The organism is Kitasatospora sp. NPDC028055 (assembly GCF_040637885.1).
GTDB lineage: Bacteria > Actinomycetota > Actinomycetes > Streptomycetales > Streptomycetaceae > Kitasatospora.
Genome location: NZ_JBEZXE010000045.1, coordinates 1 through 56955 on the forward strand (window position 1 = coordinate 1; position 56955 = coordinate 56955).

The window sequence follows — 56955 nt, forward strand, 5'->3', positions numbered from 1 at the left end:
AAGGTCACCGTCAACCTCGGCGGCGGCGACGAACTCACCTACGACACCGGCGCCAAGACCAGCACCGGCACCCGCTACTACGCCCTGCCCGGCGGCGTGACCCTCGTCCGCCAGGGCCCGACCAGGCTCACCTACCAGCTCGCCGACCAGCACGGCACCGGCACCCTGTCCATCGACTCGGCGACCACCGATGTCAACCGCCGCTGGACCGATCCCTTCGGCGTCCTGCGCGGCTCCGGCAGCGGCACCTCGTGGGCGGGCGACAAGGGCTTCGTCAACGGATTGAAGGACGACGCGACCGGCTTCACCAACCTGGGCGCCCGCCAGTACCAGCCCGGCACCGGCCGCTTCCTCAGCCCGGACCCGCTGATGCTGGCCGACAACCCGCAGCAGTGGAACGCGTACGCCTACAGCAACAACGACCCGGTGAACAACACCGACCCCACCGGCATGGCGCTGGAGGAGTGCGCGAGCGGATTCGCCAAGTGCTCCAACATGGGCACCGTGGTGGACACGACGCAGGACGGGCCGAACTACCAGCGGATCGTGGACGAGATCAAGAGGGCGGAACCGATCCGGAGGGCGGGTTACGTCAAGTTCGTCGAGAGGAGCCTGTCGAAGCCCCTGCCGAACCCCAACCGGGAGAAGAAGGTGCCGACTGCCCCCGCAGGGCCGGGGGGCGTCATCGTCGGCCACTCCACGAGGGAGGTCAGCCACGACGCGCAGCCCACCGTCGACTACAGCGTCGGAACCGACTTCGGCTCGGCCGAATCGCTGGACCCGGTGGTCCTGGGGATCTCCACGACGGAGGCGACCCAGTTGAGCAAGCAGGTCACGAAGAAGAACACCTTCTCCCACAGCAACAAGGTCGACGGAAGCGTCAAGTTCAAGATCGGCGGAGTCGAGATCGGGGCGGACACCGAAGCCAACTGGGAATGGGGCTCGGAGGACACCACGCAGACGACCGAGGGGAAGACCGACTCGGTGACGGTGGACCAGAAGGTGACGCTGCGGCCCACCGTGCTCCACCAGTTGTACGGCAAGTCGCCCATCGTGACCCGACGGCTCTACGAGACCACGTACTACTACGACGACGGGAGGACGGCGACCAAGACGTGGGGGACCGTCTACGTCAGCAGCTGGACCCCGGTCCTCTACCAGCCCGGGGCACAGGTGCAGGACGTCAAGGAGCCGTAGCAGTGCCGGGCCGATCGTGGGCCGGCACCGCATCACAGAAGGCCGAAGGAGGAGGATGAGCCGTGTGAGGGGTGTCACCGGGAGGCTTCGCACCGTTGTCGCGGGCCTGGCGTTCAGCGCCTGCGCGTGCACCACGGTGTCCGGGCAGGCCGGCGCCGGCGCCGGGGCGACTCCCACGCCGACGCCGACATCGACGCCGACACCGACGGTGTCGGACCAGGCGGCCCGGTCGGACCAGGTCAAGCAGTTGATCCTGGGGACAGCCAAGGAGAGAGGGACGGCACCTGTCGGTGACGCGTTCACGGAGCTCCGGTTCAGCAACGGCTACGGGCCGGAGCTGATCTGGCAGGCGGAGAAGACCGGTGACATCTGCACGGCTTCGGACCGGGTGCTCGCCCGGGGCTGTGTCCCGCTCGCGGAGATCGCCAAGCGGCCGACTCCGGGAGTCGGCACCTTCGTCGGCGCGAGCCTGTTCGAAGGCAGCTGGTCGGTGCTGCTGATGGCCGACGGTGAGACGGTCGATCACATCTCCTGCCAGGGTCGGGACTTCCCGGTCCGCGCCGGGTACTCGATCCCGGTGGACGGCGTGCTCCACACCGTCTACACCGTGGCCGTCCCCAGGAACCTCCAGGGCCGGTACCACGTGGCCGTCCAGCGGGACGGCGGGTCGGCCGAGGAACGCCTCGACATCACCATGGAGAAGGACTACGGCAACGTTCCCGTGGAGTGCTGAGCGGCTGAGCGTGACCCGGCGGTGCCCCGCCTCCCGGTCAGGGAGGCGGGGCACCGCCCTTTCGTCTGCCGGGTGGGGGTGGGGCCAGGCCCACCCCGGTGTGGGGTGCAGGTGGATTCTGCGGCCGGCCCGGTGTCCCTAGATTCGATCACGAGCCGCCTCCGGGGCGGGTGGTGGTGAGACGGGGGAGGACACCGTGCGGGGATCGGTGCAGCCGGCGCTGCGGCTGTCGGGGCTGCGGAAGCGGTTCGGGGCGCACGTCGCCGTGGACGGGGTGGACCTGGTGGTGCCGAGCGGCTCGTTCTACGGGCTGGTCGGGCCGAACGGGGCGGGGAAGACCACCGCGCTGTCGATGGCGGTCGGGTTGTTGCGGCCGGACGCCGGGAGTTCGGCGATCCTCGGGGTCGACGTGTGGAGCGACCCGGTGCGGGCCAAGGCGCTGGTGGGGGTGCTGCCGGACGGGATGATGCTGCCGGAGCGGCTAAGCGGCCCCGAACTGCTGTACTACCTGGGGCGGTTGCGCGGGCTGCCGGGTGCGACGGTGGACGCGCGGGCGGCGGAGCTGCTGGCCGTGCTGGAGCTGGACGGGGCCGGGGACACCCCGGTGATCGACTACTCGACCGGGATGCGCAAGAAGATCGGCCTGGCGACGGCGCTGCTGCACGCGCCGCGGCTGCTGGTGCTGGACGAGCCCTTCGAGGCGGTCGACCCGGTGTCGGCCGCGACGATCCGGGCGATCCTGCGGCGCTTCGTCGCCTCGGGCGGGTCGGTGGTGTTCTCCAGCCATGTGATGGCGCTGGTGGAGCAGCTCTGCGACCACGTCGGGGTGATCGCCGGGGGCCGGGTGCTGGCGGCCGGGCCGGTGGACGAGGTGCGGGCCGGGCGGGGGCTGGAGGACGTCTTCGTCGAGCTGGTCGGTGGCCGGACCGGTGGGGAGGAGGGGCTGTCGTGGCTGGCGTCATGAGGTCCGGGGGTGTCGTGGATCCCGGGGGTGTGCCGAACCCCGCAGGTGTGCCGAACCCCGCCGCCGTGCTGACCGGGATGAAGCTGGCCGTGCTGCGGCGGTCGATGTCCGGCCCGCGGGCCGCGAGCCTGATCGCGGGCGGGGTGTGCGGCGCCCTGGCGGCGGTGGGCACCGCGCTGCTGGGCCTGGTGGACTTCCCGGTGCCGGAGGCCGGGGTGGGCACGATCGCCCTGGTGCTGCTGGTCTGGACGGTCGGCTGGGCGGTCGGGCCGACCCTCACCGGCGGGGACCCGACCCTGCGGCTGTCGTACTTCGCGCTGGTGCCCCAGCCCCCGTGCCGGCTCGCGCTGGGCCTGCTGGCCGCCTCGTTCGTCGGTGTCACCCCGGTGGTCGCCCTGGTCGCCTTCGCCGTGCTGGTGGTGTTCGGCGCCGGGCTGGGGCTGCTGCCCGCGCTGGTGGCCGTGCCCGCCATGCTGCTCCAGCTGCTGTTCGTGGTGGTGCTCGCCAAGCTCGGCGTGCAGGGCCTGGGCAGGGTGGCCCGGTCGCGGCTGGGCTGGGAGCTGTCGGCGCTGCTGGTCGGCCTGGTGTGCGGGTTCCTGAACACCGGCTGGTTCGGGATCGCCTTCTTCCTCGAGCTGCTGGGCGGCCACTGGGCGCCGACCGTCGGCACGCTGGTGCGCGTCCTGCCCTCCGGCTGGTCGGTGGTCGCCGTGGACGCCGTCCGGCGCTCCGACTGGGCCCTGGTCGGCGCCTGCCTGGGCGGACTGCTCGCCCTGTGCGGGCTGCTGTTCGCCGCCTGGACGGCCCTGCTGGCCCGGCAGTTGGTGCGCGGTACGGCGGGCGGTGGACGGCCCGCGGTCCGTCGGCGCGGCCGCCCGCGGCTCCTCCCGGACACCCCCGGGGCCGCCGTCCTCGGCAAGGAGCTGCGCCTGTGGGTGCGCGACCCACGCCGGGCCCGCTTCCTGCGGATCGCCCTGTGGACCGGCCTGTTCACCGGCCTGCTGCCGGTGCTCGGCGGCTTCCCGACCGTACTGCCGTGGATGGGCGTGGTCGTGGCGCTGTACGCCGGCGCGCTCGGCTCCAGCCTGTACGGGCTGGACGCCGGCGCCCTGTGGCTGACCCTGGTCGCCCCCGGCGCGGAGCGGATCGACGTCCGGGCCCGGCAGTCGGCCTGGCTGCTACTGGTCGGCCCGGCCGCGCTGCTGCTCACCGTCGGCGGGACGGTCGCCGCCCCGAACGGCTGGGCCTGGCCCTGGCTGCTGGCCGCCCTGCCGGCCGTGCTCGGTGCGGGGGCCGGGCTGGTGCCGCTGATGTCGCTGCTCGGCCCGGCACCGTTCCCGGACCGGCCGGGCGGCAACCCGCTGGACGGGTTCAGCGACGAGAGCGGCGACCAGGTCCGGATGCAGAGCCTCGCCGTCCTGCTGCTCCAGCTGTTCGCCGCGCTGCCGGCCACCGGCGTGGTGCTGGCCGGGACGCTGCTGCACAGCGCGCCGCTGCGCTGGGGCGGGACGGCGGTCGGCCTGGCCACCGGGCTGCTGTACGCCTGGTGGTTGGGCCGGGCGGCCCGGCGCCGGCTGGAGACGCGCGGGCCGGAACTGCTGGACGTGATGCGCAAGGGCGTCCGTCGGGCGGCCGGGTCCGCGGACCGCTCACCGGAGGAGCAGGACCTGCTGGACCGCATCTCCCGCCGCCGGACCGCGGCCGCCGGGCTGCTGGTCACGGCCGGGGTGCTGAGCACGGCCCCGCAGGGCGGGGTGGCGCTGGCCATGTCGCTGCTCGCGCCGGCCGATCGGAGCTGGTTCCTGGCCCTGTACCTGCCGCCGGCCTGGCAGGTGCCGGTCGCGTCGGGGTTCATCCTGTTGGGGACGGGGTGCTTCGTGGGGGTGTACCGGCTGATCCGGGCCAAGCAGGCGGCCGAGCGGGCAACCGGCGGGTGAGCCGGGCCGGTTGCCGGGCTGCCATCATGATCGTCCAGCACAGCACAGCAGGGCACAGCACAGCACAGCAGGGCACAGCACAGCACAGCACCGCAGGGCACAGCACAGAACCGTCGAGCCGACCGGAGGCCCACCCCGTGAGCACCCCGCAGTCCCGAGGCGCCGAGGCGCTGCGCACCGCCCTCCGGGCGCTCGGCCGCCTCGCCGTCTTCACCCTGCTGATCCCGGTCGGCGCCGTGCTGGCCGTGCTCTTCCTGGTCTCGTTCCTGCTCTGGGTCGGTGTCGGGATGGTCCCGCTGTTCCCGGTGACGACCCGGGTGGTCCGCTCCGCCGCCACCGCCGCCCGCTGGGCCTCCGGCCACTGGTCGCAGGTGCCCGTACCGGTGCCGTACGTGCCGCGCCCGGCGCTGGAACGCACCCTGCACGGCTGGTTCTGGACCGGCCACGACTACCACAAGAACCGCTGGTTCGCGGGCTTCGCGCTCAAGCTCCGCTGGCTCTGGAACGACCCGGCGACCTGGCGGGACGCCGGCTGGCTGCTGGTCGACCCGCTGATCGGCGGCGGCATCGCGGCCACGCCCGTCCTGCTGACCGGCTACGGCCTGTACGGGCTGGCGCAGCCCGTACTGCCCGAACCCGGCCCCGGCTACGGCCTGTTGCCGCTGCCCGGGCTGCTCGGACCGCTGCTCGGCCTGGTCCTGGTGCCCGCCGGTCTCGCCCTCGCCGGGCCCGCGCTGCACCTGCACGGCCGGTGGACCCGCTCCCTGCTCGGCCCCACCGAGCGCTCCCGGCTGGCCCATCGGGTCGAGCAGCTCACCGAGATCCGGCTGGACGCCACCGAGGCCCAGGCCGCCGAGCTGCGCCGGATCGAACGGGACCTGCACGACGGCGCCCAGGCCCGGCTGGTCGCCGTCAGCCTGCGGCTCGGCGCGGTGGTACCGCTGATCGACCGGGACCCGGAGAAGGCGAAGCAGGTGGTGACGGACGCTCAGGAGAACGTCACCCAGGCCCTGCAGGAGCTGCGCGACCTGGTGCGCGGCATCCACCCGCCGGTGCTCGCCGAGCGCGGCCTCGCCGAAGGGATCCGGGCGCTCGCGCTGGACGTGCCGTTGAAGGTCGAGGTCCGGGCCGAACTGCCCGGCCGGGCCGAGGCGCCGGTGGAGTCGGCGGTGTACTTCGCGGTCAGCGAGGCGCTCACCAACGCGGTCAAGCACGGCGACGCCCGGCACGCCACGGTGGAGCTCACCCACGCCGCCGGACTGCTGCGCGCCGAGGTCGCCGACGACGGCCGGGGCGGCGCCGACCCGGAGGGCGGCAGCGGCCTGCGGGGCATCCAGCGCAGGCTGGCGGTGTTCGACGGTACGCTCACGCTGACCAGCCCCCCGGGGGGCCCGACCAGGCTGATCATGGAGCTGCCGTGCGTGTTGTCCTCGCCGAGGACCTCGTCCTGCTGAGGGACGGACTCGAACTCCTGCTGAGCGCCCACGGCCATGACATCGTCGCCGCCGTGGAGAGCGGGCCGGAACTGTCCGCCGCGCTGGCCGAGCACCGCCCCGACATCGCCGTGGTCGACGTCCGACTGCCCCCCACCTACTCGGACGAGGGCCTCCAGGCCGCGCTGGCGGCCCGCCGCGAACAGCCCGGACTGCCGGTGCTGGTGCTCTCCCAGCACGTCGAGCAGCTCTACGCCCGGGAGCTGATCGCCGACGGCGCGGGCGGCGTGGGCTACCTGCTCAAGGACCGGGTCTCCAAGGCCGACCAGTTCGTGGACGCCGTCCACACCGTCGCGGCCGGCGGCACCGTCATGGACCCCCAGGTCATCACCCGCCTGCTGGCCCGCAACGCCTACGACGAGCCGCTCGCGATGCTGACCCCGCGCGAACGCGACGTGCTCGCGATGATGGCCGAGGGCCGCTCCAACGCCGCGATCGCCCAACGGCTCCATTTCAGCGAGGGCGCGGTCAGCAAGCACACCTCCAACATCTTCGCCAAGCTCGGCCTCGGCGCCTCCGACGACGACAACCGCCGCGTCCTGGCCGTACTCGCCTACCTGAACGGAACCCGCCCGGAGTAGCCCACGCAAAAGTCGCCGGGCCCGACTTCCGGTGCGGGGCCCGGGCGCAGAAGGTCGGGCCGGCCTCTGACGGGGGTTCTCGGCCGTTGGGCGTGGGAGGTCGGCGGGCCCGACTTCTGGTGCGGGGCCTTGTGTCGCTGGGCGTGGGAGGTCGGCGGGGTGGCCTCTGATGGGGGTTCTCTGCTGTTGGGCACGGAAAGTCGGTGGGGTCGACTTCTGGTGCGGGGCCGGGTTGGACTGGCGGGGCCGGAGGGTTGGTTGGGCTGGCGTTCTGCTGTTGGGCGCGGAAGGTCGGTGGGGTCGACTTCTGGTGCGGGGCGCTTTTGTCGCTGGGCGCGGGAGGTCGGCGGGCTGGCCTGTGGGTGGGCCTTCGTGCCGTTGGGCCTGGAGGTCGGCGGGGCTGAGTTCTGGGGTCGGGGGTCGGTTGGGTGGGCGCGGGAAGTCGGTGGGGGCGACTTTTGGTGCGAGGGCGGTGGGGGTTGGGGGTGGGGCGGGCGTCGGTACGATCGCCGTATGGGTGGTGCGAAGGACGAGGCCTGGGACGCGGATGCGGCCGAGCGGGCGGTGGCGGTGCTGAAGGCGGTGGCCGATCCGTCGCGGTACCGGCTGCTGTGGGCGTTGAGCCGCCGGGAGCTGCCGGTCAGCGAGCTGGCCGAGCTGTTGGGTGCGCACGTGGCGGCCACCTCGCAGCACTTGGCGAAGCTGCGGGCGGCGGGGCTGGTGGTGGCTCGCCGGGAGGGGACGCGGATCTTCTACCGCGCCACCGAGGTGCGCGGGCTGCTGACCGAGGCCGCCGTGATCGCCAACGACCTGCCGGACCGCAGCGGTGGCGACGGCGGTGGTGGTGACGGTGGCGCGGCCCCGGCCGCCGACACGGCGGAGCAGCCCTTCGCCCGGGCCGCCCGCGCCGCCCGCGCCGTTCGGGGGGTGCGCCGCCGCCCGGCGACCGGCCCGACGGGCTGAGCCGGGGCACTTCCCGTCCTACGACCCGCCCTACGACCCGTCCTCGCCGCCGCCGTTGCGGATGACCTGGGCGCGGTGGAACAGTTCGTCGGTCTCGGCGGCGAGCACCCCGCCGAGCAGCAGCTGCGGATAGTAGAAGGACCCGGCGGCCTTGGCCACGGCGACGGCGGACAGGTCGATCTGGTCGAGGCCGGTGCGGCGCAGCCCCTCGATCGAGGTCGCCCACACGACCTGCCCGATTCCGGCCCAGGCGCAGGCGCTCATGCACATCGGGCAGGGTTCGGCGGTGGTGTACAGGGCGGTGCCGCCCCATTCGGGGCTGCCGTAGGGCTGCCCGTAGTCGTCGATGGCTACCATCTCGCCGTGCTGGGTCGGGGTGTCCGCCGAGGCGGTGCCCCGGGCCACCACCCGGCCCGAGCGGACGATCACCGCCCCGAAGGGGTAGCGCTCGTTCCTGCGCCCCTCCTCGATCGCCGCCGCCATGAAGTGCTCGTGGCCCTGCGGCGCAGCGGCGGCCGCGACCGGCGCCGGGTACGGCGCGAGCCCCACCGCGCCGACCGCGCCCATGAAGTGACGCCTGATCAGTGTCACGGTGTGCTCCGTCCGGTCGGCGTAAGGGAGTTCCACGGCATTGTCCCCGCCCTACGCCTCCTCCGACCGGTATTCCTGCCGGGCCGCGTCGTAGCCGAACAGGCCCGCGTAGCGGCCCCAGTCGGTGGCGGTCTCCAGCTGCCGGTCGACCTGTTCGCTGGTGTAGTGGTGGGCGAGGAGGTCGCGGAAGAAGCCGGCGCGGACGGTGGCGCCGGGTTCGCCGCCGAGGCTGTTGGCGATCAGCTTGACCAGGGGGACGTCGAGGGCGGCGCCGGCGAAGAGGGCGCGGGAGTCCTGGACGTCGGCGCGGGCGAAGGCGGTGCCGTCCTCGGTGAGCAGGAGGTCGTCGCCGTGGATCTCGGCGAAGCCGAGCAGGTCGAGGGCGTCGACCTGGGGGAGCATGTCGTCGATGTCGAGGCCGAGTTGGTCGGCGAGGTCGGCGAGGTCGCAGCGGCCGGCGCGGTGGGCGATCATCTCGGCGAGGCCGGAGAGGCCGTCCACGCTGGCGCTGGGCAGCGGGGTGTTGGCGACGGTCCGGCGGTCAGGGCGGTTCGGGTCGGGGCCGTCCGAGTCGGGGCCGTCCGGTTCGGTAAGGCCCGGCTCGGTACGGCCGGGTTCGGGCCGGCCGGCGGCCCGGGGGTCCTTGGGCCGGCCGGTCATGATCCGGTAGACCCGGTCGACGAGTTCGTCGAAGGCGGCGGAGTCGCGGTCGCGCGGCCGTTCCAGGTCGACCTCGACGGTCTCCCGGATGGTGCCGTACGGGCGGGAGCCGAGGACCACGACGCGGTCGGCCATCAGCACCGCCTCCTCGATGTTGTGGGTGACCAGGACGACGGCGCGGGTGGGGAACTGTCCGGAGTCCCACAGCTCCATGAGTTCGCCGCGCAGGTTCTCGGCGGTGAGCACGTCGAGCGCGGAGAACGGTTCGTCCATCATCAGCACGTCGGGTTCGACGACCAGCGCCCGGGCGAAGCCGACGCGTTGGCGCATGCCGCCGGAGAGCTCCTTGGGATAGGCGTTCTCGAAGCCGGTCAGGCCGATCAGGTCGATGGCCTGGTCGGCGGCCCGGGCGCGCTCGCGCGGGGGCACCCCACGGGCCTCCAGGCCGAGTTCGACGTTCTGCCGGACGGTCAGCCAGGGCAGCAGGGCGAAGGTCTGGAAGACGAGCGCGGTGCCGGGGTTGGCGCCGGTGAGGGGGGTGCCGCGGTAGCGGACGGTGCCGGAGCTGGGCGGCAGCAGGCCGGCCAGGCAGCGCAGCAGGGTGGACTTGCCGGAGCCGGAGCGGCCGAGCAGGGCGACGATCTCGCCGGCCCGGACGGTGAGGTCGATCCCGGAGAGTACCGGGAGTTCGCCGTCGGCGCCGGCGTAGGACTTGGTGAGGCCGACGGCCTCCAGCAGGGTCGCGCCGTCCGCCACGGCGGGCTGGGCCACGGCGGGCCGGGCGACGGCGACCGCCGGGGCGGGGGCGGGGCGGGAGGAGAACGGGAAGCGCATCGGGGGAAACCTCACTGGAGCGAGTAACGGCGCTCGGCCAGCCGGTACAACCGGCGCCAGACCAGGCGGTTGAGGGCGACGACGTACAGGCTCATCACCGCGACCCCGGCGAGCAGGTGCGGGTGGTCGCCGCGTTCGGTGGCGCGGGCGATGTACGCGCCGAGGCCGGTGGCGGTGAGGGTGGTGCCGCCGAAGGCGACCACCTCGGAGACGATGGAGGCGTTCCAGGCACCGCCGGAGGCGGTGATGCCGCCGGTGACGTACGCCGGGAAGATCCCGGGGGCGATCAGCCGCCGCCAGCGCTGGAGGCCGCGCACGCCGAGGTTGTCCATGGCCTCGCGCAGGTCGCTGGGGATGGCCATGGCACCGGCGATGGCGTTGAACAGGATGTACCACTGGGCGCCGAGGGCCATCAGCAGCACGCCGCCGAGGTCGATCGACAGGCCGGTGCGCAGCAGCAGCCAGACCACCAGCGGGAACAGGAAGTTGGCGGGGAAGCTGGCGAGCACCTGGACCAGGGGCTGGGCGATCCTGGTCAGCCGGGGGGAGAAGCCGATCCGCACGCCGATCGGCACCCAGACGACGGTGGCGACCGCGACCAGCACCACGACCCGGGCCAGGGTGGCGAGGCCGAGCAGCAGGGGTTCGCCGAAGACGCCGAGGCCGGTGGTTCCGGCGAGGTAGCGGCCGAGGTCGACCAGGCCCCAGAGCACGATGCCGCCGGAGACGACGGCGAACAGGAGGTCGCCGGTGCGCTGCCGGGCGCGGCTGACGGCGAGCGGCCGGTCGTCGGTGCCGAAGACCCGTCCGGCCCGGTTCAGGGCCCGGCCGAGGGGGCGCAGCACCCGGCCGAGCAGGCCGGGCAGCCGGGAGCGGCGCAGCAGGGCGAGTACGACGGAGCGCTGCACCTCGGTGGCCTCGGACTGCTCGTTCTTGAAGCGTTCGGCCCAGGCGGTGAGCGGCCGCCAGAACAGGAAGTTCACGCCGAGGACCAGGACGGCCATGGTGGCGATAGCCCAGCCGACCCGGCCGAGGTCGCCGGCGGCGATGGCGGCGCCCGCGTAGGAGCCGACCCCGGGCAGGGCATAGCGCTGGTTGTCGACGCTGATCGCCTCGGAGGCGACCAGGAAGAACCAGCCGCCGCCGAAGCTGAGCATGCCGTTCCAGACCAGGCCGATCATGCCGGAGGGCAGTTCGACCTTCCAGAAGCGCATCCACCGGCTGAACCGGAAGGAGCGGGACAGCTCGTCGAGTTCGCGCGGCAGCGAGACCAGCGAGTGGTAGAAGCCGAAGGTCATGTTCCACGCCTGGGACGTGAAGATGGCGAACACGGCCGCGCACTCCAGGCCGAGTTCGGAGCCGGGGAACAGGGCGAGGAAGCCGGTGACGGCCACGGTCAGGAAGGCGAGCACCGGCACCGACTGGAGGATGTCCAGCGCGGGGATCAGCACCCGTTCCAGCCGGCGGCTGCGGGCGGCGGCGTAGGCGTAGCCGAAGGTGAAGCCGATCGAGAGGACCAGCGCGGCGAACATCCGCAGCAGCGAGCGCGCCGCGTCGTAGGGCAGCCGGGCCGGGTCGGTGTCCACGGCGGCGTCGCGCGCGGTGGAGAACCGTACGGTGGTGCCCTGTCCGACCCGCAGGGCGAGGTAGAGCAGGACCAGGACGGCGGCGGCCACGACCACGTCCGCCCAGCCCGCCCGGGCCAGGCGGCTCGTCCGGGGCGGCAGTGGGCCCCGGGACGGGCCCGGGGCGGACTTCGGGAGGGACGGGAAGGACATGGCGGGGACCTCCGGCGCGCAAACCCGGGCAGTCTGCTCCCTACTGACGTCCGTACGCAAATGAACCCGCGCCCGGCCCGCCGCTCAGGCGGCCCGCTCCTCGATGCCGAGGTAGCGCCGGACCCGGCCGCCGTCGGCGGCGAACCAGCAGCCGCCGCGGCCGGTCAGCGGCTGGGGCTCGGGGATCTCGGCCATCGGCAGGACGTCGCCGTGGAAGGCGCGTAGCAGGGCCTCGCTGCCGGGCGGCGCGGAGAGCTGGACGTGGTCGAGGGCCGTGATCACTGCGGCCTCCTATCGGGTCTGCTGCCGGGCCGCGGTGACCAGCAGCCGGGCGGTCGGGGTGGGCAGGCCGAGGTGGTCGGCGATCCACTGGGGGTCGTGCCCGTGGGTGGCGAACACCCAGGCGGTGTAGAGCCGGTTGAGGCCGGGGGCGTCGGGGCCGAGCAGGAGCGGGCGGACCTGCTCCATCGGGAAGTCGTCCAGCACGGCCGAACGCGGCTGCGGGACTTTGGAGTTGAGTGTGGCGTTGGTGGTCATGACGTTCCTCCCGTGGACCCCGGGGCGGGCGGGGTGATGGGGGCGCGCAGCAGCGAAAGTCCTGCGGGCGGGCACGGCGAAGCCGCGGGCGGGGGTGAGCAGTGCGGACGTGTCGTCGGACGCAGTGCTGACGCACCGTCTGATGTGCGCGCAGGGAAGGTTGTTACCGCATGCCGGAGGTGTACGAGGACAGGCGGGGGCGGGGGCTACTGTGGCCCGGACTACTGCAATCCATGTCTCTCGCCTCCTCCCGGTCGGCGCACCCCGTGGTGCGTGTCATCGACGCGGCAAGGAGTTCGCCGGCGCGCGGAACGGCCACCGGTTCACCCCAACTCGTCAGAGCTTTGGCACTCCACGGCGTGTCCGACCCGCCCGGGCCGGAAGCCACTTCGGATCAACCCTTAGGTCGGGAAGATCTGTCCTAGCCCTGGGCGTCTCTCGACGTCGTCGGATCAGTGGCCTGTGTCCGTGAAGAAGCCTCACCGAACGAGGTGCCTTCTTCAAACCTCCAGAAGCATAGACCGGCGAGAGCGCGATACTTGCGTACTTGGTAGAACCTTTACCTTTAGCGAGGCGTGACAGCCGTCCGGGTGACGCGGGTTTGGGCGCGACGTGACGACGGAACGACTTCCCGCCGGATCCGTACCCGCACACGCAGCTGAGGGGTGGCATGGCGACCGCAGGCTCCCAGACCGCAGGACCTCCGGGGGCTCCCCGGCGAGCGAGGGCGCTGGCGCTCGCCCGGCGCCCGAAGCTCTGGCTCTTCCCCGGTGTGCTGTGCGCCCTGGTGGCCGCACTGCTCTCGCTGCTCTACCTGGGCGGCATCGTCAACCCGAGCGGTCACCTGCACCGGCTGCCGATCGCCCTGGTGAACGCCGACCAGGCCCCGCCCCCGCCCGGCCAGCCGGTCAACCTCGGCACCCAGCTGGCCCGCGCCGTGGTGGCCGGGACCCCGGACGACACCGTCCACTGGCGCCAGACCGACGACGCGGGCGCCCGCGACCTGCTCGCCGCCGGCAAGGTCTACGGCGTGCTGCTCGTCCCCGCCGACTTCACCGCCACCGTCACCGCGCTCGCCACCGGCGGGGCCACCCACCGGCCCACCCTCACCGTCCTCACCAACCCCGGCCTGGGCAGCCTCGGCTCCTCGATCGCCGCCCAGATCGCCCAGAACGCCGCCCACCAGGCCTCGGTCGCGGCCGGGCAGCGGCTGCTGGCCGCCGTACCGGCCCAGGGCGGCCCGGGCACCCAGGGCCCGGACACCGGCGCCACCGCTCGGCTGCTGCTCGCCGACCCGTTCGCCGTCACCACCGTGGTCGGCCACCCGATCGGCAGCCACAGCGGCCTCGGGCTGAGCGCCTTCTACTTCACCCTGCTCGCCGTGCTGACCGGCTTCATCGGCGGCAACATCATCCACAACGGCGTCGACACCGCGCTCGGCTACAGCGACAGCGAGATCGGCCCCTGGCACACCCGCCGCCCGACCGTCCCGATCAGCCGCACCCAGACCCTGCTGCTCAAGATGCTGATGACCGCCGGGATCATGCTGGTCACCACCTCCCTGGTGCTGCTCTGCGCGGTCGGGATCCTCGGCATGGACGCCCCGCACCAGGCGCTGCTCTGGGTGTTCGCCTACTGCGCCAGCCTCGCCGTCGGCCTCGGCGTGCAGGCGATCAACGCCGCCTTCGGCGGGATCGGGCAGCTGGTGTCCATGTTCGTGTTCATCGCGCTCGCCCTGCCGTCCTCCGGGGCGACCGTCCCGCTCCAGGCGGTGCCCGGCTTCTACCGCTTCCTGGCCGTCTTCGAGCCGATGCGGCAGCTGAGCGACGGCATCCGGGCGATCCTCTTCTTCGACGCCCGCTCGGACGCCGGGCTGGCCCGCGGCTGGGTCATGATCGCCGTCGGGGCGGCGCTGGCCCTGGCCTTCGGCTTCGGGATGACCCGCTACTACGACCGCAAGGGCCTGCACCGCTGGACGCCCCAGCCCTCGGAGTAGCCACTCCTCGGGCCTGGTGACGGTCGGGCCCTGGTGACGGTCAGGCCCTGGTGACGGTCACCTTGAGGTGCTTCATGATCGGCTGGTCGCTCTGGGTGCTGTGGTCGCCGATCGCGCACAGCACGTTCAGCTCCGGCATGTAGCCGGCCGCGCAGCCGCGCGGGATGTCGTACGGGACGGCCAGGTAGCCGTGCACCGAGCGGGTGGAGCCGTCCCGGGCGGTGCTGGTGATGTCCACCGGGTCGAACTCGGCGATGCCGCGCTCGCGCATGTCGTCCGGGTTGAGGAAGACCAGGGTGCGCAGGTTCTTCACGCCCCGGTAGCGGTCGTTGTCCGAGTAGATGGTGGTGTTCCACTGGTCGTGCGAGCGCATCGTGCCGAGCGCCAGGGTGCCCGGCGCGGGGACGACGTCGGGCAGCGCGGCGGCGGAGAACTCGGCCTTGCCGGAGGGGGTGAGGAAGACCAGCTCGCGGGCGGGCTGCTTGATCCGGAAGCCCAGCGGCAGCCGCACCCGGCGGTTGAAGTCCTCGAAGCCGTCCAGCACTTCGGCCATGGTGTCGCGGATCCGGTCGTAGTCCTCGATGTACCACTCCCACGGGGTGGGGCTGTCCGGCAGGGCCGCGCGGGCCATCCCGGCGACGATCGCGGGCTCGGAGAGCAGGTGCGGCGAGGCCGGGCGCTTCATGCCGACCGACAGGTGCACCATGCTCATCGAGTCCTCGACCGAGGTGGACTGCACCCCGGCGCGCTGGTGGTCCTTCTCGGTCCGCCCCAGGCACGGCAGGATCAGCGCCCGGCGGCCGTGCACCAGGTGGCTGCGGTTCAGCTTGGTGCTCACCTGGACGGTCAACTCGCAGGCGCGCAGGGCCTGGTACGTGTAGGGGGAGTCCGGGGCGGCGAGCGCGAAGTTGCCGCCCATGCCGACGAAGACGGTCACCTCGCCGCGCCGCATCGCCTCGATCGTCCCGACCGTGTCCAGGCCGTGGGCGCGCGGCGGGTCGATCCGGCAGACCGCGCCGAGCCGGTCCAGGAAGGCGTCGGACGGCCGGTGGTCGATCCCGCAGGTGCGGTTGCCCTGGACGTTGCTGTGCCCGCGCACCGGCGAGGGCCCGGCCCCCTCCCGGCCCAGGTTGCCGCGCAGCAGCAGCAGGTTGACGATCTCCCGCACGGTGTCCACCCCGTGCTCGTGCTGGGTGACGCCCAGGCACCAGCTGAAGATCGAGCGGTCCGCCTCGCGGTAGACCCGCGCCGCCTTGAGGATCTCCGCCCGGGCCAGCCCGCTCTGGCGCTCCAGCTCCGCCCAGGGCGTCTCCTCGCAGACGCGCCGGTAGTCCGCGAACCCGCTGGTGTGCCGCTCGATGAACAGCCGGTCCAACGCCCCGTCGTCGGCCGCCGACTGCTCCAGGAGCGCCTTCGCCATGCCGCGCAGCAGCGCCATGTCGCCGCCGATCCGCGGCTGGAGGTTGAGCGTGCTGGTGCGGGTCGCCCGGTTCAGCGCCATGTCGGTGAAGTCGTGCGGGATGATCGTCCGGGTCGCCGCCGCCTCGACCAGCGGGTTGACGTGCACGATCTGCGCGCCGCGCTTGAAGGCCTCGGCGAGCGAGGTGAGCATCCGGGGCGCGTTGGAGGCCGCGTTGACGCCCAGGATGAACAGCGCGTCGGTGACCTCCCAGTCCTTGAGGTCGACCGTCCCCTTTCCGGTGCCCAGTGCCGCCTGGAGGGCCCGTCCGCTGGCCTCGTGGCACATGTTGGAGCAGTCGGGGAGGTTGTTGGTGCCCAGCTCGCGGGCCATCAGCTGGTACAGGAAGGTCGCCTCGTTGCCGAGCCGGCCGGAGGTGTAGAACGCCGCCCGGTTCGGGTCGTCCAGCCCTCGCAGGGTGCGGCCGACCAGGGCGAACGCGTCCTTCCAGCCGATCGGCACGTAGTGGTCGGTGTTCGGGTCGTAGACCATCGGCTCGGTGAGCCGGCCCTGGTCCTCCAGGGCGAAGTCGCTCCACTCGGACAGCTCGGTCACCGAGTGCGCGGCGAAGAACTCCCGGCCGACTTGCTTGCGGGTCATCTCCCAGGTGACGTGCTTGATGCCGTTCTCGCAGATGTCCAGGTGCAGGCCCTTGGTGTCGTCCGGCCAGGCGCAGCCCGGGCAGTCGAAGCCGGTGTTCTCGTGGTTCATCCGCATGACCGCGCGCGGGCCGTCCAGGTACGCCCCCTCGCGGGCCAGGAAGCGGGTGACGCTCTTCGCCGCGCCCCAGCCGGCGGCGGGGTGGTGGTACGGCGCGTAGCGGGGCGGCGCGGCGGGGGCGGGGCCGACCTCCTCCGGCTCGGGGCGGGCGCCGTCGACGGCATCGTCGGAGGTGGTCACGGTGGTCGCCTTCCGTCGCGCGGGTGGGGGCCTCACGGGCCCGGCTCGACGCTACGCCGGGCCGTCGGCCCCCGCGCGTCGAACCGCTACGGGTCCGGCAGGGCGCCCAGCACCCCGGCCAGGTCCGTCCGCCGGGCCACCTCCAGCAGGGCGCGGGCCATCACCGACCCCGGCTCCCGGTCCGCGGTCACCAGCCCGATCGGCGTGCTGTGCACCGGCTCCACCAGCGGGACGGCCCGCATCCCGGGCGGCACCCCGAACACGTGCAGCCAGGCGTACGGCACCACGCTCGCCCAGTGGCCGGTGCGCACGTGCGCGAACAGCGAACCCACCGAGTCGGTCTCCACCCGGGGTGCCGGTGCCAGTCCGAGGCCCGCGAACACCCCGTCCAGCACCCGGCGGCCCTGCATGCCCGGGTGCAGCAGGCACAGCGGCAGCCGGGAGGCCTCCGTCCAGGTGGCGTGCGGCTGCCCGGCGAGACCGTCGGCGGGGCCGGTCAGCAGGACGTACCGCTCCTCGTAGAGCGGGAGGCTGCGCACGCCCTCGGCGCCCTGCTCCGGGAGGTAGCCGAGGCCCGCGTCGATCTCGAAGTTCCGTACCCGGCGCAGGAGTTCGTCGGCGGGCAGGTCGGTGGTCAGCTCCACGGCGGCCAGCGGGTGGGCGGTGCAGAACGGGCCGGTGAGCAGCGGGACGGCGCCCGAGGCGGTCGGCACCGAGCCGATCCGCAGCCGTCCGCTCAGCCCGGTGCGCAGCGCGTCCACCTCGTCCCGCAGGGCGTCCCGGTCGGCCAGGATGCGCTGCGCCCACCGTACGATCCGCTCGCCCTCGGGGGTCAGGCCCTGGTACGCCCGGCCGCGCCGCACCAGCAGCACCCCCAGTTCGTCCTCCAGCTTGCGCAGCGCCTCGGACAGCGCCGGCTGGGAGACCTGGCAGGCCTGGGCGGCGCGGGCGAAGTGCCGCTCGCGGGCGAGGGCGACCAGGTACTCGAGCTGGCGGAACAGCATCTACTCCGCCTCGGCGGCGGTCCCGGCCTCGGCCTCGGTTTCGTCGGCGGTTTCGGTTTCGTCGGGGAGCCCGGTCGGGTCGGTCAGGTCGGCCGGGTCGGTCAGGTCGATCCGGTCGGTGCGGGTGTAGACGTTCATCGAGTCGCCGCGCAGGAAGCCGACCAGGGTCAGCCCGCTCTCCTCGGCCAGGTCCACCGCCAGCGAGGACGGCGCGGAGACGGCGGCGAGCGCCGGGATGCCGGCCATCACCGCCTTCTGCACCAGCTCGAAGGAGGCCCGGCCGCTGACCATCAGCACCGTGCCCCGGGCCGGCAGCAGGCCCTCGCGCAGCGCGTGGCCGACCACCTTGTCCACCGCGTTGTGCCGCCCCACGTCCTCGCGCAGGCAGAGCAGCCGGCCCTGCGCGTCGAACAGTCCGGCCGCGTGCAGGCCGCCGGTGCTGTCGAAGACCTTCTGGGCGGCGCGCAGCCGGTCGGGCAGCGCGGTCAGCAGTGCGGGGGTGATCCGCAGCCCGTCCGCCGCGACGCTCCACGGCGCGGTGGTGCGCACCGCGTCCAGGCTGGCCTTGCCGCACAGGCCGCAGGAGGAGGTGGTGTAGAAGTTGCGCTCCAGCGAGGCGTCCGGGGCCGGCACACCGGCCGCGAGCGCCACGTCCACCACGTTGTAGGTGTTGCCGCCGTCGGCGGTGGCCCCGGCGCAGTAGCGGATCCCGGCCAGGTGGTCGGCGGCGTGCAGCACGCCCTCGCTGACCAGGAAGCCGGCCGCGAGGTCGAAGTCGCTGCCGGGGGTGCGCATGGTCACCGTCAGCGGACGGCCGCCGACCCGGATCTCCATCGGCTCCTCGGCGGCCAGGGTGTCGGGGCGGTGCGAGGGCACGCCCTTGCGCAGCCGCAGGACCCTGCGGGGTACGGTCACTCGGCCCATGGTCGTCGGCTCCTCGGGTGGGTCGCGGGTCGGCCTCGCGGTCGGTCAGGTCTGTACGGATGAATCCTCGCGCGTTTCCGGGCCGGGCGGGCTGCCGGGGTCGGGCAGGTGGCGGCGGCTGTGGACGCCGGTGACCGCCAGGCAGAGCAGGCCCACCCCGGCCATGCCGACCAGCAGCGCCGGGTAGGAGGCGCGCCCGGCCGTACCGGCCAGCAGCAGCGGGGTGAGGAAGCCGCTGGAGGTGGTGCTCTGGTAGAGCGCGGCGGAGGTCGGTCCGGCGGGGCCGCGCCCGGCGTCGGCGCTCGGGGCGGTGAGCCGCTCCACCTCGTGCAGGCCCGCGCCGAGGGTGAGCCCGTACCCGGTGCCGAGCACGACCGCGGCGGCCAGTACCAGTCCCACCGAGTCGCGGTCGGCGGCCAGCGCGCCGAGCAGTAGTCCGGCGATCACCGTCGCCATCGCGGTGAGGGTGGCCCGGGCGCTGCCCGCGTCGTCCAGCCGGGCCGCGAAGGGCTGGGCGAGCACCCCCATGGCGAGCGTCAGGGCCGCCACCAGACCGCTGAACAGCGGTGCGTAGCCCGGCAGATGGTGGGCGACCAGCGGCGGCAGCACCACGTAGCCGACGGTCGCGGCGCCCAGCACGGCGGGGCTGGCGGGCAGCACGACGTAGCGGAACCGGGGGTGCCGCACCGCCGCGCGGTGGTGTTCCGAGGGCCGGGCCGGGCGGCGCACCGCGGCCGTGTCCGGGAGCCGGCCGGTGGCCCGCAGGACCAGCAGACAGGCCGCGGCATGGGCGAGGCAGGGCACGGCCGTCGGATCGGGCAGCCACTCCGAGAGGACGCCGGAGGCCAGCGCACCGGCCGAGAAGCCGATCCCGGTGGCGTACATCGCGCGGCGCGCGGAGGCCACCGGGGACGTCCCGGGGCCGGAGAGCTCCCGTAGCCAGGTCGTCCCGGCCAGGAACACCAGCCCGGCCGCGAAGCCGGTCGCCAGCCGGGCGACGTACCCGGTGGGCTCGTCCGCCAGGGCCAACAGCGCGCTGGCGGCCGCCGACAGGGCGAGCCCGGCCCGCACCGTGCGCCGGCGCCCGTACCGGTCCGCGGCCGGGCCGCCCAGCAGCAGCCCGGGCACCAGCCCGACCAGGTACACCGAGAACATCGCGGCCAGCGACACCGGCGACCAGTCGGTGTGCACCCGGTAGACGCTCGCCAGCGCGGTGAACTGGTTCGCGCCCCAGGCGGCGACCGCCACGGCGGCCGCGGCCGGTGTCCAGCGGGCGGTGCGCACGTGCGGGGTCTCCTCGGACGGGTTCGCTCGGACGGGGAATCCGGCGGCGGCGGGCCGCCCGTCCAGTGTCCTGTCCGGCATCGTCGCAGGTCAAAGAGGTGGTGCCAGTCGTCCGATCGGCGCGGCCGATCGAACGGGACGGGCCCTGAGCCCCGGCTAGCCGCCGTCCCCCACCGCCAGCACGACCGCGCTCGCCGCACCGCCGGGTGTCTCGTAGCTCACCGTCTCCCCGGCGTGACGGCCCAGCAGCGCCTTGCCGAGCGGGCTGTCGTACGTCACCAGGGTCAGCTCGCGTTCCTCGGCCAGCTCGGAGATCTCGACGGTCTCCTCCTCGCCGTCCGAGAACCGCACGGTGACCGTCGAGCCCACCCCGATCACGTCCGTGGACGGCGGCCCGGCCGCCTCGGCCTCCCGCAGCCGCCCCTCCAGCTCGGCGATCCGCCGGTCCAGCCGCGTCACGTCCGAAGCCCGCTGCAACTCGTCCGCCGCGTCGGCGCGGTCCCCCACCGGATCCTCCCCGCGCAGGGTCGCCGCCACCTCCCCCCGCTCCGCCCGCAGCTGCGCCAACTCCTCCTGCACGGCACGCAGCCCCTCGGCACTGATCGGTTCCGGCCCACCGCTCATCGCACGCTCCCGGGTCTCTGAGGGAACACCCAAACACCGGTCGCCTCTCATTACCCCACCCCGCCGAACCCCCGGCAAATCCTCGGCCGGGCCGTGCGTCAGCGGGCGAGCGGCTCGGCCAGGGCGAGCGGCTCGGCCAGGGCCACCTGTTCGGCCAGTGCGACCGGTCCGGTCGGGACGACCGGTTCGAGGAAGCGGCTGGGGGCGCCGTGCCAGGAGACGGAGAGGGCCTCGCGGGCGCGGGTGCAGGCCACGAACAGCAGGTTCAGCTCCCCGTTGAGGTCCTCCCGGTGCTGCTGCGGGTCGGTGTCCTCCGGGGTGAGCGCGTTGCCGTTGGGCACCATGGCGTCGCCGACGCCCACCACGGCGACGCAGCGGAACTCCAGCCCCTTCATCCGGTGCATGGTGCCGATCCGCACGCCGGGGGCCGGCGCGCTGCCGAGCAGGTGGGCCGGGATGCCGGCCTGCTCCAGTGCCCGGGCCGTGTCGCGGCCGAGCTGGGCGGTGCGGGTGGCGACGCCGATGTCCTCCGGGCCGACCCCCGAGGCGGTCCACGCCTCGATCCGGGCGACCAGGGCCCGGAGTTCCGCGGCCTGGTCGGCGTGGCCGTGCGCCTCGGGCTGCGCGCCGTGCAGGGTCGAGTGGTAGCCGACCAGCGACTCCTCGCCGCCGTCCAGGTCGTCCGGCCGCTCGCCGGTGAGCAGCGAGGCGGCCCAGCTCAGGATCTCGTGCGTGGTGCGGTAGTTGACGCGCAGCCGGGAGGACCGGCCGACGACCTGGATGCCGAGCGAGCGCAGCGAGACCTTGTTGCCGTAGATCCGCTGGTGGGGGTCGCCGGCGAGGAACAGGTCGTCCGGTCCGGGGGCGGCGAGCGCGCGCAGGAAGCGCCACTGCGCGGGGTGCAGGTCCTGCGCCTCGTCGACCACCACGTGCCGGAACGGGCGTTCGCCCCGTTCGTCGAGGGCCCGGGCGGCGTGCGCGCAGACCTGGAGGAAGGTCCGCTCCCCGCTCTGCCGCAGCTCCTCCTCGAACGCGGCCACCGTGCGCCACAGTTGGGCCCGTTGCAGCGGGCCGAGCGCGGTGCCCCGGCCGGTCCGCGGGGCCTTGAGGTACTGCTCCGGGCTCTCGATCGCCTGGGCCAGGACGACCTGGCGCCACTCCTGGTCCAGGAAGACGTCGGTGAAGTCGACCCCGAGCCGCTGCCCGACCCGGCGCCAACGGGCCAGCACCGCACGCTGGTTGAACAGGATCTTCAACGGGGCGCCGCCGAGCGAGCGGCGCAGCACCTCGTTCGCCAGGGCGTCGACGGTGACCACCCGGACCTTGGCCCGGATCCGCGCGTCGGTGATCAACAGGCCCAGGCAGCGCTCCAGTTCGGCGGCCAGGTCCTTGGTGTAGGTGGTGAGCAGCACCGATCCGTCGGGGGCGTCGGCGGGCAGCCGGCGGGCCAGGTGGTAGGCCCGATGCAGGGCGACCACGGTCTTGCCCGTCCCGGGGCCGCCGGTGACCCGGGCCGGGCCCTGGTACGAACCCCGGTAGGCGATCCGGTACTGGGCCGGGTGCAGGAAGATCCGCCAGGCGTCGAAGGGGCGCTCCAGGATCTCCTGGAGCTCCTCGGGCCCGGACACCAGGGCGACCCGGCCGCGGGCGTGGGCCATCGCCGACACCAGTTCGTCGCCGGGCCGCCCGGTGCCCACCGGGTCCGCCGCCCGCGCGTACGCCTGGACGATCTCGCGGTCGATCTCGGCCGGTTCCATCCCGCTGGCCAGCCCGACCAGCACGTCGAACTGCTGCTCCGGCAGGACCCGGTGGAGCGCCTCCAGGTGCGCCTCGTCGGGCAGCAGCCGGATGATCGGCAGGATCTCCTCCTCGATGCCCAGGCTGCGCAGGACCTTGTCGGAGCGGTCGGCGAACAGCCGCTGGGGCTCGTCCGAGGCCCGGGCCCGCAGCGAGGCGGAGGCGCGCTCCAGGGCGACGTCGTTGCGGATCTCGACGCCCTGGGTGGCGGCGTTCACCGAGGCGCGGTGCTTGAGCGCCCAGTCGTTGGCCTTGTCGTGGGGGAGCACCTTGAGCAGCAGGTAGCCGTCGCCCCGGTCGGCCTTGAGGACGACCCCGCGCCAGAAGTCGGTGATCCGGATCGTCCGGATCCGCGGGTCCCGCTGGTGGGTGAGCTTCTCCAGGTGCGCGCCGGCGTGGGTGGCCCCGGTGAACTTCTCGAAGGTCTCGAAGACCCGTCGCTGCACCGACCGCTCCAGCGCCGCGAACTCCATCAGGAAGTCCCGGTGCATCCCCAACGTCGCCACCCGGGCCCCCTCGCGCCTCGTCCGGATCTTCGGTGCGCCCACTCTACTGGGGCACTTGGGGGTGGCGGTGATCACCTTCGGGGGCGGGGCGGTGGGGGAAAGCGCAGGTGGGAGAGGTGGGCTGGAGGGGCCGGGGAGGGACCGGCGGTCGGGCCGGAAGCGGGCGAAGCTACCATGTGGGCAACACCCTCAGCTCGAAAGATGGACTTGTGACTGTCAACGACGACGTGTTCACGGACTGGAAGAACCGCGAGGAGATCGCGGAGTCGATGATCCCGATCATCGGGCGACTGCACCGGGAGAAGGACGTCACCGTCCTGCTCCACAGCCGTTCCCTGGTGAACAAGTCGGTGGTCAGCATCCTCAAGACGCACCGCTTCGCCCGGCAGATAGCCGGCGAGGAGCTCTCGGTCACCGAGACGATGCCGTTCCTGGACGCGCTGACCACCCTGGACCTCGGCCCCTCGCAGATCGACCTGGCGATGCTCGCCTCGGCCTACCGGGCGGACGACCGGGGCCTGTCGGTGGCGGAGTTCACCGCTCAGGCCGTCGCCGGTGCCACCGGTGCGAACAAGCTGGAGCGCCGGTCCGCGCAGGACGTCGTGCTGTACGGGTTCGGCCGCATCGGCCGGCTGGTCGCGCGGCTGCTGATCGAGAAGGCCTCGGGCAACGGCCTGCGGCTCAAGGCCATCGTCGTGCGCAACGGCGGCGGCGACGACCTGGTCAAGCGCGCCTCGCTGCTGCGCCGGGACTCGATCCACGGCCAGTTCCAGGGCACGATCACCGTCGACGAGGTCAACAACAAGATCGTCGTCAACGGCAACGAGATCACGGTGATCTACTCCAACGACCCGAGCGAGGTCGACTACACGGAGTACGGGATCAAGGACGCGATCCTGATCGACAACACCGGTCGCTGGCGTGACCGCGAGGGCCTGTCCAAGCACCTGCGCCCCGGCATCGCCAAGGTCGTGCTGACCGCCCCGGGCAAGGGCGACGTGCCGAACATCGTGCACGGCGTCAACCACGACATGATCAAGCCGGACGAGCAGATCATCTCCTGCGCCTCCTGCACCACCAACGCGATCGTCCCGCCGCTCAAGGCGATGGAGGACGAGTACGGCGTCGTGCGCGGCCACGTCGAGACGGTCCACTCGTTCACCAACGACCAGAACCTGCTGGACAACTACCACAAGGCCGACCGTCGCGGCCGCTCGGCGCCGCTGAACATGGTGATCACCGAGACCGGTGCCGCCTCGGCCGTCGCCAAGGCGCTGCCGGACCTCAAGGCGAAGATCACCGGCAGCTCGATCCGGGTGCCCGTCCCGGACGTGTCCATCGCGATCCTGAACCTCCAGCTCAAGCGGGAGACCACCCGCGAGGAGGTCCTGGACCACCTGCGCGAGATCTCGCTGACCTCGCCGCTCAAGCGGCAGATCGACTTCACCGACTCGCCCGACGCGGTGTCCAGCGACTTCATCGGGTCGCGCCACGCCTCGATCGTGGACGCCGGTGCGACCAAGGTCGACGGCGACAACGCGATCCTCTACCTGTGGTACGACAACGAGTTCGGCTACTCGTGCCAGGTCGTCCGGGTCGTGCAGTACATCTCGGGTGTCGAGTACCCGACCTTCCCGGTGTCGGCGGGCTGATCCGTCGGGCGGGACCTCGCGGCGGGGCGGTGACCTTCGGGTCGCCGCCCCGTCGGCGTCGGGGCCCCGGTGCGGGGAGGGGCGGGTCAGGCGCCGGCCAGGCCCGCGTCCGGGACCTTGCCCGACTGCGCCTGCTCGATGCGGTTGACCAGCATCACGGCGAACCGCCGGGCGGCGGGCAGGTCCACCGGCCCGCCCTCGGTGGTCACGCTCGCCACCACGGTGCCCGAGCGCACCACGACGCTCACCCCGTCACCGTCCGCCAGCGGCCCGACGAAGGCCTGGCTCTCGCTGCCCACCGCCGGAGCCTCGACCTTCTTGAACGGCCCGACCGGGTAGGAGGCGAACGTCTCCTTCGCCCGGCTCTTCGCGGCGTCCCGACTGGGCAGGGTCTCCACCAGGAAGCGGGTCACCAGGTCTCCCGAGGAGAACCGGACCGACGCACTGAGCGGCTTGCCGCTGCACGGCGCCGAGGCCGTGCAGGTCACGGCGTGGTCGGCGGTGTCGACCTTGCGCTTCTCCTCCTGCCACCCGGCCATCGCCTTGGCGTCCGGCAGCACCTGCCCGACCAGCTTGTCGTCCAGCAGCGGAGCCTCCAGGTCCGCGCTGGGCGCCGCCGCCGGCGGTGCCGTCACCCCGCCGCCCGCCCCGGCCGCGGGCGCCGAAGTCCCGGCGGACCCACCGGGCGAGGGAGCCCCGGCCGTCGTCGCGGTGCCACCCGTCGCCGTACCACCGGGAGCCGACGCCGCACCACTCGGGACGGCACCGCTCGCCACCGCCGAACCGGGCGCCGCCGCAGCCCCCTTGCCCGCCTCCGACCCCCCGGACGAACACCCCGCCAGCACGCCGGCCAACAGTCCGGCCGCCACCACGGCGGTGACCCGCCGACCACCCATCCCCATGCGCCCACTCCCTTACGGCTGTCCGTGACCCCTCAAGATAGCGACCGCCCTGCACACGAACCGCCCCGCCCCGGGCATCACCGGCCCGCCTCGGGGCTTACGGGCAGGGCCCGGGTCGCACGGGCAGGCCCCGGGTGTCACGGGCCCGCCCCGGGCCTCACGGGCAGGCGGGCAGTTCGTGGAGGCCGAGGGCGAGCAGGGTGTCCAGGGCGCAGTGGGGCACCAGCCAGCCCGGGAGCGGGCCGGTCGGACCGGTCGCGGCGGCGCAGGCGACGGTGAGGGCGGCCTCGGCGGCGAGCAGGCCGTCGGCGAGGACGAAGGCGATGCCGTCCACCGCGTCCGGCCCGACCAGGATCCGGGCGTGCTCGATCCGGGCCCCGGCGGGCAGGCCGCGGGCCAGCCCGTCCCGGACGGCCTCGGGGGAGGGCGGGTGCGGGACCGGGCGGTCGGGGCGGTCGGGGGCGCGGAGGTGGAAGCGAATGGCGTGCACGTGACCCAGCCTGACGGATCGTCGACGCGGGCGGCACCGAGCCCGCTGTCAGAAAACTGTCAGGCAGCAATATGTCACCCGTTCCCGGGCTCCGCCGCCCCCGGCCCCGGGCCGCGCTGGGCTGGGCAAACGGATGTCGGTCGGCCGTGATATGTACTCACCTGGGGCGGTCACTGTGCGGCCGTGCGATAGATGCCGATGATGTTCGAGGGGGCCACACACATGCCGCTGTTCCGACGCCGCTCGGGCGGGGAGGGCGAGCCCGGCGCGCAGGACCGGGCCGGTCGCCGCGGGTTCGGGCTCGGGCTGGGCAGGCGGGCCGCCGAGGCGCCGGCGGCCGACCGGGGGCCCGCGCCTCGGCTCGACCCGGCGTACGGCGACGAGTCCGTACGGCTGCTGCTCGGGCAGGCCGCCGCCGGGGACTGGACGGCGCTGCGCCCCGCGCTGGCCGCCGCGACCGGCGCCGAGCTGACCTTCCTGGTCGGCGCGGTCTCCGACGTCCCCGGGGTCGAGCAGTGGACGGCCCGCGCGGTGGCGGACGCCCCGGGCGACGCGCTGCCGCTGCTGCTCTCCGGCGCCCGGCACGTCACCTGGGCCTGGGAGGCGCGCAGCCGCGCCCGGGCCAAGCACGTCAGCGAGGAGCAGTGGAAGCTGTTCCACCAGCGGCTGGACGTCGCCGAGGAGCAGCTGCTGGAGGTCGCCGAGCGGGAGCCCGGCTGGCTCGCCCCCTGGTACTTCCTGCAGATCAGCGCGCGCGGCGCCTCGCTCGGCGAGGAGGTCGCCACCGCCCGCTTCGAGGCCGCGGTGCGCCGGGTGCCCGGGCATCCGGGCTCGCACCGCCAGCGCCTGCAGCAGCTGTGCGCCAAGTGGGGCGGCTCGCACGAGGCCATGCACGAGTTCGCCCGCTCCGCCATGCTGGCCGCCCCCGAGGGCAGCCCGCTGGGCGAGCTGGTGGCGCTCGCCCACCTGGAGCGCTGGCTGGACCTCCCGGACGGCGAGGACCACGCCCACCTGTCCAGCCCCGCCGTGGTGGCCGAGTTGCAGGAGGCCGCGTTCCGCTCCGTCCTGCACCCGGACTTCGTCCCGGAGCGCGGCTGGCAGTCGAGCTTCAACACCTTCGCGATGGCCTTCTCGCTCGCCGACCAGCGCAAGACGGCTCGGCTGCTGTTCGACGCGCTGGACGGCCTGGTCACCGAGTCGCCCTGGCACTACCTGGCCGGAGACCCGGTCACGGCCTTCCGCGCCCACCGGGACCGCTGCGCCGGGTACTGACCCGCGCCGCCGCCCCCGTACGTCACCCGCACGTCACCCCCGTACGTCACCCGCACGTCACCCCTTCCGCATTCCGCGACCGAAAGAGCCTCCGGTGTCCCCAACCGACAACCCGACGAGTGCGCACACCTTCCAGGTGGACCTGCGCGGCCTGGTGGACCTGCTCTCCCACCACCTCTACTCCAGCCCGCGGGTCTACCTGCGCGAGCTGCTGCAGAACGCGGTGGACGCGATCTCCGCCCGCCGCGCCCTCGACCCCGGGGCGCCGGCCGCCATCACCGTCCGGGCCGACGACGAGCTATCCGTCACCGACACCGGCATCGGCCTGACCGAGCAGGACGTCCACACCTTCCTCGCCACCATCGGCCGCAGCTCCAAGCGCGACGCCGACGGCGGGCTGGACGGCGACGGCCTGGCCAGGGCCCGCGGCGACTTCATCGGCCAGTTCGGCATCGGCCTGCTGGCCTGCTTCGTGGTCGCCGACGAGATCACCGTGGTCACCCGGCACGCGGGCAGCCCGGACGCGCCGGTGATCGAGTGGCGCGGCCTGTCGGACGGCAGCTACACCATCCGCACCCTGCCCGCCTCGGCCAAGCCCGAGCCGGGCACCACCGTCACCCTCGCCCCGCGCGCCGACGCCGCCGAGTGGACCCGCCCCGCCCGGGTGCTCACCCTGGCCCGGGACTTCGGCAGCCTGCTGCGCCACGACGTCACCGTGATCGACGCGGGCGGCACCGAGCACCCGGTCAACCGCACCCCGCCGTGGGCCGAGCGGCACGGCTCCCCGCTGGCCCGGCGCGACGCGCTCGCCGAGTACTGCCGGAGCACCTTCGACTTCGTCCCGCTCGACACCATCGAGCTGGACCTCCCGCTGGTCGGCCTGCGCGGCGTCGCGTACGTGCTGCCCGACGCCGCCCCGCCCTCGCGCCGCCACGGCCACCGGGTGCACCTCAAGGGCATGCTGCTCTCCGACCAGGCCGACGAACTGCTGCCGGACTGGGCTTTCTTCGTCCGCTGCGTGGTGGACACCGACGGGCTGCGCCCGACCGCCTCACGCGAGGGCCTGTACGCCGACGAGACGTTGGCCGCCGTCCGCGACGCGCTCGGCGCCCGGATCCGCGACTGGCTCACCGGCCTGTCCGCGAGCGACCCGGCGCTGCTGCACCGCTTCCTCTCCGTGCACCACCTGGCCGTCAAGGAACTCGCCCGCTACGACGACGAGTTGCTGCGGATGATGCTGCCCTGGCTGCCGTTCGAGACCACCGACGGCAATGTCACCCTGGACGAGTTCGCCCGCAGCCACCCGGTGGTGCTGGTGACCCGTACGGTCGAGGAGTTCCGCCAGGTCGCCCCGGTCGCCGGTGCGGCCGGGCTCGGCGTGGTCAACGGCGGCTACACCTACGACCGCGACCTGGTGCACCGGCTGCCCGAGATACGCCCGGGCGTCTCGGTCGCCGACCTCGACCCGGGCACCGTCACCGCGCACCTGGACACCGTCGACCCGGCCGCCGAACTGGCCGCCGCCACCTTCCTGGCGATCGCCCGCGAGGTGGTCGGCCGGTTCGACTGCGACGTTGCCCTGCGCAGCTTCCACCCGACCAACGCGCCCGCCCTGCTGCTCGACAACCGGGAGGCCCGGCACGAGCGCACCCGCGCCCAACTCGCCGACGAGGCGGACGGGTTGTGGGCGGACATCCTGGGCTCGCTGCGCGCCGAGGCGCCCCGCGCCCAGCTGGTGCTGAACCACCTCAACCCGCTGGTGCGCCGCGCCGCCGGAGTCACCGACCACGACCTGGCCGTCACCGCCGTCGAGGCGCTGTACGGACAGGCCGTGCTGATGACCCGCCGCCCGCTCAAGGCCAGCGAGTCCGCGCTGCTGAACCGTTCGTTCATCAGCCTGCTCGACCACGCGATGCTCGGCCACGAGGCGGCCGGCCCGGACCACGACGGCCCGAAGGAGGCGTGATGCTGGACACCCCCGCCGCGGTGATGGCCGCGCTGCGCGAGAACGACGCCCGCCCGTACGGCCGCACCCGCACCGTCACGGCCGAGGAACTCGTCGAGGCCGCCGAGCAGTTCGAGGACACCGAGGTCCGCTCGATGGCCCTGCTCGAACTCATGGAGGCCTACGAGTACGACGGCGAGAGCAACAAGAGCCCGGTCGTCTTCGCCCGCATCCTCAAGCTGTGGGACCAGGACCCGGACGGCTTCGGCGACTGGGCCGAGCAGCAGGTGTTCTGGCGCTTCAAGTGGGTGGCCGGCTCGCTGCGGGACAACCCGGACGTTCCGCTGGCCGCCGTCGAGCGCTGGCTCACCGAACTGCGCGACCGCTACCGGGCGGCCGGCCACGGCCTCCAGCCGTACTACGCCCAGCGCTACCACCTGGCCCGGCACACCGGCGTCGGGGTCCAGGACGCCTACGAGCTGTGGACGGCCCGCCCGCGCACCGAGCTGAGCAACTGCCACGCCTGCGAGACCCGCGCCCGCGCCCGGCACTTCCTCGACCTCGGTGAGGACGCCCGCGCCCTGGAGACCCTCGCCCCGGTGCTGAGCGGCCGCAGCAGCTGCGCCGAGGAGCCGTGCCTCAGCCAGTCCGTCGCGCTGCTGCCGCTGCTGCGGCTGGGCCGGCTCGACGAGGCCCGCTCCACCCACCTCACCGGCTACCGGGCCGCCCGCGGCAAGGCCTCCATGCTGGCGGCGGTGGCCCGGCACATCGAGTTCTGCGCGCTGTCCGGCAACGAGCCGCGCGGGCTGGAACTGCTCGCCGAGAACCGCGACCTGTTCGCGGTCACCGGGGAGCCCGGCGCCCGGCTGGACTTCCTGACCGGCGTCGAGGTGCTGATCGCCGCCCTGGCGGCGGCCGGGCACGGCGGGCTCGCGGTCAGCGGCCCGGCCGGCCGCAGCTGGACGGTCGACACCCTGCTCGCCCACCTGCGCACCGAGGCCGACGCCCTGGCCGCCCGCTTCGACGCCCGCAACGGCACCGACACGGTCGGCGCCGCCCGGCGGGCCCGGCTGGCCGTCCGGCCGCTGCTGGCCGAGCCGCTGGCGCTGGGCGTACGGGCCGTCGCCGCACCGGAGTTGACCGGCGCGGCCCCGGCCGCCGCCGCCCCGCTGCGCACCGTCGAGGCCGAGCCGGAGGACTTCGCCGCCCTGGTGCTGCGCGCCCGCGAGCTGGAGCTGCTCGGCCACCCGGACGGCGACCGGCTGTGGAAGCGGGTCGCCGAGCGCGCCGCCGCCCCGGACTTCACCCACCCGGAGCACGCCGAACTCGGCGGCCCGGAGCGGCTGCGCGCCGAACTCGCCGAGCAGCGCGCCCACGAGGCGCTCCAGCGGGACGACCACGCCGAGGGCGCGGCCGGCCTGCTGGCGGCCGCCGAGCTGTTCGAGCAGGCCGGGCTGCCCGGCCCGGCCCTGATGGTCCGCACCCGGACGCTGGTCGTCGAACTCGGCGAGGTCGAGGGCGCGGTGGCCGACTGGCCGGCGCTGGACGCCGCGCTGGCCCGGGCCGAGGAACTGCACGCCGCGGGCGCCATGACGGACGACGACTACCTGATCGTCCTGCAGTCGCTCGCCTACGCCGCCCACCACGACCTGGTCGAGGCGCTGCCCGAGCCGTCCGCCGGGACGGCCGCGCGCTTCGAGGCGGCCGTCGGCGGCTACCGGCGCGCGGCCGTCGAGCTGGGTTCCGCCCGCCGGGCCGCGACCTCCCGGCAGTACGTCGCCGACGCCGCCGCCCGGCAGGGCCGGTCGGCCGAGGCGGCGGCCGAACTGCGCGAGGTGCTGGCCCAGTTGGACGCCGCCGAACTGCCCTGGCACACCCCGCGGGTGCTCGGCCTGCTCGGCCAGGTGCTGCTCCAGGGCGGCGAGCCCGGCCAGGCGGTCGAGGTGTTCCACCGGGCGCTCGCCGAGGCCGTGCGCTGGGGCGACGACGCCTACCCGTACGCGCCGACGTACATGCTGCTCGGCCACGCGAGCCTGGGGGTCGAGGACTTCGGCGGGGCGGTCCGGGCGCTGTCCGAGGCCGCCGCGCGCTTCGACCGGCTGGGCGCCGGGGCGGTCGAGGACGCGGCCCGGGTGCGGCTGCAGCTCGCCGAGGTGCTGCGCGGCACCGGCCGGGACGCCGACGCGGTGGCCGTGCTGGAGTCCGTCCTGGACGCCTCGGCCTCGACCGCCGGCCTGGACGTCCGGATGGTCGCCCAGGCCCGGCTGGACCTCGCCCGGGGCCTGGTCGAGCTGGAGGAGTACCGGGACGCGGCCGAGGAGTACCTGCGGCTGGCCGAACTGGTCGCCGGCTGGGAGGACCAGGAGACCCACACCATGGTCGCCTGCGAGACCGCCCTGACGCTGGCCCGGGCGGGCAGCTGGGAGGCCGCCGAGGCCGCCCTCGGGCGGGCCCGGGGGGCGCACGGGAAGGCCCCGCAGGTCGACCGACTGGCGGCGACGCTGCGGGAGTTGGCCCAACTCACGATGCGCGAGCGGGGCGGCCCCGAGTGGCTGGACGCCGCGCTCGCCCTGCTGGCCGAGGCCGACGCGCTCGGCGAGGCCGCCGAGCGGCACGGGCAGGAGTACACCGCCTGGTACCTGCGCGGCGGTTCGCACTACGCCCGGGCGCGCTGCCTGGCCGTCGCCGACCGCTTCGAGGAGGCGCTGGCCGAGGCCGAGCGGGCCGTCGAGGTCTACGGCGAGCAGGGTGAACCGGCCGGGGCGCCGCAGCCGGAGTCGCTGCGGGCCGAGGCGGTCCGGCTGGCCGCGCTGATCGAGGGCGGCGACCTCGAGCGCCCGAAGGCCGCGGTGAAGCGGCTGACCGCGGCGATCGCCCGCGCCGAGGCGGCCGGCCTGACCGAGGCGCCGCAGGTGCTCGCCGAGCTGCGGGGGCGGATCGCCGGCGACTGAGAGCCGGGGCGTCCCCGGGGCCGTTCCCGGGTACGCGGCGAGGGGCGGGCGTCCACGACGCCCGCCCCTCACAGCTGTTCCGGCGGGGTCAGCAGGGGCCGTCGTCCCCCCAGACGCCCCACTGGCCGCTGGCGCTCGGCACCTCGTTCAGCGTCCACCACTTGGCGTGGTAGTTGTGGCCGTTGTACGAGACCTTGGCGCCCGCGGTGTACGTGGTACTCGGGCTCCACGCCGGGGCGGTGCAGGTGCCCGGGGTGGTCGGGGGCGTGGTCGGCGGGGTGGTCGGGGGCGTGGTGGGCGGGGTGGTGGGCGGGGTCGCCCCGGCGAACTTCACGGTGTACTTGGTGAAGTCCCAGTCGCTCTGCGCCACGCTGGAGCAGGAGCCGGACAGGCCCGGGTCCACCGGCCCGGTGCACTGGCGGTCCCGGTTGACCGACCAGAAGGTGTAGCGGGCCAGGCCGTGCGCGGTGGCGAAGTCCAGCACGCTCTGGAAGTCGGCCTGGCGGAAGTACTCGGCGGCGTCGGTGCGGCCGTTCATCATCGACACGCCCTCGTGGGCGTACGCGGTGGCCTCGCTCCAGCCGAAGGTGGTCTGCAGGATCTGGTTGAACTTCACCAGCGCGTCGGTCTGCGCCGCGGCGCCGTTGAAGCCGCCGTCGAACGGCATGATCGAGTAGTTGTTCGGCGTGAAGCCCTGCGACTTGGCCTCGTTGAGCATCTGGGTGCCGAACCAGCCGGTGCCCGCGTTGGTCCCGGCCGTGGTGATGGAGATGTACAGGCCGGGGTTGTTCTGCTGGAGGATGCGGGCCGCGCCGATCTCGTTGTGGATGGCGGCGGTGTTCTCGTACTCCGGCTCCTCCAGGTCGAAGTCGATCGCCTTGAGGCCGTACTTGGTGATGACCTGCTGGTACCCGGCGGCGGTCGCCTCCGGGGTGCCGCAGACCTGGCCGAGCTTGGTGCCGCCGTACCCGCCGACCGACACCGAGACGTCCCCGCCCTTGCTGCGGACGGTCTGGATGACGGCGGGCATGGTGGTGTCGGAGCCGATCGGGGAGGTGCCGCCCCAGGCGGGCGAACAGCTGTTGCCCTGGGCGAGGACGAAGGCCAGCTGGAAGGCCTTCTGGCCGGTGGCGTCCATCACGGCGGCGGCGTCCGGCGGGCTGTTGTCCTCGGGCATCAGGTACGGCGCCGAGGCGTACCAGTTGCTGCCCAGTCCGGCGGTGGCGGTGGTGCCGGCGGCGCCGGTGGTGGAGGCGGAGGCCGGGCCGGTGCCGGCCAGGGCGGCGAAGCCGCCGGCGACCAGGCCGAGCACGCCGGCCACGGCGAGGGCGGCCCGGGATCTGCGGGTGGTCGGTGCGGTGCGTGGCTGTGGGGGAAGTACGCGTTGCATCGGGGGGCCTTTCCGGGAAACGTGCGTGGGGGAGGGCCCGTGCGCGCCGGAGGTGGGGGTGGCGCGGGCAGGCCGAACTGTCCCGGGGCGTGGGGTGGTTGCCCAGAGCTCCCACTGGTATAGACCTGTCTCGGAGGGCCGGTCAAGGGTCCGGCGGGGCGGGAGTCGGACGGGGTCCGGGTGGGGGCGGAGTGGGGGTGAAGTGGGGGCGGAGCGGGGCGACGGAAGGGGAATCCGCTGCTCCGGATCAAAGCTCGATGATCCTCGAACTTGGTCTAGACAAGTTCTCGAACGGTCGGTTAGCTTTCGGACCACGAGATCTCGTGAGTAAGTGCACAGCCTCTCCAATCCACCTTCCCGAGCGGAGGAAAAAATGGTTCAGGCGATTCTCAACCTGGTCGACCGGGCGGTTTCCGGCGGACGCAAGGCGCAGGCCGCCGACGCGTATTGCCAGTGCCCGGCCGGCACCACCACCAACTGCGTCGGCGAGACGCTCTACGTCCGGGAGTGCTGCTCCTGGAACTGTGCCGCCGCCCCCACCTGCATCACCTACGCGATCGTGGGCGGCTGCTGACCCGACCGGCTCGGCCGACTGATCCGGCCGGCTGACACACGGCCGCCGGTGCCCCCGCCCTGCGTCGGCGGGGGCACCGGCGGAGGGGGAGTCATGACCGCATACCTCTTGCTCGGCTGCCGCGCCGTCATCGCGGTGGTGTTCGCCCGCTCCGCCTGGGCCAAGCTCCGCGCCCGCCGCGACTTCCGGTCCGCGCTGCGCGCGATGGCCGTCCTGCCGCCCCGGCTGACCGGCGCCGCGGCGATCGCAGTGCCGCTGGCCGAGGCCCTCCTCGCCCTGCTGGTCTGGGTGCCCGCACCCGTCGCCGGCTGGGCCTTCGCCGCGACCGGCGGACTGATCACGCTCTTCGCCGCCGTGCTGGTCCGGCTGCTGCGGCAGGGCGCCGACGTCTCCTGCCCCTGCTTCGGGGCCTCCGGCGTACCGGTCAGCCGGGCGCACGTGGCCCGCAACCTGGTGCTGCTCGGCGTCGCCGCGGCGGGCCTCGCCGCGGCCGCCGCCCCCGACCCCGGCGGCGGCCCGGGCGCGGCCGGGGCGGCGGTGGTACTGCTGGCCGCCGGCTTCCTGAGCGCCCTGATCATCGCCACGGACACCCTGATCGAACTCTTCTCGACGGCCCGCTGAGCCGTCGCCCCGAACCGCGGCCGCCGAGCTCTCCGCCCGGCACCGGGGGCCGTACCCCGGTGGAAACGGGCCCTACCTCCCTGAATCCCCCTTAGTCCGGAACGAGGCGCGAAACCGTAATGTCCACGCTTTTCATCGTCCTCATCGGTGGCATTTCCCTGGTCAATCTGATGCTGACCCTGGCGCTCGCCCGGAAAATCAGCAACAACGGTTCGCCGACCTCCTTCGGAAATGTCCGGGTCGGTGTTTCCATGCCCGAGAACCGACTTCCCGACGGCACCCCGGTGCCGGAATTCCGGGCGGTGTCCGAAACGGACGGAGAAGTCACCCGGGCCGACCTCGCCGGGGCGCCGGCGGTGGTCGGCTTCTTCTCCGGCAGCTGCGGTCCCTGTCTGGAGCAGGCGCCCGACTTCGTCAAGGCGGTCACCGACTTCCCCGGCGGCCGCGGGCAGGTGCTGGCCGTGGTCAAGGGCAGCGGCCCGGTGGTCGCCGAACTGCGCACCCTGCTGGAGCCGGTGGCCCGGGTGGTGGTGGAGCCCGCCGGCGCCCTGCCCGGCTCCACCGCCGAGGCGTTCGGGATCGTCCGCTGGCCCAGCTACGTCGACATCGCCGCCGACGGCCGGATCACCAACCACCTCGCCCCGGGCGAACTCGTCCTCCCGACCACCGCGCGATGAGCACCCCCTGGTCCGCCGGCCCCGGCGCCGAGCAGCCCGGGGCCGGCCGGGCCCTGCGCTCGGCCCTGGCCGCCTGCGCGCTGGCCTGGCGCTCCGGCCGGGCGGCGCTGCTGCTCTCGCTGCTCTGCGGGGTGACGGCCGGTCTGCTGCCCGCCGTCGCCGCCCTGCTGGTGAGCCGGCTGTTCGACGAACTCGGCGGTGCCGCACCCGGCTCGACCTCCGGCTCGCCGACCGGCACCTGTGTGCTGCTGATCGTGGTGAGCCTCGGCCTGGCACTCGCCCCCGCGCTCAGCGAGTACACCCGGGCCCGCTCCGGGCGGGCGATCCGGCTGCGGGTGCAGGAGGAACTGTTCCAGGCCGTCAACCGGCTGCCCGGGCTGCGCCCCTTCGAGGACCCGCGGTTCCAGGACCGGCTGCGGCTCGCCCAGCAGGCCGGCGGCGCCGCCCCGGACATCCTGGTCGGCGCGGCCTTCGGCAGCCTCCAGGCGCTGATCACCGTGCTCGGCTTCCTCGGCACCGTCTTCGTCGTCGGCCCGCTGCTCGGCCTGCTCACCCTGCTGCTGACCCTGCCCCTGGTGCGCAGCCAGCTGGCGGCCGGCCGCCGCCGGGCTGCCGTCCTGGGCGAGACCATGGCCCGCAGCCGGCGCCAGTCCTTCTACGGCAGCCTGATCGCCGACGTCGACGCGGTGAAGGAGATCCGGCTCTTCGGCCTCCAGGACTTCCTGCGCGGGCGCGCCCGGCGCGAACTGCTGGCCGTCAACGGCGCGGAGGAGCGGACCGACCGGCAGAACCTCGCCCGCCGGCTGCCCGCCTCGCTGCTCGGCGTCGGGGTCTACGCGCTCGGCCTGCTGTGGGCGGTGCGCGCCGCCCGGCACGGCGAACTCTCGCTCGGCCAGGTCTCGATGTGCCTGGCCGCGGTGGCCGGCATCCAGACCGGCGTCGGCCAGCTCGCCGCCAGCGGCGCCTCCGCCTACCAGGCCGCCCTCACCTTCGACCACTACCGGGCGCTCGGCCAGGCCCCGCCCGACCTCGCCCCGGCCACCGACCCGCGCCCGCCCGCCGCGCTCACCGGCACCGTCGAGTTCCAGGACGTCTGGTTCCGCTACCACCAGGACGCGCCGTGGATCCTGCGGGGCGTCGACCTGACCCTGCGGGCCGGCGCCGTCACCGCCCTGGTCGGCCTCAACGGCGCGGGCAAGAGCACCCTGGTCAAGCTGCTGTGCCGGCTCTACGACCCGGACCGCGGCCGGATCCTCTGGGACGGCGTCGACATCCGCGAGTTCCCGCCCGACGAGTACCGGCAGCGGATCGGCGTCGTCTTCCAGGACTACTGCCGCTACGACCTGACGGCGGGGGAGAACATCGGCCTCGGCCGGCTCGCCCACCTCGACGACCCGGACCGGATCACCGCCGCCGCCCGCGCGGCCGGCATCCACGAGCGGGTGCAGCGCCTCGACGGCGGCTACGGCGCCCTGCTCAGCCGGATCTTCCTGCCGGAGGGCACGGACGCCGGCTGGGGCCGCTCACTGTCCGGCGGGGAGTGGCAACGGCTCGCCGTGGCAAGGGCGTTCATGCGGCGCGACGCCGACCTGATGATCCTGGACGAACCCAGCGCCGGGCTCGACGCCGCCGCCGAACAGGAACTCCACGACAACCTCCGGGAGTTGCGTCGCGGCACCGGCAGCCTGGTGATCTCGCACCGGCTGAGCACGGTGCGCGAGGCCGACCGGATCGTGGTGCTCGGCGCGGGGCGGGTGGTCGAGGAGGGGACGCACCGGGCGCTGATGGCGCGCGGCGGCCCGTACGCGGAACTGTTCACCCTGCAGGCGTCCGGCTACCAGGACGCCGCCGTGCCGGCCCCGTCGGCCGGCTGACCGGAGGAGGCGGAGCGATGCGGCTGTTCCTGGTACTCGGCCTGGTGGCGCTGGCCGCACCGGTGGCCGGGCTGGTGCTGCTGCGCACCGCGCTGTCCGTGGTCGTGGTGGCGGGGCCGAGCATGAGCCCGGCGCTGCGGCCCGGGCAGCGGGTGCTGGTCCTGCGGCGCGGCCTGGCCCGGCTGCGGGCGGGGCGGATCGTGGTGGTCGCGCCGGACGGGCTCGTCCCGGCGGGTGGGGCTCCGGCGGGTGGTCCGGCGGGTGGGGCTCCGGCGGCCCGGCGGCCCGCCCGGTTGCTGGTGAAGCGGCTGGCCGCGCTGCCCGGGGAGCCGGTTCCGCCGCCGGTCCGCCCGGTGCTCCCGGCCGGCACCGTACCGGGCGGGCATGTGGTGCTGCTGGGCGACAACCCGGACTTCAGTACCGACTCCCGGCTGTGGGGCGCGGTGCCCGCGGACCGCGTGGTGGGGGTGGTCCTCGACCGGGTGCGGCTGCGGGGCTGAGCGGACCCAGTCCGTTACGGGCGGGTGCCGCCGTACGGGCCGCCGCCGTACGGGCCGGTGCCGCCGCGAGGACCGGGGCCCGCTCAGGCCGGTGCGGCCGCGGCCGGGACCAGGCCCGCCCCCACCCCGGCGAGCAGTCCACCGACCGCCGGGGACCAGGGGCGCCCGGTCGGCCCGGTGAGGGTGAGGGTGCGGTGCACGGCCGGCCGGATCGGCACCAGGACGCACTCCGGCGGCAGCATCGTCACGGCCAGCGCGGGCATCACCGAGACGCCGACGCCCGCGTGGACCATGCCGATCAGGGTGTTGAGGTCGCGGATCCGGTGCCGGGGCGTGAAGCGGGCGCCGGCCCGCCGGTAGGCCTCGCGGATGTGGCGTTCGCAGCCGCCCTCCGAGAGCAGGAAGTCGTCGTCCGCCAACTCGCCGACGTGGACGGTCTGCTGGCCGGCCAGCGGGTGGTCCCGGCGCAGCAGCGCGTGCATCGAGTCGGCGCCGAGCGCGACCGCGCCGGGCGGCAGCGGGCCGGCGTCGACCAGGACGGCGGCGTCCACCGTGCCCGCCTCCAGCCAGGTGGCCAGTTCGGCGTCCTCGCCCTCGAAGACCCGGACGGTGACCTGGGGGTGCGCCGCCTTCCAGTCCCGCAGCAGCCCGGGCAGCAGGGCCTGGCAGACGGTGGTCGGCGCGGCCAGCCGCACGGTGCCGGTGAGGCCGCCGCAGTGCCGGGTGGCGATGGTGCGGACGGCCGCCGCGGAGGCCACGGCGGTGCGGGCGTGCGGCAGCACCTGCTCGCCGAGCGGGGTGGGGCGGCAGGGGGCGCCGCGCCGCAGCACGGGGGCGCCGAGCGCGCGCTCCAGGGCGGCGACGGCGTGCGAGACGGCGGACTGGCTGATGCCCAGTTCGTCGGCGGCCGCGCCGAAGCCGCCGGTGTCGGCGACCGCGACCAGCGCCCTGAGCTGGGCCAGATTGACCTCCGAGGCCATGAGACTCCCTCATCCTCCGTGCATCGCCACTTGTTGGACTCATGCTCCGTCGGCGGGCCACCCTCTGTCCAGGACGCGGGAACGGGCCGCGCGAAGGACACGGGAACGGGACGGGGAGGTGGTCGGGGTGCGGCGCTGGTGGCCGGGCTTCGTGGCACTGTCGGCGATCTGGGGCGCCAGTTTCGCCCTGATCAAGGTGGCGGTCGACGCGGGGGTGCCGCCGGTGTGGGTGGCGCTGTGGCGCAGCCTGCTGGGCGCCGCCACGCTGTGGGCGGTCCTGCTGCTGCGCGGCGGGCGGGCCCCGCGCGACCGGGCCCTGTGGGGCCACTCGGCGGTCGTCGCGGTGCTGCTCAACACGGTGCCGTTCGCCCTGTTCGCGTTCGGCGAGACCAGGGTGAGCTCGGTGCTCGCCGGGGTGCTGAACGCGACCACCCCGCTGTTCACCCTGCTGTTCGGGGTGCTCACCGTGCCCGCGGAGCGCCACCCGGGGGTCCGGCGGCTGGCCGGCCTCGGGCTCGGCTTCGTCGGTGTGCTCACCGTGCTCGGGGTGTGGCGCGGCTTCGGCCCGGGGGCGACCGCCGGCGCCCTCGCCTGCCTGGCCGCCGCCTGCTGCTACGGCGCGGGCTTCGTCTACCTGCGCCGCTTCCTGTCCGGCCGCCCGGAGTCGGTCACCACCCTCTCCGCCGTCCAGATCACCTGCGCCACCGCCGAACTGGCCCTGGTCGCCCCGCTCGCCGCCGGTGCCCCGCACTGGCCGGGCGGCTCGGCGGCCACCGCCCTGCTGGTGCTCGGCGCGCTCGGCACCGGGCTGGCGTACCTGCTCAACCTCGGCCTGGTCCGCACCGCCGGCACGGCCGTGGCCTCCGCCGTCACCTACGTCATGCCGCTGTGGTCCACCGCGCTGGGCGCCGTCCTGCTCGCCGAGCCGGTCGGCTGGAACGCCCTGGCCGGCGGCGTCCTGGTGATCGCCGCAGTCGCCCTGACCCGCCCGCCCGGGACCCCGTCCGCCGCGGCCGCCCCGCCGCCTCGGGTGGCGCCTGCCCGGCCCCGGCGCCCGGTCGGGTGATCGGGCTGACGTTCGGTGGCCGGTGGATTACGGGTCGTGCCCGGAGGGCCGCTAGGGTGGCCCCCGTGGTGAGGTCGTGGGATGCGGCGGTCCAGCGGGCGCAGGACCGGTTGGCGGCGGGGGTGCGGTTGCGGGCCGCCGTCGAGGGTGAGGAACAGCGGTTCGCCCGTTGGGACTTGGCGTCCCTGCTGGAGGGCGAGCTGGGCGAGCTGGTGGACCCGGACGGACTGGACCGGCCCGCCGAACGGGGCTGGCGGGAGCGGCTGGGGGAGAGCGGCCGGGACTGGCCGGGCGGGGAGCTGTACCGGCGCCGGTACTGGATCCTGGACGGGCGGGGCGAGGTCGTCGGCACGGTCGCGGTGGACAACTGGACCAAGGGCCCGAGCCAGCTCGCGGTGTCCTCCCTCTACCTGCGGCCGCAGGCGCGCGGGCAGGGGCTGGCCGCCGCCGCGCTGGACGAGGTGTACGCGGCGGCCGCCGCCGAGGGCCTGCCGGGCTTCCGGCTGGAGGCGCACTGGAGCTGGCAGTCGGCGGTCCGCTACTACCTGCGCCGCGGGCTGTGGGTGGTGGGCTGGAAGCGCTCGCTGTCGTTCGCCCGGATGCCCCAACTGCCCTCGCACCGGGTGCGGGAGGAGGACGGGCGGCTGCTCCTGCTGGTCGCGGACCGGCAGCGCGGCTGGGTGCCGATACTGGCCGCCGGGCAGGAGGGCCGCTGGCTGCGGCTGGACGAGACGGCGGACTACCGGGGCTGCGACGGCTGGGTGCACGAGTACGCCCGGTCGACGCTGGCGCTGTACCTGGCGCTGGCGGGCCGGCCGCTGGTGCGCGGGCCGCAGTGGTGGGCGGAGGCCTGGCGCTGGGCGGAGGCGGGCGAGCCGGAGGGCCTGGCGGCAAGGATCGAGGAGATCGAGCGGACCGCGCGGGCGGCGGGCCGCACCGTGGCCGGTCCGTACCGGCCGGTGGTGCTGCCGCAGGCGTCGCCGCTGGTGTCCCCGCGGCTGGCAGACTCGGGGGATGGCTGAGATCGAGATCGACGGCGCGCCCGCGGACCCGGCGCGGCTCGCCGCGCTGGGGCTGCTCAACTACGGGCACTTCACCACCCTGCGGGTCGAGGGGGGCGCCGTCCGCGGCCTGGAGCTGCACCTGGACCGGCTGGTCCGGGACTGCCGGGCGCTGTTCGCCGTCGAGTTGGACCGGGCGGTGGTCCGGGAGCGGATCCGCGCGGCGCTGCCGGCCGACGGCGGGCCGGGGATCGTCCGGGTGACCTGCTACGACCCCGCGCTCGGCCTGGAGCGCCCCGCCGCCCCGGCCGCCCCCGTCCTGCTGGTGACCACCCGCCCGGTCGGCGCCGTGGCACCGGCCCCGCTGCGGGTGCGCACGGTGGCCCACCGGCGGGAGCTGCCGACGGTGAAGCACGTCGGCCTGTTCGGTCTGGTGCGCCACCGCCGCGCGGCCCAACTCGCCGGGTATGACGATGTGTTGCTCACCGACGGGAACGGCCTGGTGACCGAGGGGGCGACCTGGAACGTCGCCTTCCTGGCGGGGGAGCGGCTGGTGCTGCCCGCCGGCCCGGCGCTGCCCGGCGTCACCGAGGCGCTGCTGAGCGGCGCGTACGACGGTCCGCAGTCCCGCGAGCCGGTCCGCGTCGACGAGTTGGCGCGCTTCGACGCGGCCTTCGCGCTGAACGCGGGCGTCGGCCTGCGGCCGCTCGCCGCCGTCGACGGCACCGCCTTCGACCCGGACCACCCGCTGCTCGCGGACCTGCGCGCCGCCTACCTCGGGATCGCCGCCGACCGGGTGTGGGCGCCGTCCGGGTGTAGGTGCCGACCGGGCGGATCACCCGGACGGGTGACAAACTCCGCGCGAAACCGGCGCGACGGCACGGACGACCTGCCCGGAACCCTTGGGTGCAGCCGATCCTGAGGTGGGATCAGCTACGCTCTCGCCCGCCCCGCCCGAGCCGTCGAAGCAGAGAGTAGCCACGACATGAGCAGTCCTCCTGCCGCCCCCGCGCCCCGCTGGCCGCTGGTCCTCCTGCGCGTCACCGCCACCACGCTGGCGCTGCTGGCCCTGCTCCAGACCATGCTCGCCGGCAGCTTCCTCAACGGCACCTACGACTCCCTCAAGGACCACGAGGACAATTCGAGGCTGCTGGCCGCCGTGGTGGTGGTCCAACTGGTGGTGGCGGTGCTGGTGCGCCGGCCCGGTGGCGGGCCGCGCTGGCCGCTGTGGACCACCGCCCTGCTCGCCGTCGCCGTGACGGGGCAGATCGGCGCGGGCTACGCCCGGTCGATCGGGCTGCACGTCACCCTCGGGGTGCTGCTGGTCAGCGGCATCCTGTTCGGCCTGGTCGGCGCCTGGCGGCTGCCGCTGCCCGCCCGGGACGGCCTGCCCGAGGCGGGCCCGGACGGCGGCGGACGGCTGCCGCGCCCCGGCGGGCCGGTGGCGGTGGAGCGGTGAACCGCCGCCGCTTCCTCGGCATCGGCGCCTCGGTGCTCGGCGCGGGCGCGTTGGCCGCCGTCGCCGTCCCGTCGGCGGCGTACCTGTTCGCGGAGGGCCTCCCCGGGCGGCTGCTCGGCAGCGACCTGGAACTGCCCGCGGCCTTCCAGGTCCCGCTGCCGGTGCCGGCCGTGCTCCGGCCGGTGCGCAGCGACGGCGGCAACGACTACTACGAGATCACCCAGCAGGTCGCGACGCTGGAGATCCTGCCCGGGGTGCGGACCGAGGCCTGGACCTACGGCGGGACCTTCCCCGGCCCGACGCTGGTCACCCGCTCCGGCCGGGCTGCGGTGGTCAAGCACCGCAACCAGCTGCCGGTGCCCTCGGTGGTCCACCTGCACGGTGGGCACACCCCGGCCGACAGCGACGGCTACCCGGTCGACCTGCTGCTGCCGGTCGGCTCCCCCGATCCCGCCGCCTCCGCCGGGGCAGCCGGGGCAACCGGGTCCGCCGCCCCGGCGATGGACGGCATGGCGGGGATGGCGGGCATGCCGGGGATGCGGCACATGAGCGGCCGCACCGTGGTCGGCGAGCGCACCCACACCTACCCGGGCAAGCAGCGCGCCGCCACCCTCTGGTACCACGACCACCGGATGGGCTTCACCGGCCCCGGCGTCTGGCGCGGCCTGGCCGGGTTCCACCTCGTCCAGGACGACGAGGAGGCCGCTCTGCCGCTGCCGCGCGGCGATCGCGACCTCCCGCTGATGATCACCGACCGCTCCTTCGCCGCCGACGGCTCCTTCAAGTACCCCGCCGCGGACGCCTCGGCGGCCACGCCTGGCGTCACCAACGGCTACATGAACGGCGTCCTCGGCGACGTCATCCTGGTCAACGGCGCCCCGTGGCCGCGCCTGGACGTCGACCGCGCGCACTACCGGCTGCGCCTGCTCAACGCCTCCAACTCCCGGCTCTACCGGCTCGAACTGGACCCGCAGCCCGCCGGCGGCGACGCGTTGGTCCAGATCGGCTCCGACGGCGGCCTGCTCGCCGCCCCGGTCACCCACGACGGGATCGAGATCGCCCCCGCCGAGCGCTTCGACGTGGTCGTCGACTTCTCCCGCTACCAGCCGGGCACCCAGGTCCGCCTGGTCAACCGCTTCGGCAGCGGGCGAGCCGCCGAGGTGATGCGCTTCGACGTCTCCTCCCGGGCGGTGAACGACGACGCCAGGGTGCCCGACCAGCTGTCCACCGTCGAGCAGTTGGACCCGGCCGCGGCCGTCGCCACCCGCGACTTCGCCTTCCGGCGCAGCGGCAGCGACGGCTGGACCGTCAACGGTGACCCGTACGAGCCCGGGCGCAGCCTCGCCGCCCCCGCCCTCGGCCGGGTCGAGCGCTGGCGCTTCTCCACCGACGTGCACCACCCCGTGCACGTCCACCTCGACCCCTTCCAGGTGGTGGCCCGCAACGGCAAGGACCCGGGCCCGTGGGACGAGGGCTGGAAGGACACCGTGGACCTGCGGCCGGCCGAGACGGTGGAGGTGCTGGTGCGGTTCACCGACTACGCGGGGACGTACATGCTGCACTGCCACAACCTGGAGCACGAGGACATGGCGATGATGGCGGACTTCACGGTGGGCTGAGCCCGGCCGCCCGCCTGCTGCCCGGCCGCCCGCCTGCTTCTCGCCCCGGCCCTTCGTTCCTCCGTTCCTCCGTTCCTCCGTTCCTCCGTTCGGCCCAGTGCCGGAGGGCGCGCGCCGCGCCCTCCGGCACGCTGGTCCCAGGGCCGACGGACGGAGCCGCCGCATGACCACCCCTGCCGAACGCCGCCGTACCGGCCGGGCCGCCCGGGAGCGGGTCTCCCGCTCCGAGCACGGCCGGTGGATCCCGGCCGCGGACCGGCCCGATCCGCTCGGCGTGCTGGAGGCCCAGGGCGTGGACCGGCTCGCCCGGCTGCTGCCGATCCGCTACGGGCGGATGGCCGACAGCCCGTTCGGCTACCTGCGCGGCGCCGCCGCGGTGATGGCCGCCGACCTCGGGGCCGTCCCCGACACCGGGCTGACCGTCCAACTCTGCGGCGACGCCCACCTGTTGAACTTCGGGGTGTACGCCTCGCCGGAACGCGCGCTGCTCTTCGACGTCAACGACTTCGACGAGACCCACCCCGGGCCCTTCGAGTGGGACGTCAAACGCCTCGCCGCCAGCATCGTGGTCGCCGCCCGCGACCACGGCCAGGACGACGACCGGGCCCGGCGCGCCGCCCGTACCGCCGTCCTGGGCTACGCCGCCGCGATGCGCCGGCTGGCCGGCCTCGGTGAACTCGACGTCTGGTACAGCCGGATCGACACCGCTGACCTGCTGGCGCTGGTCCGCAGGACCAAGCGTCGCAAGGCGGTCGAGGCCGGCCTCGACCGCGCCCGGCGCCGCACCAGCCTCCAGGCCTTCGGCAAGCTCACCGAGGAGCGCGACGGCCGGCGCCGGATCATCAGTGCGCCGCCGCTGATCGAGGAGCTGGAGCGGAGCGAACTGCAGGGCGTGGGCCAGGTGTTCAGCGACTACCGGGCGACCCTCGCCGAGGACCGGCGGGTCCTGCTCGACCGGTACCGCTTCGTCGACGCGGCGATGAAGGTGGTCGGCGTCGGCAGCGTCGGTACCCGCTGCTACATCCTCCTGCTGGAGGGCCGGGACACCCGCGACCCGCTGTTCCTGCAGCTCAAGGAGGCCGGCCGGTCGGTGCTGGAGGACCACCTGCCGCCCACCCGACTGGAGGCCGAGGTCGCCGCCCACCACGGCGGGCGCCGGGTGGTCACCGGGCAGCACCTGATGCAGGCGGCCAGCGACATCTTCCTCGGCTGGACCACCGGCCCCGCCGGGCGGCACTTCTACGGGCGCCAACTGCGCGACATGAAGGGCTCGGTGGAGGTCGACACGATGACCGCGTCCGGTCTGCGGGCCTACGCCGACCTGTGCGGGCGCGCTCTCGCCCGGGCCCACGCCCGTACCGGTGACCGCGTCGCCGTCGCCGGCTACCTGGGCGGCGCCGACACCTTCGCCGACGCCGTCGCCGACTTCGCCCTGCGGTACGCGGACCGGACAGCGGCCGACCACCGGGAGCTGGTCGAGGCGATCGCCTCGGGACGGATCAGGGCGACCCGGGGGGTGTGAGGGCGCGCTGCCCCCGGCGGGCGGTCTGGCCGGGGCCCGGTGTCAGTGGCGTGTGCAAGGGTGACCGCATGCTGGCGATCACGGTGCAGACGAACGACGAGCGGCACTCGAGGGTGACCGCGGGGGAACTGGCGGAGTTGGTCCGGCGCATCGGCGCCGGGGCCGACACCTTCCTCGTCGTGCAGCGGATACCGGACCTGCCGGACGTCTACATCCAGGTGTGGCACAAGGCGGGCGGCCACTACGAGCTGGAGCACCGCGACGGCTCCGCCGACCGGCACTTCGAGGTGCGGGTGGACGGGCCGGAGGCCGTGGTCGCGGCGATGACGGGCTGGGCGCGGCACGAGCCCGGCTGGGGCGAGGGCCTGGCCTGGGCGCCGCTGGACTTCGGCCCGGCGCCCGAACCGCTGCCCGAGCCGGAGCTGGCGGCCGAGGAGCGGCGGCAGTTGGAGGAGCAGCTACGGCTGACCCTCGCCTGCGGCTACACCGACCGCGCCCGGCTGGCCGAGCAGGCCGAGGAGTACCTGGTGTCGGGCGAGCGCCGCCCGCTCTCCCGGGCCCAGGCCGAGCAACTCGCCGACCGGCTCTGGCTGGAGCGGGTCGGCGTGCAGAGCGGCTGGATCGGGGAGACGGATCCGGAGCGCCTCGCCCGGGCCTTCGCCGCGCTGGAGGCGGCCGGCATCACGGCGCGGGAGAACTTCGCCTGCTGCCGTTCCTGCGGGGAGGCGGAGATCGGCGCGGCCGGGGCGCCGGAGGCCCGGGGCTTCGTCTACTTCCACTCCCAGTGCACCGAGTCTGCCGCCGCCGGGCGCGGCCTGTCCCTGCTCTACGGCGGCTTCGACGGCTCCGCGGCGACCACCGCGGCCGTCGGCCGGGAGGTGGTGGCCGCCCTCGCGACCGTCGGCCTGCCGGCGGTGTGGAGCGGCGACCCGTCCGACGCGATCGAGATACGCCCGCTGCTCTGGCGGCGCCGGCTGGTCGGCTGACCACGTACGCAGGGGAGACCGAACGAATGAGTGCCGACGTGCTGTCGGTGATCCCGACCGACCCGCAGTGGCGGCCGGACGCGGCGGCGGCCGAGCGGGCCCGGGCGCTGGCGGCCGAGTTCCTCGGCGAGGACGACGGCGCCGAACTGGAACTGACCTGGCACGACCGCACGGCGCCGGTCGACTGCGGCGCGAACCTGGAGCGGATCGGCTGCCCGCACTGCGGCGGCGCCGTTCCCCTGGGGTGGTGGTCCGACCTGATGGAGGAGCACGCCGACGGCGGCTTCGCGACGCTCGCCGTGACGGTGCCCTGCTGCGGTGCGGCGACGACCCTGGACGCCCTGGAGTACCACTGGCCGTGCGGCTTCGCCCGCTTCGAGCTGGAGGTGTGGGACCCGGAGCAACCCTGGTTCACCGAGGCCCAGTTGGCGGCTCTGGCCATGGCCCTCGGCCACCCGGTCCGGCAGATCAGGGCGCATCTGTGAGGGCGGGCCCTCGGGCCCCGGGCGGCCGCCGCCGCCCGGGGGGTTCCGGGGGGCCTCAGGGCACCAGCAGGCGCAGGGCCTCGCGTCGGACCGTGACGTCGACGGGGAGCGCGGTGATGAACTCGCCGTCGGCGTAGGCGGTGATGCCGGGGGACTCGATCCGCAGGGAGGCGGTGCGCAGGGTGGTGACCTCCGGGTGGGTGGTGTGGGTGCCCTTGAAGAGGGTCGGGAAGAAGCGGGCGATCCGCAGCCGGGGCATGGCGTCGACGAGGGTGACGTCGAGCAGGCCGTCGTCGGGGAGGGCGGCGGGGCAGATCAGCATGCCGCCGCCGTAGCTGCGGGTGTTGCCGACGGCGGCGAGGGTGAGGTCGCGTTCGATGACGGTGCCGTCGGCGAGGGTGATCCGGAACGGCAGCGGTTTCAGGTTGGCGAACTCGGCGAGGATGGCGAGGTTGTAGCGCATCCGGCCGCGCGGCCAGCGCAGCCGGTTGGCGCGGTCGCTGACCAGCGAGTCGAAGCCGCTGGCCAGGACGGAGCCGTACCAGCGCACGGCGCCGTCCGGGCCGGTGATCCGGCCGAGGTCGACGGTGCGGGTGCGTCCGGCCGCGATGACCTCGGCGGCGGCCTCCGGGGCGCCGATGGGCAGGCCGTACTCGCGGGCGTGGTCGTTGCCGGTGCCGGCGGGTATGACGCCGAGCGGGACGGCGGTGTCGGCCAGGGCCTGGAGGGCGAGGTTGACCATGCCGTCGCCGCCGACCACGGCCACCGCGTCGGCCCCGCCGGCCGCCGCCTCGCGGGCGAGGCGGACGGCGTCCTCGGCGGAGCGCCCGGCCTGCGGGTCGACCTCGAGGCCGAGGGCGCGCAGGCGGGCGACGGCCCGGTGGGCGGCGGGTTCGGCGTGGCCGATGCCCGCCGCCGGGTTGGTGAGAACGGTGACCCTGCGGATGACGGTTCTCGCCGCGGTCATGGGATCAGCTTGCCGGGGTTGAGGATGCCCGCCGGGTCGAGTTCGGCCTTGACGGCGCGCAGGATGCGCACGCCGAGGTCGCCGATCTCGTCGGTCATCCAGGGCCGGTGGTCGGCGCCGACCGCGTGGTGGTGGGTGATGGTGCCGCCCGCGCGGAGGATGGCGTCGCCGGCGGCCCGCTTGGCGGCGCCCCAGCGGGTGAGCGGGTCCTCGCCGAGGGCGGCGACGACGGTGAAGTACAGCGAGGCGCCGGTCGGGTAGACGTGCGAGATGTGGCACAGCACGAGCGAGCCGGGCAGGGCGGTGGTGAGGGCCTCGGTGACGGCGGTGCGCAGGTCGGCGAGCCGGCTCCAGCCGGTGGCCGTCTCCAGGGTCTCGCAGAGCGCGCCGGCGTTGAGCAGCGAGTCGCGCAGGTAGGGCGCGTTGAACCGGCCGTGCTCCCAGGCCCGGGCGGGTGCTTCGCCGAGCGAGGTGCCGCCGGCGGCGAGCAGGACGGCGCGGGTGAGGCCGTGCCGGGCGGCGACCTGTTCGGCGGTGCCCTCGAAGACGGTGACGGCGAGGCAGCCGCTGACGGCGGGGGCGCCGCCGATCTGCTCGGTCAGGGCGAGGTTGATCATGGTCTCGGCCTCGTCGGAGAGCCGGATCACGGTCGGGCCGGTGCCCTGCTGCTCGACGGCGCGCAGCGCCGCCGTCCCGGTGGCGAAGTCGGGGAAGCTCCACGCCTCGTACGCCTTGACGGCGGGCAGCGGGTGGACGCGCAGGCGCACGGCGGTGATGACGCCGAGGGTGCCCTCGGAGCCGAGGAAGAGCTGGCGCAGGTCGGGGCCGGCGGCGGAGGCGGGGGCGCGGCCGAGGTCGAGCGTCCCGCTCGGGGTGACCACGCGCAGGCCGCGGACCATCTCGTCGAAGCGCCCGTGGCCGGCCGAGTCCTGGCCGGAGGAGCGGGTGGCGGCGAAGCCGCCGATGGTGGCGTAGCGGAAGCTCTGCGGGTAGTGGCCGAGCTCCCAGCCGCGCTCGGCGAGCAGGGCCTCGGCGGCGGGGCCGGTGAGGCCGGCGCCGAGGACGGCCTCGCCGGAGGTCTCGTCCAGGTCGAGGAGCTGGTCGAGGCGGCGCAGGTCGAGGGAGACGACGGCGCGCAGGTCGCCGCGCTCGGGGTCGAGCCCGCCGACCACGCTGGTGCCGCCGCCGAACGGGACGACGGCGATGCGACGTTCGGCGCAGACGGCGAGGACGGCGGCGATCTCCTGTTCGCTGCCGGGCAGCAGGACGGCGTCGGGCGCATCCTGTTCCGCGCAGCTGCGGCGGCGCAGCAGGTCGGGGGTGGACTTGCCGCCGGCCCGGGGCAGCCGGTCGGCGTCGGCGGTGCTGACGTGCTCCGCGCCGACGGCGGCGGCGAGCGCCTGGACGTCCTCGGCGGTGATCCGGGTGGGGTGCAGCACGACCTCGGCGGCGCTCGGCCCGGTGGCGGCGTCGCCGGTGACGCCGAGGGCGGCGGCGAGCAGTCCCTTGATGTCCGCGGACAGCTCCTTGGCGAGGGCCGGGTCGCCCCAGGCGTTCCACTTCATCGGGGGGAGCGGCAGCGCGGCTGCGGCCGCTCCCGCTTGCGTCTCAGGTGCCATGCGTTACAGTTTCACACATCATGTCAAGTAGTAACGCCACGGCCGGAGCGCCGCGCAGCACCGACGACGCGATCCTGGACGCCGCCGCCGACCTGGTCGTGCACCTCGGCGTCCGCCGCACCCAGCTGGCGGAGATCGCGCGCCGCGCCGGGGTCAGCCGCCCGACCGTCTACCGGCGCTGGCCGGACGTCCAGGCGGTGATCGGGGCGCTGCTCACCCGCGAGATCATGGCCACCCTGGAGAGCACCTCGCTGGGCGTGCACGACCAGGGGGCCCCGGGGGGCCACGGGACGCCGGTGCACCGCGAGGCCTTCGTGGACCAGGTGGTCGAGGTCGCCGTCCGGCTGCGCGACCACCCCGTGCTCGGCGCACTGCTCCACTCCGACGACTCCGACCTGCTGCTCCAGTACGTGGTGGAGCGGCTCGGCGAGAGCCAGCGCGGCCTGCTGGAGGCGCTGCGCACCGGCATCGCACTCGGCCAGGCCGACGGTTCGGTCCGGGCCGGGGAGCCGACGGAACTGGCCGCCATGGTCCTGCTGATCGCCCAGTCCACCGTCCAGTCGCACCGCATGGTGGCCTCCCTGCTGCCCGAGGCGGCCTGGCGGCGCGAACTGGCCAGAGCGCTGAACGGATACCTCGCGCCATGACGCCCAAGGCCGACCGCTTCACCGGCACCGCCCAGCTCAACGGCGTACGACGGATGCGCGAACTCGACGCGCTCGCCGCCGACCCGCGGATCGACCTGCTGGTGATCGGCGGCGGGGTGACCGGCACCGGGGTGGCCCTGGACGCCGCCGCCCGCGGCCTGCGGACCGTCCTCGTCGAGTCCCGCGACCTCGCCTTCGGGACCAGCCGCTGGAGCTCCAAGCTGGTGCACGGCGGCCTGCGCTACCTCGCCTCCGGGCGGGTCAAGGTCGCCCGGGAGAGCGCCGTCGAGCGTGGCGTGCTGATGACCCGCACCGCCCCGCACCTGGTCCGCGCCCTGCCCCAACTGGTGCCGCTGCTCCCGGACCTGCTGCGCCCGGGCCAGGCCGCGCTGATCCGCGCGGGCTTCCACGCCGGGGACGCGCTGCGGCTGAGCGCCGGGACGCCGGGCGCCCTGCTGCCCCGGGTCCGCCGGATCGACGCGGCCCGGACCAGGCAGCTGGTGCCGGCCGTACGGACCGACGGCCTGCGCGGCGCGCTGGTCGCCCACGACGGCCAACTCGTCGACGACGCCCGGCTGGTGGTCGCGCTGGCGCGCACCGCCGCGCAGTACGGGGCGAGCGTGCTGACCCGGGTACGGGCCGAGTCCGTCACCGGGACCTCCGCCCGGCTGGTCGACGCGCTGAGCGGCCAGTCGCTGACCGTCACCGCGGGCGCGGTGGTCAACGCCACCGGGGTGTGGGCCGGCGAGGTGGACACCTCGATCAAGCTGCGCCCCAGCCGGGGCACCCACCTGCTGGTGGACGCCGCGACCCTCGGCCACCCGGTGGCCGCGCTCACCGTGCCGGTGCCCGGCTCCACCAGCCGCTTCGTCTTCGCGCTGCCGCAGCAACTGGGTCGGGTCGCCGTCGGCCTGACCGACGAGGACGCCCCGGGCCCGGTCCCGGACGAGCCCCAGCCCACCGGGGCCGAGCTGGACTTCCTCCTCGACACCGTCAACACGGCCCTCGCCACCGCGCTGACCAGGGCGGACGTACGCGGCGCCTACGCCGGGCTGCGCCCGCTGATCGACACCGGGGGCGGGAACACCGCCGACATCTCCCGGGAGCACGCGGTGCTGGAGTCCCCGTCCGGGGTGATCACCGTGGTCGGCGGCAAGCTCACCACCTACCGGCGGATGGCCGAGGACGCGGTGGACACCGCCGTCCGGCTGCGCGGCCTGCCCGCCCGCACCTGCTGGACGGCCCGGCTGCCGCTGGTCGGCGCCCCCGGCCACCGGGACAGCCGGCCGCTGCCGATCCAGGGGGTGCCCGCCTCGCTGGTCGCCCGGCACGGCGGACTGTCCCAGGAGGTGATGGCGGCGGGGGAGTCGGCGCCGGTGGCGGAGGGCCTCGACGTGACCCGCGCCGAGGTCGCGTACGCCGTCACCCACGAGGGCGCGCTGGACGTGGCCGACGTGCTGCACCGGCGGACCAGGATCGGGCTGGTGGCGGAGGACGCCGAACGGGCCCGCGCGGCGGTCGAGGAGATCGTCGGTGGGATCGCTGGGGACAGCGCCGGGGAGATCGCTGGGGGCAGCGCCGGGGATGCCGCCGGGGAGATCGCCGCCGAGTGAGTGGGGCCATGGGCCGCCCGGGCGCCAGCGCGCGGTGCGTTCAGCGCGCGGTGCGTTCCGGCATCGGGTGTTCGGCGCCCGCCAGCTCCAGCACGCAGGCGAGCGGGTGCTCCGCCCGGCCCGTCCGGTCCAGTCGGACGGCCAGTGGTCGCGGCGGCTCCTCGGCGAGTTGCCCGGACAGCGTCAGCGGGTAGCCGCCGTGGCCGTGGGTGCGGTGGAAGGCGCACTCCTTGCCGTCCACCAGCAGCTCGGTCTCGGTGATCCAGCCGGAGCGGACGTTGACGGTGACCGAGTGTCCGTCCCGGTCGAGGTGGAAGCTGTACCGCTGGCGCATGGGAACCTCCCGCGAGGGCCTCGGAACGGGGACGGCCAGGGGATCCACCGCCAGTCTAGGTCGGCCGTATCCTCCCGGCGCTCCGGCCGGTACCGTGATCGGAGCGCGAGGGATCGGGCGCGAGGGGTCGGGTAGAGGGGGGATCGGGGGAGGGGGCGATCGGTTCCCGCTCCGGCCCCTGAGAAATCCCCGGGGCGGGGCCCGCCCGCAGGCGGATTCTCGCGATCTCTACAGTGTTGTAGATTCGTCCGCAGGGAGAGATCCGAGGAGGGCATTGTGGGAGTTTCGCTGGCCAAGGGCGGCAACGTCTCGCTGAGCAAGGAGGCGCCCGGACTGAGCGCCGTGATCGTGGGTCTCGGTTGGGACGTCCGCACCACCACCGGAGCCGACTACGACCTGGACGCCAGCGCGCTGCTCTGCAACGCGCTCGGGAAGGTGGTCTCGGACCAGCACTTCGTCTTCTTCAACAACCTCCGCAGCCCCGAGGGTTCGGTCGAGCACAGCGGCGACAACCTGACCGGTGGCGGCGACGGCGACGACGAGCAGATCAAGGTCGACCTGGCCCGGGTGCCGGCCGACGTGGCCAAGGTGGTCTTCCCGGTGTCGATCTACGACGCCGACGCCCGGCTGCAGAACTTCGGCCAGGTCCGCAACGCCTTCATCCGGGTCGTCAACCAGGCCAACGGCCAGGAGATCGCCCGCTACGACCTCACCGAGGACGCCTCGACCGAGACCGCGATGGTCTTCGGCGAGCTGTACCGCAACGGGGCCGAGTGGAAGTTCCGCGCCATCGGCCAGGGTTACGCCTCCGGCCTGCGTGGCATCGCCACCGACTACGGCGTGAACGTCTGATCGCCTGAACGCCAGAACATCTGCACGCCAGAACATCTGATCGCGTAATCGCGTGATCACCTCCGGGGCCGGTGCGGCCGCTGCCCGGGCGGGCCGGTTCAGCCGGCCCGCCCGAGCGCCTGTCCGCCGAACCCCGAACCGCCGCCGCCGAGTTGGCCCTGCCACCAGTCGGCCATCGCCGCGGCGTCCATGGCCGACCAGTCCGGCGCCGCGGTGACCTGGGCCCGGCCCAGTGACCGGCCCAGGTCCACCAACTCCCGCCCGGCCGGGGTCCGTTCCCGGTCGTACGCGGCCAGCAGCGGCTCCCAGGAGCGGCCGCCGAGCCGCCGCCCGGCCAGCTCGAAGGCGTGGGCGTCCTGCAGCGCCTTCACCGCGCCGCTGGTGTTGTGCGGGCGGACGACGGTCGCCGCGTCCCCGCCGATCAGCAGCCGTCCGGCGGTGCGGTACGGGACCGTCAGGTCGTAGACGGGCTGCAGCAGGGTCCGCTCGCGCGGGGTCGGCGCGATCACGGCGGCCCAGTACGGGGGCAGCTGCCGCGCGGCGAACTCCCGCATGCCGTCGAGCTGTTCGTCGCTGAGGGCGCCGGCGGCGACGGCCGTCGGGCCGTCCAGGCGCAGCCAGTCCGGGGCGGGCGCGTAGAAGACCCAGTTCACCAGGGTGCTGCCGGGGGCCAGTCCGGGGATGCGGTAGAGCACGACCTGGCCGCCGGGGTAGCAGACGGTGGCGCACTCGTCCTCCGGCCAGGCCGCCGCCCCGCCGGGCAGCTCGGCCAGCAGTGCGGCGTCGTAACTGCCGCGCCAGCACACGTAACCGGCGAACTCAGGCGCGGCCTCCGGGCAGACCGCCGCCCGGACCACCGAGCGGTAGCCGTCCGCGCCGATCACCAGGTCGTACGGGGTGCGGGTGCCGTCGGCCTGTTCCGTCCAGGCGCCGCCGCGGTCGCCGCCGACCGCGGCGACGGTGGTGCCCGGCCGGTACTCCACGGCCGCCGGGGTCCGCTCGCGCAGGGCCTGCCAGAGCACCGCCCAGTGGTGCGAGTGGAACGGGAACGGCTGGACCCAGAGCGGCCGCCCGCGGCCGTCCGGCCCGCCGGCCTCGCCGGCCGGCCCCCGGGTGACCCAGCGGCGCACGGTGAGCCGGTGGCGGCGGGTGTCCGGGGGCACGTGGCCGGCGTCGACCAGTTCGGCGAAGCGGTCGTTGTGGGTGCAGATCCCCAGGCCGCGGTCCTCCAGCCGGCCCGGGCTGCGCTCCAGCACCACGACCCGTTCGGCGCCCAGCCGGGCCGCCGCCCCCGCGAAGGCGCTTCCGGCGATGCTGCCACCGACCACGGCCACCGAGCCACCCCGCATGGGCCGTCCCCTTCCGCCGAGCCCTGTGAGGCCGGGAAGGGTCTTCCGGGCCCCCTTGCGCAGGGAGTCGACGATACGCGGCGCGGACCGGGCGCGGAGGGGGTTGCGACCGTTCCGGTTGAGCTGCCGGCATCCGGGCTATGCAACTAGTTGCATAGCCCGGCGAACGTCCCCTACTCTGCGGTAACAATCCGGGAGACCCCTCCCGCCGCCGCCCCTCACAGGAGACGTCGATGAGCTCGACCCCCGGCAGCAGCCGCTACCCGCACCTGCTCAGCCCGCTCGACCTCGGCTTCACCACCCTGCCCAACCGGGTGATCATGGGCTCGATGCACGTCGGCCTGGAGGAGGCCCCCGGCGGCTACCAGCGGATGGCCGCGTTCTACGCCGAACGCGCCCGCGGCGGCGTCGGCCTGATCGTCACCGGCGGCATCGCCCCCAACGAGGCCGGCCGCCCCTGGGACGGCGGCGCCATGCTGACCACCGAGGCGGAGGCCGACGAGCACCGGGTGGTCACCGACGCCGTGCACGCCGCCGGCGGGAAGATCGCCCTCCAGATCCTGCACTTCGGCCGCTACGCCTACCACCCCGAGCTCGTCGCCCCCAGCGCGCTCCAGGCCCCGATCAGCCCCTTCGTGCCCAACGAGCTCACCGCCGAGCAGGTCGAGCAGACCGTCGAGGACTTCGCCCGCTGTGCCGAACTCGCCCGCCGGGCCGGCTACGACGGCGTCGAGATCATGGGCTCCGAGGGGTACCTGATCAACGAGTTCGTGGTCGCCGCCACCAACCACCGCACGGACGAGTGGGGCGGCCCCTACGAGCGGCGGATGCGCTTCCCGGTCGAGATCGTCCGCCGGGTCCGTGAGCGGGTCGGCGAGGACTTCATCATCGTCTACCGGCTCTCCATGCTCGACCTGGTCCCCGGCGGCTCCACCCTCGACGAGGTCGTCCAGCTCGCCCAGGCCGTGGAGGCCGCCGGCGCGACGATCATCAACACCGGCATCGGCTGGCACGAGGCCCGCATCCCCACCATCGCCACCTCCGTCCCGCGCGGCGCCTTCGCCTGGGTCACCCAGCGGGTGATGGGCAAGGTCGGCATCCCGCTGGTCACTACCAACCGCATCAACACCCCGGAGATCGCCGAGCAGTTGCTCGCCGACGGCAAGGCCGACCTGGTGTCGATGGCCCGCCCGCTGCTCGCCGACGCCGACTTCGTCGCCAAGGCCCGCGAGGACCGCGCCGACTCCATCAACACCTGCATCGGTTGCAACCAGGCCTGCCTGGACCACACCTTCAACCTCCAGATCACCTCCTGCCTGGTCAACCCGCGCGCCTGCCACGAGACCGAACTCGTCCTCGGCCCCACCGAACTGCGCAAGTCCATCGGTGTGGTCGGGGCCGGACCGGCCGGCCTCGCCTTCGCCGTCTCCGCCGCCGAACGCGGCCACGCCATCACCCTGTACGACGCGGCCGACACCGTCGGCGGCCAGCTGAACATCGCCCGGCGGATCCCCGGCAAGGAGGAGTTCGGCGAGACGCTGCGCTACTACCGCACCCGGCTGGCCGAGTTGGGCGTCACCCAGCGCCTCGGCGCCGTCGTCGGCGCCGAGCAGCTCGCCGCCGAGGGCCACGACGAGATCGTCCTCGCCACCGGCGTCACGCCCCGAACTCCCGCCGACATCCCGGGAATCGACCACCCGAGCGTGCTCGGCTACCTGGACGTGCTGCGCGACGGCGCACCCGTCGGCGAGCGGGTCGCCATCCTCGGCGCGGGCGGGATCGGCTTCGACGTCGCCGAGTTCCTCACCGACCAGGGCGACCAGGCCAGCCTCAACCCGCCGGTGTTCCAGGCGAAGTGGGGCATCGACCCGGAGTACCGCGAGCGCGGCGGGCTGCGCGCGCCCGAGCGGCCCACGCCCCCGCGCAGCGTCCACCTGCTGCAGCGCAAGAGCAGCAAGGTCGGCGCCGGGCTCGGCAAGACCACCGGCTGGATCCACCGCACCGAACTCAAGCACCGCGGCGTGGTGATGGTCGCGGGCGCCACGTACGACCTGATCGACGACGCCGGCCTCCACTACACCGTGGACGGCGAACGCCAACTCCTGCCCGTGGACACCGTGGTGCTCTGCACCGGCCAGGAACCGCGCCGCGAGCTGGCGGCCGAGCTGCGCGAACGCGGCCTGTCCGTGCACGTCATCGGCGGCGCGGACGTGGCCGCCGAACTGGACGCCAAGCGGGCCATCAAGCAGGGGACGGAACTGGCCGCCTCCCTCTGACGCCGGGTGGCCGGGGGGCTACCCGGCGTACCGGGGCCCGCGGCGCCGCGCCGCGGGCCCCGACGGCCCGGCCGCTGCGCTGACCTGCGGAGATGCGCGCCCCGCGCGCCCGGCCCGGGCCCCGGTGCGACACTGGTGCCCTGTCCCTGCCCGACCTCTCGACCGGGGGCCAGCATGTCCCTCCCGAGGCCTCTCCACGCCCTGGCCGCCGCCGCCCTCGTCGCGGCGGCCGCCCTGGGGCCGACCGTCGCCGCGAGCGCCGCCGCGAGCGCCGCCGGTTCCGCGCCGGTGCTGCCCTCCGCCGACCAGCTGAAAGCCGCGCTGCTCACCGCGAACGACCTCGGCCCCGGCTACACCGAGGCCCCCGCAAGCGGCAGCCCGGGCCCGAGCGAGAACCCCACCCCCGTCAGCGGCTGCGACGCGCTCAACGCCCTGATCAACATGCACGCCACCGGCTCCGGCCCCGCCACCCCGCGCGCCGAGACCGAACTCGACGGCCCGGACGGCGGCAACCCGATGGTGACCGAGGCCCTCACCGCCGAGGACCCGGCCCGGCTCGCCACCGACTTC

48 protein-coding genes, 1 pseudogene and 1 riboswitch (1 of these 50 only partly in view) are annotated in these 56955 nt (G+C 74.5%); of the genes and pseudogenes, 30 read left to right on the forward strand and 19 right to left on the reverse strand.

The window, feature by feature from the left end; translation table 11 throughout:
* The 7 genes from AB0F71_RS31960 to AB0F71_RS31990 form a co-directional block, all read left to right on the forward strand.
* Window positions 1–1197, forward strand: a 1197-nt coding sequence (locus tag AB0F71_RS31960; protein ID WP_360241819.1) for an RHS repeat-associated core domain-containing protein, incomplete at its 5' end; no start/stop codon positions are given.
* Between the two features lie 55 nt (window positions 1198–1252).
* Window positions 1253–1930 carry a hypothetical protein gene (locus AB0F71_RS31965; RefSeq protein WP_360241822.1) on the forward strand — a complete coding sequence of 226 codons (678 nt, stop codon included), beginning with the start codon at window positions 1253–1255 and terminating at the stop codon, window positions 1928–1930.
* 196 nt (window positions 1931–2126) lie between these two features.
* Window positions 2127–2894: an ABC transporter ATP-binding protein gene (locus AB0F71_RS31970; RefSeq protein ID WP_360241825.1), complete on the forward strand. Its 768-nt coding sequence runs from the start codon at window positions 2127–2129 to the stop codon at window positions 2892–2894.
* 29 nt (window positions 2895–2923) lie between these two features.
* Window positions 2924–4831 carry a hypothetical protein gene (locus tag AB0F71_RS31975; protein ID WP_360241828.1) on the forward strand — a complete coding sequence of 636 codons (1908 nt, stop codon included), beginning with the start codon at window positions 2924–2926 and terminating at the stop codon, window positions 4829–4831.
* 137 nt (window positions 4832–4968) lie between these two features.
* Entirely contained in the window at window positions 4969–6285 is a 1317-nt protein-coding gene (locus AB0F71_RS31980; protein ID WP_360241830.1) for a sensor histidine kinase, read from the forward strand.
* Complete coding sequence (locus AB0F71_RS31985) at window positions 6249–6905, forward strand: response regulator transcription factor (RefSeq protein ID WP_360241833.1); 657 nt, start codon at window positions 6249–6251, stop codon at window positions 6903–6905. Before AB0F71_RS31980 ends, AB0F71_RS31985 begins: the two co-directional genes overlap by 37 nt.
* 513 nt (window positions 6906–7418) lie before the next feature.
* Complete coding sequence (locus AB0F71_RS31990) at window positions 7419–7868, forward strand: metalloregulator ArsR/SmtB family transcription factor (RefSeq protein WP_360241836.1); 450 nt, start codon at window positions 7419–7421, stop codon at window positions 7866–7868.
* A gap of 30 nt (window positions 7869–7898) precedes the next feature.
* Here the strand turns inward: AB0F71_RS31990 and AB0F71_RS31995 are convergent, their stop codons facing one another.
* The 5 genes and pseudogenes from AB0F71_RS31995 to AB0F71_RS32015 form a co-directional block, all read right to left on the reverse strand.
* Window positions 7899–8459, reverse strand: coding sequence for a nucleoside deaminase (locus tag AB0F71_RS31995; RefSeq protein ID WP_360241839.1), 561 nt, complete (start codon window positions 8457–8459; stop codon window positions 7899–7901).
* A gap of 51 nt (window positions 8460–8510) precedes the next feature.
* Window positions 8511–9953, reverse strand: coding sequence for a nitrate/sulfonate/bicarbonate ABC transporter ATP-binding protein (locus AB0F71_RS32000; protein WP_360241842.1), 1443 nt, complete (start codon window positions 9951–9953; stop codon window positions 8511–8513).
* An 11-nt stretch (window positions 9954–9964) separates the two neighbouring features.
* A complete protein-coding gene (locus AB0F71_RS32005) occupies window positions 9965–11731 on the reverse strand; it encodes an ABC transporter permease subunit (protein WP_360241845.1) in 1767 nt (588 codons plus the stop codon).
* 96 nt (window positions 11732–11827) lie between these two features.
* Window positions 11828–12013, reverse strand: a pseudogene (locus AB0F71_RS32010) (glyoxalase); the annotation flags it as partial.
* A gap of 9 nt (window positions 12014–12022) precedes the next feature.
* On the reverse strand, window positions 12023–12268 hold the full coding sequence (locus AB0F71_RS32015; protein WP_360241847.1) for a hypothetical protein: 246 nt from the start codon (window positions 12266–12268) through the stop codon (window positions 12023–12025).
* A gap of 320 nt (window positions 12269–12588) precedes the next feature.
* Window positions 12589–12766, reverse strand: a riboswitch (M-box (ykoK) riboswitch).
* Between the two features lie 172 nt (window positions 12767–12938).
* Between AB0F71_RS32015 and AB0F71_RS32020 the strand changes: the two genes are divergently transcribed.
* The gene (locus tag AB0F71_RS32020; protein ID WP_360241850.1) at window positions 12939–14264 is read left to right on the forward strand and encodes a DUF3533 domain-containing protein; all 1326 of its coding nucleotides are present in this window, start codon (window positions 12939–12941) and stop codon (window positions 14262–14264) included.
* Window positions 14265–14304: 40 nt separating this feature from the next.
* Here AB0F71_RS32020 and AB0F71_RS32025 read toward each other — a convergent pair whose 3' ends face one another.
* From AB0F71_RS32025 to AB0F71_RS32050, 6 genes are all read right to left on the reverse strand, one after another.
* Window positions 14305–16623, reverse strand: a complete 2319-nt coding sequence (locus AB0F71_RS32025) for an FdhF/YdeP family oxidoreductase (RefSeq protein ID WP_360241853.1) — start codon at window positions 16621–16623, stop codon at window positions 14305–14307.
* Window positions 16624–16709: 86 nt separating this feature from the next.
* Window positions 16710–17627 carry a LysR family transcriptional regulator gene (locus AB0F71_RS32030; protein ID WP_360241856.1) on the reverse strand — a complete coding sequence of 306 codons (918 nt, stop codon included), beginning with the start codon at window positions 17625–17627 and terminating at the stop codon, window positions 16710–16712.
* Window positions 17628–18551, reverse strand: coding sequence for a formate dehydrogenase accessory sulfurtransferase FdhD (fdhD, locus tag AB0F71_RS32035; protein ID WP_360241859.1), 924 nt, complete (start codon window positions 18549–18551; stop codon window positions 17628–17630).
* A 45-nt stretch (window positions 18552–18596) separates the two neighbouring features.
* A complete protein-coding gene (locus AB0F71_RS32040) occupies window positions 18597–19916 on the reverse strand; it encodes an MFS transporter (RefSeq protein ID WP_360241862.1) in 1320 nt (439 codons plus the stop codon).
* Between the two features lie 75 nt (window positions 19917–19991).
* Entirely contained in the window at window positions 19992–20459 is a 468-nt protein-coding gene (locus AB0F71_RS32045; protein ID WP_360241865.1) for a GreA/GreB family elongation factor, read from the reverse strand.
* Between the two features lie 98 nt (window positions 20460–20557).
* On the reverse strand, window positions 20558–22747 hold the full coding sequence (locus tag AB0F71_RS32050) for a UvrD-helicase domain-containing protein (RefSeq protein WP_360241964.1): 2190 nt from the start codon (window positions 22745–22747) through the stop codon (window positions 20558–20560).
* A gap of 224 nt (window positions 22748–22971) precedes the next feature.
* Between AB0F71_RS32050 and AB0F71_RS32055 the strand changes: the two genes are divergently transcribed.
* On the forward strand, window positions 22972–24414 hold the full coding sequence (locus AB0F71_RS32055) for a glyceraldehyde-3-phosphate dehydrogenase (RefSeq protein WP_360241868.1): 1443 nt from the start codon (window positions 22972–22974) through the stop codon (window positions 24412–24414).
* Between the two features lie 86 nt (window positions 24415–24500).
* On the opposite strand, the gene AB0F71_RS32060 is transcribed toward AB0F71_RS32055, so the two are convergent.
* Both AB0F71_RS32060 and AB0F71_RS32065 read right to left on the reverse strand, forming a co-directional pair.
* Window positions 24501–25049 carry a hypothetical protein gene (locus AB0F71_RS32060; protein WP_360241871.1) on the reverse strand — a complete coding sequence of 183 codons (549 nt, stop codon included), beginning with the start codon at window positions 25047–25049 and terminating at the stop codon, window positions 24501–24503.
* Window positions 25050–25473: 424 nt separating this feature from the next.
* A complete protein-coding gene (locus AB0F71_RS32065; protein ID WP_360241874.1) occupies window positions 25474–25806 on the reverse strand; it encodes a hypothetical protein in 333 nt (110 codons plus the stop codon).
* A 222-nt stretch (window positions 25807–26028) separates the two neighbouring features.
* Here AB0F71_RS32065 and AB0F71_RS32070 point away from each other — a divergent pair, with 222 nt between their 5' ends.
* The 3 genes from AB0F71_RS32070 (at window position 26029) to AB0F71_RS32080 (ending at window position 31974) form a co-directional block, all read left to right on the forward strand.
* On the forward strand, window positions 26029–27078 hold the full coding sequence (locus AB0F71_RS32070; protein WP_360241877.1) for a hypothetical protein: 1050 nt from the start codon (window positions 26029–26031) through the stop codon (window positions 27076–27078).
* Window positions 27079–27172: 94 nt separating this feature from the next.
* Window positions 27173–29044 (forward strand): HSP90 family protein, encoded by a 1872-nt coding sequence (locus AB0F71_RS32075; protein ID WP_360241880.1) that lies wholly within the window; start codon window positions 27173–27175, stop codon window positions 29042–29044.
* Window positions 29044–31974 (forward strand): hypothetical protein, encoded by a 2931-nt coding sequence (locus tag AB0F71_RS32080; protein ID WP_360241883.1) that lies wholly within the window; start codon window positions 29044–29046, stop codon window positions 31972–31974. The genes AB0F71_RS32075 and AB0F71_RS32080 overlap by 1 nt, the downstream gene beginning before the upstream one ends.
* Before the next feature lie 88 nt (window positions 31975–32062).
* Here AB0F71_RS32080 and AB0F71_RS32085 read toward each other — a convergent pair whose 3' ends face one another.
* On the reverse strand, window positions 32063–33364 hold the full coding sequence (locus AB0F71_RS32085) for a carbohydrate-binding protein (RefSeq protein WP_360241886.1): 1302 nt from the start codon (window positions 33362–33364) through the stop codon (window positions 32063–32065).
* Between the two features lie 373 nt (window positions 33365–33737).
* Here AB0F71_RS32085 and AB0F71_RS32090 point away from each other — a divergent pair, with 373 nt between their 5' ends.
* The 5 genes from AB0F71_RS32090 to AB0F71_RS32110 all read left to right on the forward strand — a co-directional run bounded on the left by AB0F71_RS32090 (window position 33738) and on the right by AB0F71_RS32110 (window position 37610).
* Window positions 33738–33938, forward strand: coding sequence for a hypothetical protein (locus AB0F71_RS32090; protein WP_360241889.1), 201 nt, complete (start codon window positions 33738–33740; stop codon window positions 33936–33938).
* A 93-nt stretch (window positions 33939–34031) separates the two neighbouring features.
* Window positions 34032–34559: a MauE/DoxX family redox-associated membrane protein gene (locus AB0F71_RS32095; RefSeq protein WP_360241892.1), complete on the forward strand. Its 528-nt coding sequence runs from the start codon at window positions 34032–34034 to the stop codon at window positions 34557–34559.
* 119 nt (window positions 34560–34678) lie between these two features.
* The gene (locus AB0F71_RS32100) at window positions 34679–35236 is read left to right on the forward strand and encodes a TlpA disulfide reductase family protein (protein WP_360241895.1); all 558 of its coding nucleotides are present in this window, start codon (window positions 34679–34681) and stop codon (window positions 35234–35236) included.
* Window positions 35233–37110 carry an ABC transporter ATP-binding protein gene (locus AB0F71_RS32105; protein WP_360241898.1) on the forward strand — a complete coding sequence of 626 codons (1878 nt, stop codon included), beginning with the start codon at window positions 35233–35235 and terminating at the stop codon, window positions 37108–37110. The genes AB0F71_RS32100 and AB0F71_RS32105 overlap by 4 nt, the downstream gene beginning before the upstream one ends.
* 17 nt (window positions 37111–37127) lie before the next feature.
* On the forward strand, window positions 37128–37610 hold the full coding sequence (locus AB0F71_RS32110; protein ID WP_360241901.1) for a S26 family signal peptidase: 483 nt from the start codon (window positions 37128–37130) through the stop codon (window positions 37608–37610).
* An 83-nt stretch (window positions 37611–37693) separates the two neighbouring features.
* On the opposite strand, the gene AB0F71_RS32115 is transcribed toward AB0F71_RS32110, so the two are convergent.
* Window positions 37694–38590, reverse strand: coding sequence for a LysR substrate-binding domain-containing protein (locus AB0F71_RS32115; RefSeq protein WP_360241904.1), 897 nt, complete (start codon window positions 38588–38590; stop codon window positions 37694–37696).
* A gap of 127 nt (window positions 38591–38717) precedes the next feature.
* Between AB0F71_RS32115 and AB0F71_RS32120 the strand changes: the two genes are divergently transcribed.
* The 8 genes from AB0F71_RS32120 to AB0F71_RS32155 all read left to right on the forward strand — a co-directional run bounded on the left by AB0F71_RS32120 (window position 38718) and on the right by AB0F71_RS32155 (window position 46728).
* Window positions 38718–39656 carry a DMT family transporter gene (locus tag AB0F71_RS32120; RefSeq protein WP_360241907.1) on the forward strand — a complete coding sequence of 313 codons (939 nt, stop codon included), beginning with the start codon at window positions 38718–38720 and terminating at the stop codon, window positions 39654–39656.
* A gap of 68 nt (window positions 39657–39724) precedes the next feature.
* Window positions 39725–40678 (forward strand): GNAT family N-acetyltransferase, encoded by a 954-nt coding sequence (locus AB0F71_RS32125; RefSeq protein WP_360241910.1) that lies wholly within the window; start codon window positions 39725–39727, stop codon window positions 40676–40678.
* Window positions 40671–41579 carry an aminotransferase class IV gene (locus AB0F71_RS32130; RefSeq protein ID WP_360241913.1) on the forward strand — a complete coding sequence of 303 codons (909 nt, stop codon included), beginning with the start codon at window positions 40671–40673 and terminating at the stop codon, window positions 41577–41579. The genes AB0F71_RS32125 and AB0F71_RS32130 overlap by 8 nt, the downstream gene beginning before the upstream one ends.
* A 63-nt stretch (window positions 41580–41642) precedes the next feature.
* Window positions 41643–42116, forward strand: coding sequence for a hypothetical protein (locus AB0F71_RS32135; RefSeq protein ID WP_360241916.1), 474 nt, complete (start codon window positions 41643–41645; stop codon window positions 42114–42116).
* Window positions 42113–43735: a multicopper oxidase domain-containing protein gene (locus tag AB0F71_RS32140; RefSeq protein WP_360241919.1), complete on the forward strand. Its 1623-nt coding sequence runs from the start codon at window positions 42113–42115 to the stop codon at window positions 43733–43735. Before AB0F71_RS32135 ends, AB0F71_RS32140 begins: the two co-directional genes overlap by 4 nt.
* Window positions 43736–43898: 163 nt before the next feature.
* The gene (locus tag AB0F71_RS32145; RefSeq protein ID WP_360241922.1) at window positions 43899–45257 is read left to right on the forward strand and encodes a DUF2252 domain-containing protein; all 1359 of its coding nucleotides are present in this window, start codon (window positions 43899–43901) and stop codon (window positions 45255–45257) included.
* 68 nt (window positions 45258–45325) lie between these two features.
* Window positions 45326–46243, forward strand: a complete 918-nt coding sequence (locus tag AB0F71_RS32150) for a hypothetical protein (protein ID WP_360241925.1) — start codon at window positions 45326–45328, stop codon at window positions 46241–46243.
* Window positions 46244–46269: 26 nt separating this feature from the next.
* Complete coding sequence (locus AB0F71_RS32155; RefSeq protein WP_360241928.1) at window positions 46270–46728, forward strand: hypothetical protein; 459 nt, start codon at window positions 46270–46272, stop codon at window positions 46726–46728.
* 55 nt (window positions 46729–46783) lie between these two features.
* Here the strand turns inward: AB0F71_RS32155 and AB0F71_RS32160 are convergent, their stop codons facing one another.
* Together AB0F71_RS32160 and AB0F71_RS32165 are read right to left on the reverse strand one after the other, a co-directional pair.
* Window positions 46784–47695 (reverse strand): diacylglycerol kinase, encoded by a 912-nt coding sequence (locus AB0F71_RS32160; protein ID WP_360241931.1) that lies wholly within the window; start codon window positions 47693–47695, stop codon window positions 46784–46786.
* Window positions 47692–49314, reverse strand: coding sequence for an FAD-binding oxidoreductase (locus AB0F71_RS32165; RefSeq protein WP_360241934.1), 1623 nt, complete (start codon window positions 49312–49314; stop codon window positions 47692–47694). Before AB0F71_RS32165 ends, AB0F71_RS32160 begins: the two co-directional genes overlap by 4 nt.
* A 20-nt stretch (window positions 49315–49334) precedes the next feature.
* Here AB0F71_RS32165 and AB0F71_RS32170 point away from each other — a divergent pair, with 20 nt between their 5' ends.
* Window positions 49335–49961, forward strand: coding sequence for a TetR/AcrR family transcriptional regulator (locus AB0F71_RS32170; protein WP_360241937.1), 627 nt, complete (start codon window positions 49335–49337; stop codon window positions 49959–49961).
* Window positions 49958–51574, forward strand: a complete 1617-nt coding sequence (locus AB0F71_RS32175) for a glycerol-3-phosphate dehydrogenase/oxidase (protein ID WP_360241940.1) — start codon at window positions 49958–49960, stop codon at window positions 51572–51574. Before AB0F71_RS32170 ends, AB0F71_RS32175 begins: the two co-directional genes overlap by 4 nt.
* 40 nt (window positions 51575–51614) lie before the next feature.
* Here the strand turns inward: AB0F71_RS32175 and AB0F71_RS32180 are convergent, their stop codons facing one another.
* Complete coding sequence (locus AB0F71_RS32180) at window positions 51615–51908, reverse strand: hypothetical protein (RefSeq protein ID WP_360241943.1); 294 nt, start codon at window positions 51906–51908, stop codon at window positions 51615–51617.
* Between the two features lie 276 nt (window positions 51909–52184).
* On the opposite strand from AB0F71_RS32180, the gene AB0F71_RS32185 reads away from it, so the two are divergent.
* Entirely contained in the window at window positions 52185–52760 is a 576-nt protein-coding gene (locus AB0F71_RS32185; protein WP_360241946.1) for a TerD family protein, read from the forward strand.
* A 98-nt stretch (window positions 52761–52858) separates the two neighbouring features.
* Here the strand turns inward: AB0F71_RS32185 and AB0F71_RS32190 are convergent, their stop codons facing one another.
* On the reverse strand, window positions 52859–54109 hold the full coding sequence (locus AB0F71_RS32190; RefSeq protein ID WP_360241949.1) for an FAD-dependent monooxygenase: 1251 nt from the start codon (window positions 54107–54109) through the stop codon (window positions 52859–52861).
* A gap of 233 nt (window positions 54110–54342) precedes the next feature.
* Between AB0F71_RS32190 and AB0F71_RS32195 the strand changes: the two genes are divergently transcribed.
* Together AB0F71_RS32195 and AB0F71_RS32200 are read left to right on the forward strand one after the other, a co-directional pair.
* On the forward strand, window positions 54343–56385 hold the full coding sequence (locus tag AB0F71_RS32195; protein WP_360241952.1) for an NADPH-dependent 2,4-dienoyl-CoA reductase: 2043 nt from the start codon (window positions 54343–54345) through the stop codon (window positions 56383–56385).
* A 174-nt stretch (window positions 56386–56559) separates the two neighbouring features.
* Window positions 56560–56955, forward strand: partial view of a hypothetical protein gene (locus tag AB0F71_RS32200; RefSeq protein WP_360241955.1) — the 5' portion only. 351 nt of this gene lie beyond the right edge of the window; 396 of the gene's 747 nt are visible here — the first part of the coding sequence; its start codon is at window positions 56560–56562; its stop codon lies off the right edge, out of view.

What these genes read in the sequence shown, in the direction of transcription:
- AB0F71_RS32015 (WP_360241847.1), bottom strand. Translation starts at nt 12,268, where the DNA reads ATGACCACCAACGCCACACTCAACTCCAAAGTCCCGCAGCCGCGTTCG.
- AB0F71_RS32175 (WP_360241940.1), top strand. Translation starts at nt 49,958, where the DNA reads ATGACGCCCAAGGCCGACCGCTTCACCGGCACCGCCCAGCTCAACGGC.
- AB0F71_RS32005 (WP_360241845.1), bottom strand. Translation starts at nt 11,731, where the DNA reads ATGTCCTTCCCGTCCCTCCCGAAGTCCGCCCCGGGCCCGTCCCGGGGC.
- AB0F71_RS32150 (WP_360241925.1), top strand. Translation starts at nt 45,326, where the DNA reads ATGCTGGCGATCACGGTGCAGACGAACGACGAGCGGCACTCGAGGGTG.
- AB0F71_RS32155 (WP_360241928.1), top strand. Translation starts at nt 46,270, where the DNA reads ATGAGTGCCGACGTGCTGTCGGTGATCCCGACCGACCCGCAGTGGCGG.
- AB0F71_RS32160 (WP_360241931.1), bottom strand. Translation starts at nt 47,695, where the DNA reads ATGACCGCGGCGAGAACCGTCATCCGCAGGGTCACCGTTCTCACCAAC.
- AB0F71_RS32100 (WP_360241895.1), top strand. Translation starts at nt 34,679, where the DNA reads ATGTCCACGCTTTTCATCGTCCTCATCGGTGGCATTTCCCTGGTCAAT.
- AB0F71_RS31990 (WP_360241836.1), top strand. Translation starts at nt 7,419, where the DNA reads ATGGGTGGTGCGAAGGACGAGGCCTGGGACGCGGATGCGGCCGAGCGG.
- AB0F71_RS32180 (WP_360241943.1), bottom strand. Translation starts at nt 51,908, where the DNA reads ATGCGCCAGCGGTACAGCTTCCACCTCGACCGGGACGGACACTCGGTC.
- AB0F71_RS31965 (WP_360241822.1), top strand. Translation starts at nt 1,253, where the DNA reads ATGAGCCGTGTGAGGGGTGTCACCGGGAGGCTTCGCACCGTTGTCGCG.
- AB0F71_RS32085 (WP_360241886.1), bottom strand. Translation starts at nt 33,364, where the DNA reads ATGCAACGCGTACTTCCCCCACAGCCACGCACCGCACCGACCACCCGC.
- fdhD (WP_360241859.1), bottom strand. Translation starts at nt 18,551, where the DNA reads ATGGGCCGAGTGACCGTACCCCGCAGGGTCCTGCGGCTGCGCAAGGGC.
- AB0F71_RS32095 (WP_360241892.1), top strand. Translation starts at nt 34,032, where the DNA reads ATGACCGCATACCTCTTGCTCGGCTGCCGCGCCGTCATCGCGGTGGTG.
- AB0F71_RS32135 (WP_360241916.1), top strand. Translation starts at nt 41,643, where the DNA reads ATGAGCAGTCCTCCTGCCGCCCCCGCGCCCCGCTGGCCGCTGGTCCTC.
- AB0F71_RS32165 (WP_360241934.1), bottom strand. Translation starts at nt 49,314, where the DNA reads ATGGCACCTGAGACGCAAGCGGGAGCGGCCGCAGCCGCGCTGCCGCTC.
- AB0F71_RS32170 (WP_360241937.1), top strand. Translation starts at nt 49,335, where the DNA reads ATGTCAAGTAGTAACGCCACGGCCGGAGCGCCGCGCAGCACCGACGAC.
- AB0F71_RS32080 (WP_360241883.1), top strand. Translation starts at nt 29,044, where the DNA reads ATGCTGGACACCCCCGCCGCGGTGATGGCCGCGCTGCGCGAGAACGAC.
- AB0F71_RS32070 (WP_360241877.1), top strand. Translation starts at nt 26,029, where the DNA reads ATGCCGCTGTTCCGACGCCGCTCGGGCGGGGAGGGCGAGCCCGGCGCG.
- AB0F71_RS32050 (WP_360241964.1), bottom strand. Translation starts at nt 22,747, where the DNA reads ATGCACCGGGACTTCCTGATGGAGTTCGCGGCGCTGGAGCGGTCGGTG.
- AB0F71_RS32045 (WP_360241865.1), bottom strand. Translation starts at nt 20,459, where the DNA reads ATGAGCGGTGGGCCGGAACCGATCAGTGCCGAGGGGCTGCGTGCCGTG.
- AB0F71_RS32090 (WP_360241889.1), top strand. Translation starts at nt 33,738, where the DNA reads ATGGTTCAGGCGATTCTCAACCTGGTCGACCGGGCGGTTTCCGGCGGA.
- AB0F71_RS32105 (WP_360241898.1), top strand. Translation starts at nt 35,233, where the DNA reads ATGAGCACCCCCTGGTCCGCCGGCCCCGGCGCCGAGCAGCCCGGGGCC.
- AB0F71_RS32030 (WP_360241856.1), bottom strand. Translation starts at nt 17,627, where the DNA reads ATGCTGTTCCGCCAGCTCGAGTACCTGGTCGCCCTCGCCCGCGAGCGG.
- AB0F71_RS32000 (WP_360241842.1), bottom strand. Translation starts at nt 9,953, where the DNA reads ATGCGCTTCCCGTTCTCCTCCCGCCCCGCCCCCGCCCCGGCGGTCGCC.
- AB0F71_RS32115 (WP_360241904.1), bottom strand. Translation starts at nt 38,590, where the DNA reads ATGGCCTCGGAGGTCAATCTGGCCCAGCTCAGGGCGCTGGTCGCGGTC.
- AB0F71_RS32145 (WP_360241922.1), top strand. Translation starts at nt 43,899, where the DNA reads ATGACCACCCCTGCCGAACGCCGCCGTACCGGCCGGGCCGCCCGGGAG.
- AB0F71_RS32130 (WP_360241913.1), top strand. Translation starts at nt 40,671, where the DNA reads ATGGCTGAGATCGAGATCGACGGCGCGCCCGCGGACCCGGCGCGGCTC.
- AB0F71_RS32020 (WP_360241850.1), top strand. Translation starts at nt 12,939, where the DNA reads ATGGCGACCGCAGGCTCCCAGACCGCAGGACCTCCGGGGGCTCCCCGG.
- AB0F71_RS32040 (WP_360241862.1), bottom strand. Translation starts at nt 19,916, where the DNA reads ATGCCGGACAGGACACTGGACGGGCGGCCCGCCGCCGCCGGATTCCCC.
- AB0F71_RS32195 (WP_360241952.1), top strand. Translation starts at nt 54,343, where the DNA reads ATGAGCTCGACCCCCGGCAGCAGCCGCTACCCGCACCTGCTCAGCCCG.
- AB0F71_RS32190 (WP_360241949.1), bottom strand. Translation starts at nt 54,109, where the DNA reads ATGCGGGGTGGCTCGGTGGCCGTGGTCGGTGGCAGCATCGCCGGAAGC.
- AB0F71_RS32110 (WP_360241901.1), top strand. Translation starts at nt 37,128, where the DNA reads ATGCGGCTGTTCCTGGTACTCGGCCTGGTGGCGCTGGCCGCACCGGTG.